Origin of the sequence: Stenotrophomonas sp. 57, assembly GCF_030291075.1 — a bacterium.
GTDB lineage: Bacteria > Pseudomonadota > Gammaproteobacteria > Xanthomonadales > Xanthomonadaceae > Stenotrophomonas.
The window spans coordinates 4,296,886-4,354,556 of record NZ_CP127407.1 but is presented as its reverse complement, the minus strand read 5'-3'; the positions used below and the strand labels follow the sequence as shown (position 1 = coordinate 4,354,556).

The following is a 57,671-nucleotide window of genomic DNA, read 5'->3' as shown; positions in this document are numbered from 1 at the left end:
ACGACCAGTACCTGCAGGACGACCTGGCTGCGTTCAAACCGCGCAAGGGCCAGCGTTTCGAGCATACCCAGTACGAAGCCAGCAAGATCACCATCACCCGGCGCCTGGCCGAGCGCGGCTACTTCGACGCCGACTACACCCAGCGCCAGGTTCAGATCACCCGCGCCGAGAACGCTGCCGACATCGACCTGACCTGGGACAGCGGCCGCCGCTACAACATGGGCCCGGTGACCTTCGAGCAGGACTACTTTGTCGACAAGCTGTTCGACCCGCTGGTGTACTGGAAACAGGGCAGCTACTACCACGAGGGCAAGCTGGACCGGCTGCGCGAGTCGTTGACCAAGCTGGACTACTTCAGCGTGATCGACATCCAGCCGCGGCCGGACCAGGCTGACGAGAACGGCGACGTGCCGGTCGACGTGAAGCTGACCCGCGCCAAGCGCACCATCTACACGGCCGGTCTCAGCTACGGCAGCGAGAGCGGGCCGGGTGTGCGCGGTGGCATCGAGCGGCGCTACGTGAACAGCCGCGGCCACAAGATGAACACCCAGCTGGACTATGCGCAGAAGCGCAAGAGCCTGACCAGCACCTACCGCGTGCCGGCGTTCAAGTGGCTCGACGGCTGGTACGGCTTCACTGCCAGTGCCTACGATGAGCAGACCGATTACATCGACCTGCGCAACTTCAAGCTGATCGCCAGCCGCAGTGGGCAGATCAACGAGCACTGGACCGCCATCGCCTCGATGAACGCCCTGCGCGAGCGCTGGCGCTATGCCTCGGGCACCGAATTCACCGACGCGGTCTACAACACCTCGACCCTGGTCTACCCGCAGCTGGTGGCCGACTACGTGAACGTCGACGATCCGCTGTTCCCGCGCAGCGGCATCAGCGGCACCGCCACCCTGCGCGGCGGCATCGAGGGCGCCGGTTCGGATACCAGCTTCGTGCAGGCCAATGCCGTGCTGCGCTGGTACATCCCGGTGGGGCAGAGTGACCGCCTGATCCTGCGCGGCGAAGGTGGTACCACCTGGACCAGCGACCTGGTGGCGATGCCGCCGAGCCTGCGCTACTTCGCCGGTGGTGACCGCAGCATCCGCGGCTATGCCTTCCGTGAAGTGGGCCCGCGTACGCCGGCCCCGGACAAGTACGCGCTGGGTGCCAAGAACCTGGTGATCGGCTCGGCCGAATACGAGCACTACTTCAATGGCGGCCCGTGGGGCGCGGCGGTGTTCGTCGATACCGGCAGCGCCTTCGACAACACCATCGACCTGCATACCGGCGTCGGCTTCGGCGTGCGCTGGAAATCGCCGGTGGGTCCGGTGCGCATCGACGTGGCGCATGGCCTGAACAACCCGGATTCGCAGTTCCAGCTGTACCTGAACATTGGAGCGGACCTGTGAGCACGCCCGCACCGACCCCGAATACGCCGCCGCCGCGCGTGCGCTTCTACCGCCGCCGCCGCTTCTGGGCCTGGTCCGGTGCCGGCGTGATCGGCCTGGTGCTGCTGGCCCTGCTGGCGGTGTATTGGCTGCTGCAGACCGTGGCTGGCCGCGATGTGCTGCTGGCGCAGGTGGTGGCCCGCCTGCCGGTGGGCGCCAGCTTCACCTGGGACAAGGTGGACGGCCCGGTGGCCGGTCCGCTGACCCTGTACAACGTCGATTTCCGCTACGACGACATCCACTTCCACGCCGAGCGCGCGCACCTGGAGCCGGACCTGCGCCCGCTGCTGGGTCGCAAGCTGCTGCTGGACAAGCTTGAGCTGACCAACGCGACGCTGAACCTGGCCAAGAGCGATGAGCCGTTCAAGCTGCCGTCGTGGCCCGATTCGCTGCCGCAGATCGAAATGCCGCTGGCGATCCAGGCCGATGCCATCGCCATCGATGGTTTCCGCATCAGCCAGGCCAACGAGCCGGTGATCGACATCAGCCGCGTGCGTGGTGGCATCGAGATCGCCAACGGCGAGTTCCAGGCGCACAAGCTGGTGGTGGACAGTGACATGGGCAATTTCACCGCCCAGGGTCGCTATATTCCGGCCAAGGACTACGACACCGACGTGACCGTCACCGCGGTGCTGCCGGCACCGCGTGGCCGTACCGCCGCGACGGTGGGGCTGGTGGCACGCGGCGACCTGGCACACATGGAAGTGGCGGTGGCCGGACGTGCACCGAAGCCGCTGCACGCGATGCTGGTGTTCGATGGCCGCACCGACCCGACCTGGAATGCCACGGTACGCAGCGACGAACTTGATCTGGCGCTGCTGTCGCCGGCGTTGGCCAGCTCGGCGATCGCACCGTTGGCATTGGACTTCACTGCCAGCGGCAAGGGCGGCAACGCCAACCTGCAGGGCAGGGTGAGGCAGGGTGATCAGGAACTGGAACTGGCTCCGTCGGTGGTGTCACTGCAGGACCAGGTGCTGAAGGTGTCGCCGCTGCTGGTGAAGGGCCTGGGGGGCGAAGCGCGCCTGGAGGGCACCGCCGATTTCAGCCAGGAAGACCAGCAGAAGCTCAATTTCTCGGTGGTCGCACATGATCTGACCTATGTGCCGGCGCCCGATCCGAACACGGCGGGCAGCGCGCCGGTGCCGGTGACCCTGAAGGAAGCGCGTTTCGGCCTGGCCGGCACCCTGAAGGCCTGGGCAGCGATCGGCCGTGCCGAGGTCGAACGCGAAAAGCAGAAGGCGCAGGTGCGCTTCGACCTGCGTGGCAACGATCAGGCCGCGTCGATCCACCAGCTGCAGGCGCAGACCCCGGGTGGCCAACTTCAGGTGGAGGGCCAGGTGGCGTGGGCGCCGCAGCTGGACTGGGATGCCAAGGCCACGCTGAAGGACTTCGACCCCGGCTATTTCGTGCCGGGCTGGAATGGCCGCCTGTCCGGCAACCTGGCGTCCAGGGGCCGCCAGCTGCCGCCGCCGGCCAATGCGCCGCCGGGCACCGCTGGTACCCTGGAAGCCACGGTGGATCTGCCGTCGCTGAAGGGCATCCTGCGCCAGCGCAATCTCGATGCGCAGGGCAAGTTCGCGCTGCAGGGTGATCAAGGCCAGGGCGAGCTGAAGCTGGCGCTGGGCAGCAGCCGGGTCACCGCGTCGGGCAAGGTCGGCGACCGCCTCGACATCGACGCGCGTTTCGAACCGCTGCAGCTGAGTGATCTGCTGCCGGGCGCCGACGGCGGCCTGCGCGGCCAGATGCAGGTGAAGGGCCCGCGCGACGCACCGGACATCACCGCCGACCTGGTCGGCAACAACCTCAACTGGGATGGCTACGGCGCCGAGAGCGTCAGCATCAAGGGCCACCTGCCGTGGCGCGGCGACAGCGGCACGCTGGCGGTGCAGGGCCAGCAGGTCAACGCGGGCATGCTGCTGGAGCAGCTGAACATCGACGCGCAGGGCAGTGTCTCCAACCTCCGCCTGGCTGCGCAGACCCGCAACGAGATGGGCGCGGTCGAGCTGCAGGGCAGCGTGCGCCAGCAGGGCACGCAGTGGCGTGGCGAGCTGGCCTCGCTGCGCATCGCACCGGTGAAGGGCGATGCCTGGTCGCTGCGGGCACCGGCGGCGTTCGCGATCAACGGCAGCACCTACACCCTGTCCGAAGCCTGCCTGGCCGCCGCCAGCAGCGGCGCGCTGTGCGCACAGGCCAACTGGCCGCGCGAGGGCCTGGTGGTGCGCAGTGACGCGCTGCCGCTGGCGCTGGTACAGCCGTGGCTGCCGCCGCAGTCCGGCCGCCGCATCTACCTGCGCGGCGATGTCAGCCTGGACGCACAGATCCGCCCGCGCGGCACGGCCTGGGAAGGCCACGTCGAAGTACGCTCGAAGGAAGGCGGCGTGCGCCTGGGCGAGAACCGCAACACCGTGGGCGATACCACCCGTGGCGAGCTGGTGCGCTACGACCAGTTCTCGCTGAAGCTGGACATGACCCCGGCCAGCATCAAGGGCTACCTGGGCATGGGCTTCCAGGGCAACGGCTTCGTCGATGCGAAGATGCAGACCGGATGGGAAGCCAGCGCGCCGTTGAACGGCGAGCTCTATCTCAACATGTCGCGGCTGTATTGGTTGGAGCTGTTCTCGCCGGACATCGTGCGTCCCACCGGCCTGATCGAAGGCCACGTGAGCCTGCGTGGCACGCGCGGCCAGCCCTCGCTGGGCGGTGACGCGCAGCTGACCAACTTCAAGGGCGAATTCCCGGCGCTGGGCCTGACCTTCGACCAGGGCAAGGGCAGCTTCGTCGCCCAGCCCGATGGCTCGGCCAAGATCACCGCGCAGGCCAACTCGGGCAAGGGCACGCTTTACGTCGATGGTGGCCTGTCCTGGTTCGGCGATGCGCAGCCGCTGCAGCTGAAGATCCACGGCGAGAACGTGCTGGTGTCCAACACCAGCGAACTGCGCATCGTCGCCAACCCCGATCTGGACTTCACCCTGGCCAAGGCGGCGATGGAGCTGCGCGGCACGGTCAACGTGCCCGAGGCCGACATCGACCTGGAGCGCCTGGACCGCGGCACCTCGGTGTCCGAGGACGTGGTGGTGCTGGATCCGGCCGACCCGGAGGAATCGCGCACCTCGCCGCTGGACATGGACCTGACCGTGAGCCTGGGCGACAAGGTGAAGATGACCGGTTTCGGCCTGAAGGGCGGGCTGACCGGCAAGATGCAGGTCTGGGCCAAGCCCGGCCGCGAGATGACCGCCAACGGCGGGCTTGAGGTGAGCGGCCGCTACAAGGCCTATGGCCAGGACCTGACCATCACCCGCGGCAACCTCAACTGGAACTACAACGCCGTCTCCGATCCGCGCATCAACATCCGCGCCGAGCGCCGCATCGGTGATGTCACCGCCGGCATCGACGTGACCGGCCGCGCGCAGCAGCCGCGTGCCGACGTGTGGTCCGACCCGGCGATGTCGCAGTCCGAGGCACTGGCCTACCTGGTGCTGGGCCGCAGCCTGACCAATGCCAGTACCGACCAGACCCAGCAGGTCACCGCGGCCTCGGCGGCGCTGTCGGCCGGCAGCGGCCTGCTGGCCTCGCAGCTGGGTGCCAAGCTGGGCCTGGACGATGCCGGCGTGAGCCAGTCGCGCGCGCTGGGCGGTTCGGTGATTGGCTTCGGCAAGTACATCTCGCCCAAGCTCTACGTCGGCTACGGCGTGTCGATGGTGGGTGCCGGTTCGGTGCTGACCCTGAAGTACCTGCTGCGCCGCGGCTTCGACGTGGAAGTAGAGTCGAGCACGGTGGAAAACCGCGGCTCGATCAACTGGCGGCGGGAGAAATGACCGCTGACTGGCGCAGCGAGACGTAGAGCCACGCCATGCGTGGCTGCGCCGGGCCATCAGACCGGGGTCGGAGCCGTTTCGTTGAAAGGGCTCCGACCCCTCACCGGTTGAACCAGCGCAGCTCGCCGTGGTGGACGTGCAGGTCTTTCGCCCAGTAGACAAGGGCCATGACCAGCGCGGGCACGATCAGCACGACCGCCACTACCAGGCTGCGACCGGGTTCGTCCTGTTCCGTCGAACCGCAGCGGTGCATGAAGCGCTGGCGGGCCATCCGCAGCACGGCACCGCTGGCGATGATCAGCAGGACCAGCGAGCCGACCGGAACCCCGCTCGTGAAACGCAGCGCCAGGTGGAACGCGCCCATCACCGCCGCAACCGCCAGTGGAATGGTCAGGATGCGCACCCCCGGCAGGACGGTGGCGACGTGCTCCGGTAGCGACTGCCAGCGGATGATCGCGCGCGTAGCGTGGGACGTGAGCCACAGTCCGGGAGCCAGCAGCACGGCAGCGGCGATGATCAGCGCTGCGCGCTGGCCGCCATCCAGCGCGCCATCCTCCGAGGCTGGCAGTGGCCAGCTGGCGATCACGGCCCAGGTGCAGATCAGCCCGAGGACCAGCGCGACCAGCAGGGCGCGCAGGCCACTGGCCTGCCAATGGATGGCATCGCCCTCGCGCCCGAAGCGCGACCAGAACGCGACCTGCCCTGCATCCAGGCCGGGTGGCACGCGCAGATCGTGCCAGTAGCCGAGTGCCGCCAGCAGACTGATCGCCTGGTGCGCGCGCGACAGCTGCAGGGTGTCCAGCAGGTTGCGCCAGGCCGGGCGGTGCTCGCGCAGGCTGGGAAGCACATCGCTGCCGGGCGCCAGCATTGACTCGCTGATGCCCAGGTAGCGGGTCGCCAGTGCCTGCGCACCGGCGGGTGACAGCAGCCAGCGCTGCTCGCAGCGCCGCGCCACTGCATCCAGCCAGTGCAGGTCCAGGTCCCGCACCGGGTCATCCCAGCTGAAACACCCGCCGAACGTGTCGAAGGTGCTGCGCGGCAGCGCCGGTTCGTCGGTCACCAGCTGCTGCAGCACGGCATCGCCGATGCGCTGTTTGCCTTGCAGTGACCACAGCTCGGGTTGCTGCTGCAGCGACTGCTGGAGCAGGGCTGTGTCGCCCTGGCCGGCCACCACGAGCAGCTGCGCGGCGACGCCCTCGGCGTCCACCGCATCCGTCGGTGCCTGCGCCGGGCGGTATTCCGCAGGCGGCGCTGCATCCCCGCGCAGTTGCGCCAGCGCGGCCTGGTAGGCCTCGTGCAGCCGCTGGAACGCCACCGGGTCATCTTCGGGCCGGGTGACGCGCAGTTGCTGCGCATAGGCGCGCTTGATAGCGCGTTCGTCGGCGCCTGTGTCCAGCCCCAGCAGCGCCCTCCAGTCGCTCATCCGCGCCGACCCAGCACGTTGCGCCAGGCATCCCATCCCCAGAACACCAATGCGGCCACCAGCGCCAGTTCGGCATGCAGCATGCCCAACATCAGTAGTTTCACAAAGGGCAGCATGGCCAGCAGTGTCCAGCCGCTGAAGTGGATTTCCAGCTGGCTGCGCCGCCACCAGCGCCACACGGACAGGCCCAAGACCGGCCAGGCGACGAACGTGCCGGCGGCGCGCAGATCCAGCCCGTGGATCAGCACGATGGCCACGATCAGCAGCAGCGGAATCGGCAGCAGCGCCGCGGTCGCGGATCGATCTGGCCGCTCGTCCTGCACCTGCCAATGCAGGAACGTCTGCACGGCAGGGGCGACCGCGCCCAGCAGCACCAGCGCCAGCGCGGCGTACAGTGCCACCCGAGCGTAGGTGGCCATCGGATGGATGCCGGCAGCGCCGCCACCAGAGGCCAACTGGCCCAGCACGCCGACGGCCAGCACCAGCAGCGCGGCGATCACCGCGCCCGCGACACCGCGTAGCAGTCCCTGCAGCCAGCGCTCGCGGTTCAGCCGATGCATCGCGCCGATGTCGCGCCAGAACGCGATCTGGCGGGTCTGAAGGGGCGCCGGCACCGGTGTGTCGTCATCGATGCCCAGGGCATCCAGGGTCTGGTTGAGGTCGCGCCCACGCTGGGGCGACAACGAGGTGAGCAGTGCCTGCCAGTGATTCCATGGACGCGACAGCCAGGCCATGTGCTCCCGGGCCGCGGCGGGCGGGTTCGGCAATCCGCAGCGCTGCAGCAGTTCGGCCAGGCGATGGTGGTTGCCCGGTTGCACCACCCACTGCCGGTGCATCTCCATGCGCCGTGCATCCAGTGCATAGGGATCCACGCTGCTGCCGATCTCGTCCCAGCCGAACCGTTCGGCCAGCACATCGAGGTTGTCGGCCTGCACCGGCTCGGTGGCGGAGAACAGCGCGTCCAGCAGGGCATCACCGATCCGCGCCTTGTCCTGAAGCGACCACAGTTCCGGCTGCTGCGCCAGCCACTCCTGCAGCGCGTCCGGCTCCTGCTGCACGGCTTCGGCCAGGATGCGGCGGGCGATGGCCTCCACGTCCATGCACGGGTCGGCCCGCACGTGGTCATCCGCCTGCGGACCCGCGTCCTCAACGCGCGGCGCTGCCCATTGCAGCGGCGCTTCCGGCTCGCTGCCGGGCCACGGGGCCTCCTCTGTGGTGCGATCCTTCGCCCATGCCAGTGCGGCCTGGTAAGCCTCGTGCAGCTGCTGGAAGGCGACCGGATCGTCCTCCGGGCGGGTCAACCGCAGGCGCTGCGCGTAGGCCCGCTTGATCGCACGTTCGTCGGCATCCTCGTCCAGCTCCAGCACGTCCAGGCCCCAGCTCATGCATCGCGCTCCAGCATGTCCAGCGCTTGCGACAGCTCGCGGCGCTGCTGCTCGATATGGTGCAGGTCCTGGCCGTCCAGCGCGTGGCGGAACTGCAGCAGCCAGCCCTGCAGCGTGTCGCGCTGATCGATGAACTCCTCGTACAGGCGTTCGGCACGGGCCACCACGGCCAGATTCTGCTGGGCATCGCGCGGATGGATCTTCAGGTCCTGCAGGGCCTGCAGGCGCTGCTGGATCTCCTCGGGAGACAGCAGGCCCGGGTTCTGTTCCAGGATCAGCTCGTGGCGCAGGCCCGTGGCATCCTCGGTGACCTCCACCTGCAGCAGGCCGTTGATGTCGTAGGTGAAGCGGGTGGTGATGCCGCGCTCCTCCCTCGGCGCACGATGGGTCAGTGGCACGCGCAGCTCGCCCAGCTTGATGTTGCGGTCCACGGTCGGGCTTTCGCCCTGGTAGATGTCGATCATGACTTCGCGCTGGTTCTCGTGGATCGGGAAGAACTGATCCTCGCGGCTGACCGGCACCACGCTGTTGCGCTGGATGATGGGATGGAAATAGCCGCCGCGCGACTGCCCGTCCGGCAAACGGCGCGATACCTGGGTCCCCAGCGTGTAGGGACAGACGTCGGTCAGCACCACTTCGCGCAGGGCCTCGTTGCGCTCTTTCAGGCCGGCGGCGACGGTGGCACCCAGGGCGATGGCATGGTCCGGGTGGACGTGGCGGAGCGGCAGCCGGCCGAACATACGGGTGACCAAGCGGCTGACCATCGGCATGCGCACCGCACCGCCCACCAGCACGATGTCGTCCAGTGCGTCCGGCTGCAGCCGTGCATCGCGGATGGCCCGCTCGATCGGGCCGCGCATGCGCTGCAGCAGCGGATCGCACAGCCGGGCGAATGCGGCCTCGTCCAGTTGCCAGCGCAGCCTGCGTTCGCCCAGCGACAGCTCCAGTGTGCTGCTGCCGCTGTGGCTCAGCTCGCGCTTGAAGCGTTCCAGGTGCCGCAGCAGCTGCGCCCTCTCGCTGTCGGCCAGGGTAGCCAGATCAAGGCGCTGGTCGGCCAGCAGGGCCTCCAGCAGCACGCTCGAGAAGTCTTCGCCGCCGAGGAAATTGTCGCCGGCACTGGCATGCACTTCGATCACGCCGTCGAACAGCTCCAGGATCGACACATCGAAGGTGCCGCCGCCCAGGTCCAGCACCAGCACCCGGCCTTCGCCCTCGCGCTCCTGCAGGCCATAGGCCAGCGCGGCGGCGGTGGGTTCATTGATCAGGCGCTCCACGCGGACGCCGGCCAGTTCGCCTGCGGTGCGCGTGGCTTTGCGCTGCGCATCGGAGAAGTACGCCGGCACGCTGATCACCGCCTCTTCCACCTTCTGCCCCAGGGCGGCCTCGGCGTCGGCCAGCAGCGAGCGCAGCACCAGCGCCGAGAGTTCCTCGGGGCGGAAACTGCGGTCGCCCAGGCGGGTCTGCCGGTCTGTGCCCATCCAGCGCTTGAAGTTCGCCACGCTGTGCGCCGGATGGCTGACCAGACGGTCGCGCGCCGGCTGCCCGACCAGCACTGCGCCATCGGCCAGGCTGACCACCGAGGGCGTCAGCAGCTCGCCATGCGCATTGGGGAACAGTCGACCGCCGCCCGCCTCGTAGATGCCCACCAGCGAATGGGTGGTGCCCAGGTCCATACCGACGATCATGCTGCTTCCCTGACTGCATGTGATGGAACGGCGATTGTAGGCCGACAACGTGGTCGATGAACGCGCCACCCCAACCATCGGCCGTTGCCCCATCGGCCCCCAGCGGCTATGGTCCCGGGCTGTTCTGTATTGCCGGAAACGCCGATGTCTGCCCGTAAAACCCTTCCTGCCGCCCTGGCCCTGGGCCTGACCCTCGCTGCCGGCGCCCACGCCGATGAAGGCATGTGGATGCCGACCCAGCTGCCGGAACTGGCCAAGCCGCTGCAGGCCGCCGGTTTCAAGGGCAATCCGGCCGATCTGGCCAACGTCACTGCGCCGCCGCTGAGCGCCGTGGTGCGTGCCGGTGGTGGCACCGGATCTTTCGTGTCCGCTGACGGTCTGCTGCTGACCAACCATCACGTAGCGATGGGCGTGATCCAGTACAACAGCTCGCCCGAGCACGACCTCATCAACGGTGGCTTCATCGCCAAGGACCGCGCCGACGAGCGCCCGGCCAACCCGGACTTCCGCGTGCTGGTCACCGTCGGCTTCGACAAGGTGACCGACCAGGTGCTGGCCCAGGCCAAGGGCAAGACGGGCCGCGCCTACTTCGACGCCGTCGATGCGGCCAGCAAGCAGATCGTGGCCGAGTGCGAGAAGGACGGCAGCGTGCGCTGCTCGGTGGCCAACATGTACTACGGCACCGATTTCTACCGCATTGCCCAGCTGGAACTGAGCGACGTGCGCCTGGTCTACGCGCCGCCGCGCGCGATCGGCAACTACGGCGACGAGATCGACAACTTCATGTGGCCGCGCCACACCGGCGATTTCACCCTGCTGCGCGCCTATGTCGGCAAGGACGGCAAGCCGGCCGCCTACAGCAAGGACAACGTGCCCTACCAGGCACCGGCGCACCTGCAGATGTCGGTGGAAGGCCCGAAGGAAGGCGATTACGCGATGCTGGCCGGTTACCCGGGCATCACCTATCGCCACCGCACCGCGGCCGAATTCGCCGGCCAGATCGACGCCGTGCTGCCGCGCCGCGTGTCGGTGTTCCAGCAGATGATCGACACCATCGAGGCCGCCACCGCCAAGGACGCGCAGGCGCGTACCCGCTATGCCTCGCAGCTGCAGTCGCTGAAGAACAACCGCAAGCGCGCCGCTGGCGAACTGGAAGGCCTGCTGCGCAGCGATGCCAAGACCCAGCGTGCCGCCGACGAGACCGCGATGCTGGCCGTGACCGACCGCAAGTACCAGGGCGACATCAAGGCGTTGCTGGCCAACCTGTCGCAGGGCGCGGCGGTGGGCGAGCGTGACCTGCTGCTGGACCAGATCGCCGCGCAGAGCCAGCTGCTGCGCTCTGCGCTGCTGCTGGAGCGCCTCCGCATCGAATCGGCCAAGCCTGACGCGCAGCGCGAGAGCGGTTACCAGCAGCGCGACCAGGCGATGATCGAAGGCGTGCTCAAGCAGGTCCAGCGCCGCTACGCACCGGAGGTCGAGAAGGCCCTGCTGACCACCTTGCTGACCCGCTACCAGCTGCTGCCGGACGCGCAGCGCGTGGCCGAGTTCGACGCGGCCTTCGGCCGTACCCCGGAGCAGCTGGCCAAGGCGCTGGACACCCTCTATGCCGGCACCCAGCTGGGTGACGAGGCGCAGCGCCTGTCGCGCTTCACTGCCGCACGCGAGGGCAAGGCACTTGCCGCCGATCCGCTGATCGCCGTGGCCGGCCCGCTTGTGGCCGCGCAGCTGCGCATCGAGAACGAGAGCAAGACCCGCGAAGGCGAGCAGCTGCGCCTGCGCCCGGCGTACATGCAGGCGCTGTTCGCCTGGCGTGCCAAGCAGGGCCGTGCGGTGTACCCGGACGCCAACCGCACCCTGCGCATCAGCTACGGCAAGGTCGAGGCCCTGCACCCGCGCGACGGCGTGACCTACTCGCCGGTGACCACCGTGGCCGGCATCGTCGAGAAGAACACCAACGCCTATCCGTTCGATGCACCCAAGCCGCTGCTGGTCGCGATCGCCAAGGGTGACTTCGGCAGCACTGCCGACCCGGCGCTGAAGACCCAGACGGTCAACTTCCTGACCAACCTGGACACCACCGGCGGCAACTCCGGCTCGCCGGTGCTCAACGCCAAGGGCGAACTGATCGGCCTGAACTTCGACAGCAACTGGGAGTCGGTCAGCGCCAGCTGGTGGTTCGACCCGCGCTACAAGCGCGCCGTGCACGTGGACATGCGCTACCTGCGCTGGCTGCTGGCCAAGGTCTACCCGGCGCCGCAACTGCTGAAGGAAATGGGCGTGCCGGCCCAGTAAGAAGGCGGCCACGACCAACGGTCGTGGCCCGCACCGCGTAGACCCCCACCCCGGTGGGGGCGGTTGCCCCCAACGAGCCCGCACCCCCGGCCACGCCTGGCCTACACTGCGGGTTCTTCCGACGGAAACGCACGCGTGGTCTCCAGCTGGATCCTGCTGCTGGTCTCGGTTGCCTATGCTGCGCTGCTGTTCGGCGTGGCGTGGTGGGGCGACCGTCGGCCGATGTACCCCGACCGGCCGTGGCTGCGGCCGGTGGTCTACAGCCTGGCGCTGGCCGTGTACTGCTCGTCGTGGACCTTCTACGGCGCGGTCGGCACCGCCGTGCGCAACGGCGTGGGCTACCTGCCCATCTACATCGGCCCGCTGCTGCTGCTGCTGTTCGGCTGGCGCATCATCGAGCGCCTGGCGCTGATCGCGCGCAGCCAGAACGTGGTTTCCATCGCCGATTTCATCTCCTCGCGCTTCGGCCGTTCGCGGCGGCTGGCGGCGTTGGTGGCGATCATCGCGCTGATCGGCATCATTCCGTACCTGGCGCTGCAGTACAAAGCAGTGGCGATGAGCCTGCAGGTACTGACCGGCAACACCGGCCCGACCGGCTTCTTCACCGACCCGGCGCTGTACGTGGCGCTGCTGATGGCATTGTTCGCCACCCTGTTCGGTACCCGCCAGGTCGATGCCACCGAGCACCACCACGGCATGATGCTGGCGATCGCCTTCGAATCGGTGATCAAGCTGCTGGCGATGCTGGCGGTGGGCGTATTCGCCTACCTCTGGCTGAGCAACCGCACCGATGCAGTGGTCGAGTCGGTGCATACGCTGTTCACCGGCCTGCCGCCGGTGGGATTCATTTCGCAGACCCTGCTCAGTTTCCTGGCCATCATCTGCCTGCCGCGCCAGTTCCACGTGGCCGTGGTCGAATGTGGTGACGTGCGCGATGTGCGCCGCGCGCGCTGGATGTTCGGTGGCTATCTGGTGCTGATCTCGGGCATGGTGCTGCCAATCGCCACCGCCGGCGTGACCCTGTTCGGCACCGGCGGCAGCGTTGCCGATGACTCGATGGTGCTGGCGTTGCCGCTGGCCGAAGGCCGCAACGCGCTGGCACTGATCGCCTATGTGGGCGGTTTCTCCGCCGCCACCGGGATGGTCATCGTCTCGTCCATCGCGCTGGCCACCATGGTCAGCAACGACCTGGTGATGCCGGTGCTGCTGCGCCGCAGTGGCGACCACCAGGAAGCGGCCGATGTCGCCTCGCGCGTGCTGTGGATCCGTCGCCTGGCGATCCTGCTGCTGGCGCTGATGGCCTACAGCTACTACCGCACCAGCAGCAACGACAGCACGCTGGCGTCGTACGGCCTGATGGCGTTCGCTGCAGTGGCGCAGTTCGCACCGGGCCTGATCGGCGGCCTGTACTGGCGCGGTGCCAGCCGGCGTGGCGTCGAGATGGGCATGCTGCTCGGCTTCGCGACATGGCTGTACACGCTGCTGCTGCCGGCGATGACGATGGCCGGCTGGGTCGATGCCGGCTGGGTGCAGCACGGTCCGTTCGGCATCGAGTGGCTGCGTCCGCAGCAGCTGTTCGGCATGACCGGCTGGGATCCGCTGACCCACGGCACGTTCTGGTCGCTGCTGGTCAACGCGGCGACGATGATGCTGGTGTCCGCGCGCTGGCGCCCCGGTGTGGACGAGCGGCTGCGCGCCGCGCCGTTCCTCGACCCGTATGCCGAGCGCCCGTCGGTGGCCGGTGGCTGGCCCGGTCATGTGCATGTGGGCGACCTGCTGGCACTGGCCTCGCGCGTGGTCGGCGAACGTCACGCGCGGCGCTCGTTTTTTGAACAGGCGCAGTCGCTGGGGCGCGAGCTGCAGTCGACGGCGCCGGCGGACCGGCCCTGGGTGCAGTTCACCGAACGCCTGCTGGCCGCGTCGATCGGCGCGGCGTCCGCACGCCTGCTGCTGACCAGCCTGCTGCGCGGCTCGGGCATGGACCTGGGCGAAGTGGTGGCGGTGCTGGACGAAGCGGGGCAGGAGCTGCGCTTCAACCGCGAGATCCTCTCCACCACGCTGGAAAACATCAGCGCGGGTGTCAGCGTGGTCGACCCGGACATGCGCCTGACCGCCTGGAACCGCCGTTACCAGGACATGTTCGGCTACCCCGACGGCATGCTCTACGTAGGCCGCCCCGTGGCCGACCTGATCCGCTACAACGCCGAACGTGGCGAGCTCGGCGAAGGCGATATCGAAGTACAGATCAACCGTCGCATCGGCTACATGCGCGCCGGTTCACCGCACGTGTTCGAGCGCACCCGCAGCGACGGCAAGGTGATCGAGATGCGCGGCCAGGCCCTGCCCGGCGGCGGCTACGTGACCAGCTACAACGACATCACCGACTACAAGCACGCGGAAAAAGCGCTGCTGGAGGCCAACGAAACGCTGGAACAGCGAGTCGCCGAGCGCTCGCACGAAGCCGAGGTCGCGCAGCAGTCGAAGACCCGCTTCCTGGCGGCGATCAGCCATGACGTGCTGCAGCCGCTGAACGCCGCGCGCCTGTTCGCCTCGGCATTGCGTGACAGCGACCATGTGAGCGACGAACAGAAGCACCTGGCCGAACGCGTGGATGCCTCGCTGCGTGCGGCCGAGGAATTGTTGGATGGCCTGCTGGACGTCTCGCGGCTGGATGCCGGTGGCCTGCACCCGGTGATCGGTGAGTTCGATGTCAGCGCGCTGATGCGCGAACTGGCCGCGCAGTACACGCCCGTGGCGGCGGGGCGCGGCCTGCGCCTGGACCTGTTCGCGCGTACTGCCTGGGTACGCAGCGATCGCCGCCTGCTGCGCCGCGTGCTGCAGAACTTCCTGGCCAATGCGCTGCGCTATACCCGCCAGGGTCGCATCGTGCTGGCCGTGCGCCAGCGCGGCGACGAAGTGGAACTGCAGGTGTGGGATACCGGCCCGGGCATTCCCGAGCACCACATGCGGCAGATCTTCGACGAGTTCCACCGCTACCAGCAGCCGTTCGACTGGGGCGAGCAGGGGTTGGGTCTGGGCCTGTCGATCTGCCAGCGCATCTCGCGCCTGCTCGACCATCGCCTCAATGCGCGCAGCCGCGTCGGCAGCGGCTCGATGTTCTCGATCATCCTGCCGCGTGTGGCGCCGTTGCCGGGCTACAGCGAAGTGGCCACGCCGGTGCAGGCGGTGGCCGCACCGGTACGCAGCGATTCGCTGGCGGGCCTGCGCGTGCTGTGCGTGGACAACGACGAGGAGATCCTCGACGGCATGCGCGCGCTGCTGGGCCGCTGGCAGGTGCAGGTGATCACCGCCGCCACCGTCGACCAGGCGCTGGAGAAGATCGCCGAGCGCCCGCAGGTGATGCTGGTGGATTACCACCTGCACGATCGCATGGATGGCCTGGATGCGCTGGTGGCACTTCGCGAGGCGGCGGGCTACCCGTTGCCCGGGGCGCTGCTGACCGCCGATGGTCGCGACGAACTGAAGCGGATGGCACGCGAGCGTGGTTACCGCGTGCTGACCAAGCCGATCAAGCCGGCCTCGCTGCGCGCCTTCCTGGGCGCACTGCGCGATGCTGGCAACAGCGACGCCTGACCGGCAACTGTAGAGCCGAGCCCACGCTCGGCTCGCGCGTGGCGCGTGGTATTCCGTGGTCCGACCGAACAGCAGCCGAGCATCGGCTCGGCTCTACAGATTCCCGGGCGCACGAACCCCTCTGTAGAGCCGAGCCCACGCTCGGCTCCCGCGCGCAGCGCGGCGCTGATATAGCCATCGCTATACAAACCAGCCCTGCCTGCGCGTTTGCCTGGAAATGCGCCACGCGCGGATCGCGGTGCTAAGCTGCGCGTCCCCTTGGGGAGTAGCCGGATTCCTTCGCAGGAATCGTCCACGTCAACATACTCGGCCAGTGCGCCGTGGCGTGGACAACCATGATGGTTGGCGAGACCAGCGGCCCGCGCGCGCAACGTCAGGTTGGGCGCGAGCGCGAGCCGTGCGTCCGTCCTTGCCCGACCTTCAGCAGCTTTCCATGTCCCCCATTTCGATCCTCCTGATCGGCTTTGCCATGTCCACCGATGCCTTCGCCGCGGCGGTCGGCAAGGGTGCAGCCATGCGCAAGCCGGTGTTCCGCGACGCACTGCGTGCCGGCATCATCTTCGGCGTCATCGAGGCGATCACGCCCATCATCGGCTGGTTGCTCGGCCGTGCCGCCCTGCAGTACGTCGAGGCCTTCGACCACTGGATCGCGTTCGGCCTGCTCGGTGCGCTGGGCATCCACATGATCTACAACGGCCTCCGTCCGGACAGCGCCGAGGAAGACGAAGACCCCTCGCAGCACCACGGCTTCTGGAAGCTGGCGTTGACCGGTTTCGCCACCAGCATCGACGCGATGGCAGTGGGTATCGGCCTGGCGTTCATGGACGTGCATATCGGTGTGATGGCTGCGGTCATCGGCCTATGCACGCTGACCATGGTCACCGTCGGCATCATGCTCGGCCGCGTGCTGGGCAGCATGGTCGGCAAGCGCGCCGAGATCATCGGCGGCGTGATCCTGGTGATCATCGGTGCGACGATCCTGTACGAACACCTGCACGGCGTGGGGTAACACCAGATCCTGTAGAGCCGAGCCTGCGCTCGGCTTACGCGCGTAGCGCGGTCTTCAAGCAGACAGCAGCCGAGCATGGGCTCGGCTCTACGGGTTCAGGCGCCGCAGAGTCCTGTAGAGCCGAGCCTGCGCTCGGCTTACGCGCGCAGCGCGGTCTTCAAGCGAACAGCAGCCGAGCATGGGCTCGGCTCTACAAGGGGGCATTGGCTGACAGGTCATGCGGTGTTGCACTGATGGGCAGCCTGGCGGTCGCTGCATAGTCTTCGGGCATGTCCAGCCCCGCACTCCGTATTGGCCGGTGGTCGCAGATCGGCAATGTCTATGCGATCACCGCGGTGACCCACGCGCGGCGACGCTGGTTCGACGATGAGACGAACGTCGATCTGCTGATCGAGGCACTACGCACGGTCGAGCGGACGGGGCGGACGTTCTCCCTGGCTTGGGTAATCATGCCGGACCACCTGCACTGGTTGATCGAGTTGCGACACGGAACGCTTGCCGGGTGCATGCAGATCCTCAAGTCCAGAAGTGGACGGTCCATCGCCAGGCGCGTTGATGCCAGCGAGCCCATCTGGCAACCGGGGTATTACGACCACGCGCTGCGCAGCGATGAATGCCTGCGTACGCAGGCAATGTACATTGCGGGCAATCCGGTTCGGGCCGGGCTGGCCACGCATCTTGGCGAGTACCCTCATGCCTGGAGTAGGTGGCGTCTGCAGGGGTAGCGCCATCTTCAGGCGAACAGCAGCCGAGCATGGGCTCGGCTCTACAAAGGCAGGTGCCGCAGAGTCGTGTAGAGCCGAGCCTGCGCTCGGCTCACGCGCGCAGCGCACTACCCTCAGTCTTCTTCCGGCGGCAGCACGATGGCGTCGTCGTCGATCGCCAGCTTGCCGGCCATCAGCACGGCCTGGGTGCGGTTGGTCACGCCCAGCTTGCGCAGGATCGCGGTGACGTGGGCCTTGATCGTCGCTTCGGAGACGTTGAGGTCGTAGGCGATCTGCTTGTTCAAGCGGCCTGCGCCGAGCATCTGCAGCACGCGGAACTGCTGCGGGGTCAGTTCGCGCAGGCGCTGGCCGACTTCGCGTTCCTCGCGCTCGGTCGGCGGTACGTTGTGCGCTTCCGGCGGTGCCCAGGTCTCGCCGTCGAGGATGGTGCCCAGCGCGTGGCCGATGGTGTCCGAATCCGCCGACTTGGGAATGAAGCCCAACGCGCCATGATCGAGCGCGCGCCGCATCACCGTGGCTTCCTCGCGCGCGGACACCACCACCACCGGCAGGTGCGGATGCAGCGAGCGCATGTGCACCAGTGCGTTGAAACCCTGTGCACCGGGCATGTTGAGATCCATCAGGACCAGGTCGGCGTCGTTGTGCTGGTCGGCCAGCGCGTACAGCGCTTCCACGCTGTCGGCCTCGAACAGCTGCACGCCGGGGATGACCCGCTGCACGGCCCCGCGCAGGGCTTCGCGGAACAGCGGGTGGTCATCGGCAATCAGGAGGGTGGTCATGGGTCGAGCTTATCGATCAGGAAAAAGAGCGACGTGATGGCAGGTGCAGGACGGGTCGGACGCGGCCGGGTCCCTCCTCCCGGCCACGTCCCTGGCGCGTCCTGCGCCTGCAGTCACGCCATCAGCGCACCTTGCGCTCGTCCACCAGCGACGCCACCACCGACGGATCGGCCAGGGTCGAGGTGTCGCCGAGCTGGTCCGGCGCGTTCTCGGCGATCTTGCGCAGGATGCGCCGCATGATCTTGCCCGAGCGGGTCTTCGGCAGGCCCGGCGCCCACTGCAGGTGGTCCGGCGTGGCGATCGGGCCGATTTCCTTGCGTACCCAGGCGACCAGTTCCTTCTGCAGTTCGTCGCTCGGCGCTTCTTCGGCCACCAGGGTCACGTAGGCATAGATGCCCTGGCCCTTCACGTCGTGCGGGAAGCCGACCACGGCCGCTTCGGCCACCTTCGGGTGCGAGACCAGCGCGCTTTCCACTTCGGCGGTGCCGATGCGGTGGCCGGACACATTGATCACGTCGTCAACGCGGCCGGTGATCCAGTAATAGCCGTCTTCGTCGCGGCGGCACCCGTCACCGGTGAAGTAGCTACCCGGGTAGGTGCGGAAATAGGTGTCGATGAAGCGCTGGTGGTCGCCGTACACCGTGCGCATCTGGCCCGGCCAGGAGTCGCGGATGATCAGGTTGCCTTCGGTCGGGCCGTCCTGCACTTCGCCGTCGGCATTGACCAGCGCCGGCTGCACGCCGAAGAAGGGCAGGGTGGCCGAACCCGGCTTGAGGTCCATCGCACCGGCCAGCGGCGAGATCAGGATGCCGCCGGTCTCGGTCTGCCACCAGGTATCGACGATCGGGCAGCGGCTGTCGCCGACCACCTCGTAGTACCAGCGCCAGGCTTCCGGATTGATCGGCTCGCCGACGCTGCCGAGCAGGCGCAGCGAGGCGCGCGAGGTCTTCTTCACCGGTTCCTCGCCCTCGCGCATCAGCGCACGGATGGCGGTCGGGGCGGTGTAGAAGATCGTCACCTTGTGCTTGTCGATCACGTTCCAGAAGCGCGAGGTGTCCGGGTAGTTCGGCACGCCTTCGAACATCAGCGAGGTCGCGCCGTTGGCCAGCGGGCCGTACACGATGTAGCTGTGGCCGGTGACCCAGCCGACGTCGGCGGTGCACCAGTAGATGTCGTCCTCGCGCAGGTCGAACACCGCTTCATGGGTGTAGGCCGCGTACAGCAGGTAACCGCCGGTGGTGTGCAGCACGCCCTTCGGCTTGCCGGTGGAACCGGAGGTGTAGAGGATGAACAGCGGGTCTTCCGCGTTCATTCGCTCCGGCTCGCAGGTCGACGGCTGGCTGTCCACCACGTCGTGGAACCAGCGGTCGCGCGGGGCCTGCATGTCGACCGCCCCGCCGGTGTGACGCACCACCAGCACGGTTTCAACCGTGTTCGTGCCGGGCAGCTTCAGCGCGGCATCGACGTTGGCCTTCAGCGGGATCTTCCGGCCACCACGCAGACCTTCGTCGGCGGTGATGATCAGCTTGCTCTGGCAGTCGCTGACGCGGTCGGCGATCGAGTTCGGCGCAAAGCCCCCAAACACTACCGAGTGGATCGCACCGATGCGCGCGCAGGCCAGCATGGCCACGGCCGCATCGACGATCATCGGCAGGTAGATGGTGACCCGGTCGCCCTTCTTGACGCCGAGGTTGCGCAGCGCGTTGCCGAGGCGGCAGGTGCGCTCGTACAGCTCGCGATAGGTCACGTGCTGGGCCGGCGCATCCGGGCTGTCCGGTTCGAACAGCAGGGCGGTCTTGTCGCCGCGCGTTTCCAGCTGGCGATCCAGGCAGTTCACGCTGGCATTGAGCTCGCCATCTTCGAACCACTTGATGTGGAAGTCGGACAGGTCATAGCTGACGTTCTTGATCTTCGTCGGCGTGCGCATCCATTGCAGGCGCTCGGCAGCCTTGCCCCAGAAACCCTCCGGATCGGTCACCGACGCCTGGTACTGCTGTTCATATGTCTTCTTGTCGATGCGTGCCTTGGCGGCGAACTGCGGATCGACGGGGTAGATATCAGCCATGGCACCCTCACTTGCACGTTGACTTTGTGTGTGCGGTCGCAGCATTGCGGCGACCGATCCCCCTCAGTTTGCCCCATCCACCCCCTGCCGCGTCACCACCCCGGTTAGACCATGGTCGAAAGTGAGCGCCCAGCAGGGCCAGGTTCGACCAATGGCGAATAGCCGCTATACATAATCGCCCCGCAGTCTCGGCTCGACCGTGCCCCACGCGCGGCATCACCTTGCCACTTGGGAGAGAGGGCAACATGAGCCACCGTACGTTGAAAGCCGTGCGCACACCTTTGGCGGCCTGCCTGTTGGTCGCCCTGGTCGCACCGGGCATGGCGTTCGCAGAGACCGCCAAAGAGAAGGCGCTGGAAGCACGCGTTGCCGAACTGGAACGCCAGGTCCAGCTGCTGCTGTCTTCGCAGCAACAACAACAGACCCAGATCAGCCAGACCCAGCAGGCCGTAACCGAAGTCCGCACGCTGCAGGCCGAGCAGAAGCCGGTCGCACAGGTTCCGGCCGGCAAGCAGCCGATCCAGGTCACCACCATCACCCCGGGCGCCGCGCCGGGTACCACGGTCAAGATCGGTGGCTTCATCAAGGCCGACTTCCTCGCCACCCAGACCAGCGATGGCCAGCTGGCCGACGATGCCACCGGCCGCGCGCTGTACCTGCCGGGCCAGACCCCGGTGGAAGGCGCCGGCGGCAGCGGCAAGCGTTCGGGCACCGACTTCAATGCCCACGCCAAGTTCTCTCGCTTCAATCTGGGCATCGACAATGTGAGCGAATCGGGCAACAAAGCCGGCGCGTTCTTCGAGATGGACTTCTTCGGCAACTCGCTGGGCAACCAGACCGCCACCAACACCTACGGCGTGACCCTGCGCCATGCCTACATGTACTGGAACAACTGGCTGGCCGGCCAGACCTGGTCCAACTTCATGGACGCGGCCGCATTGCCTGAGGCGGTCGACTTCGTTGGCCCTACCGACGGCGTGATCTTCGTGCGCCAGGCGCAGGTGCGTTACAGCCAGGGCGGCTTCAGCGTCGCGCTGGAAAACCCGGAAACCACCACCCTCACCGGTACCCGCAACCCGGTCACTGGGGCATGGACCAATGCCAGTGCCAACTCCGACCGTGGCAGCCTGCCCGATCTGACCCTGCGCTATGGCTGGAAGGGCGACTGGGGCACCTTCGGCGTCGGCGGCATCGTTCGCCAGCTGAAGGTCGACAACCAGGCCACCGGCGCCAAGGCCGACAAGGTGGCCGGCGGCCTGACCCTGGGCGGCAAGTGGGTGATGGGTGACAGCGATTCGCTGCACTACCAGCTGACCGGCGGCGAAGGCATCGCCCGCTACATCGGCTTGGGCATCACCGCCGACAGCGCCTATGACGTTGCCCGCGACGAACTCAATCCGACCGGCGTGCTGGCCGGCTACGTGGGCTGGCGGCATGCGTTCTCGCCGAAGCTGCGCACCAACCTGATCTACGCGCGTAGCGACTACGACAACGACAGCATCCTCGGCCCGCTGGTGACCAAGAGCGTGCAGAGCATCCGCGGCAACATCTTCTACTCGCCGTTGCCCAAGGTCGATGTCGGCGCGGAGTTGATGTACGGCCGTCGCGAAGTGGAGAACGGCAACAAGGGTGACATCACCCGATTGCAGTTCACCACGAAGTACAGCTTCTAAAGGAGTGCCGACCAAGGTCGGCACCTACAGCGATTGCGTACCGGCCAACGGTCGGCACCCACCGACCCAGGTCGGCACCTACAGAGGGAAAACGTCCCATGTCCAGCACTGCATCAAGCCCGCACAATCCAGCGGGCACCCTGACCAAGGGCCACAAGAAGGTCATCTTCGCCTCGAGCCTCGGCACGGTTTTCGAGTGGTATGACTTCTTCCTGTACGGCTCGCTCGCGGCCATCATCGCCAAGCAGTTCTTCAGTGGTGTCAACGAAACCACCGGCATGATCTTCGCCCTGCTGGCGTTCGCCGCCGGCTTCTTCGTGCGCCCGTTCGGCGCGGCCTTCTTCGGCAGCCTCGGCGACCGTATCGGCCGCAAGTACACGTTCCTGGTCACGATCCTGATCATGGGCATCTCGACCTTCCTGGTCGGCGTGCTGCCCAACTACGCCACGATCGGCTTCGCGGCACCGGTCATCCTGATCGTGCTGCGCCTGGCCCAGGGCCTGGCGATGGGCGGCGAGTACGGTGGTGCCGCCACCTACGTGGCCGAGCACGCGCCGGACGACAAGCGTGGCCTGTACACCAGCTTCATCCAGTGCACCGCCACGCTCGGCCTGTTCATGTCGTTGCTGATCATCCTGGCCTGCCGTTACTTCCTGGGCAACGAAGCCTTCGAAGCCTGGGGCTGGCGCATCCCGTTCCTGGTGTCGATCCTGCTGCTGGGCGTGTCTGTATGGATCCGCCTGCAGCTGAGCGAGTCGCCGCTGTTCCAGCAGATGAAGTCCGAGGGCAAGGGCTCCAAGACCCCGTTCCGTGACAGCCTGAAGGGCGGTAACCTGAAGCTGATGCTGCTGGTCCTGCTCGGCGCTGCAGCCGGTCAGGCCGTGGTCTGGTACGGCGGCCAGTTCTACGCGCTGTTCTTCCTCAGCAGCATGCTGAAGGTCGATGCCACCACCTCCTACCTGCTGATCGCGGCCGCGCTGGCGCTGGGCGTGCCGTTCTTCATCTTCTTCGGCTGGCTGTCCGACCGCATCGGCCGCAAGAAGATCATCCTGGCCGGCTGCCTGCTGGCGGCTGTTACCTACATCCCGATCTTCAAGGGCCTGACCCACTTCGCCAACCCGGCCATCGAAGAGGCACGTGCGTCCTCTCCGGCGCTGGTCGTGGCTGATCCGAACACCTGCTCGTTCCAGTTCGATCCGGTGGGCCTGCGCAAGTTCACCAGCTCCTGCGACGTGGCCACCGCCGCGCTGACCAAGGCCGGTGTGCCGTACGACGTGCAGCCCGCCGCCGCCGGTTCGCTGGCGATGGTGAACGTGGGCAGTGCCAGCGTCACCTCGTATGAGGCCGCTGGCCTGACCAAGGAAGAAGGCAAGGCCAAGGCCGATGCGTTCGGTGCGGAACTGAAGACCGCCCTGACCACCGCGGGCTACCCGGCCAAGGCCGATGGTTCGCGCATCCACTTTGCCGGCACGATCTTCATGCTGTGGCTGCTGGTGCTGTACGTGACCATGGTCTACGGCCCGATCGCCGCCTACCTGGTCGAACTGTTCCCGACCCGCATCCGCTACACCTCGATGTCGCTGCCGTACCACATCGGCAACGGCTGGTTCGGTGGCTTCCTGCCGGCGATCTCGTTCGCGCTGGTGGCCGGTACCGGCAACCTGTACTACGGCCTGTGGTACCCCATCATCATCGCGCTGATGTCGGTGGTGATCGGTGGCCTGTTCCTGCGCGAGACCAAGGACGTGGATATCACCAAGTAGGAATGATGTTCACCGGATGAAGGAAAGGCCGCGGTGCAGACCGCGGCCTTTCTGTTCGAGGGAATGGGGGAATTGAGGCGGGGTAGAGTCGACTGTCAGTCGACTATCGCGCGCAGCGCGGGGTTTCCAGATGTCCCGCAAAGGGCAGTCGACTGACAGTCGACTCTACCCAGTCGGCTCTACCGTTACATGGCTCGGCCCCCCCCCGTATAGTCGGTCCATGACCACAACCGCCCCAGCCGACCTTCCTGCCCTCCTGCACGCCCTGCGCAGCGCCTGGCAGTCGCAGCGCCCCACGCTCGACCAGCGTGAGGCCGACCTGCGCCGCCTGCGCGAGGGGCTGAAGCCACGCCTGGACGAAATGGCGCAGGCCATCGCCGAGGACTTCGGGCATCGCGCCCACGTTGAATCGAAGCTGGCCGATGGCATGAGCGTGCTGTCGGCCATCGACCACCTGCGCCGCCACCTGCGGCGCTGGTCGAAGCCGCAGCGCGCATCGTCCGGCTGGAAGCTGTGGCCGGCGCGCGCGCAGCTGCGGCCGACGCCGTTGGGCGTGGTCGGGGTGATCTCGCCCTGGAACTACCCGGTCACGCTGGCACTGGTGCCACTGGCCACCGCCATCGCCGCCGGCAACCACGTGCTGCTGAAGCCTTCGGAACACACGCCGCGCGCCAGCGCGTTCCTGGCCGACCTGCTGGCCAGCGTGTTCCCGCCGGATCGAGTGGCGGTGGTGCAGGGTGGCGCGGACGTGGCCGCAGCGGTGTCGTCGCTGCCGCTGGACCATCTGCTGTTCACCGGCTCGACGGCCGTGGGCCGCAAGGTGATGGCAGCGGCCGCCGAGCATCTGGTGCCGGTCACGCTGGAACTGGGCGGCAAGTCGCCTGCCATCGTCTGCCGTGACTTCCCGCTGGACAAAGCCGCCGCGCGGCTGGCCACCGGCAAGTGGTTCAACGCCGGGCAGACCTGCATTGCGCCGGACTATGTGCTGATCGACACCGCGCGCCAGCGCGAGTTCGTGCAGGCGCTGCAGCAGCAGGTGCGCGAGCGCTACGGCGATTTCAGTGATGCCGATGACTACACGCGCATCATCAACGACGGCCAGTACCAGCGCCTGCAGGGCTATCTGGCGCAGGCGCGCGAACACGGCGTGCCGGTCATTCCGCTGGCGCAGGTGGAAGAGGCGCGCGCCGACCGCGAGCGCCTGCTGGTGCCGACCGTGGTGCTGGACCCGCCGGATGACCTGGACCTGATGCGCGAGGAGATCTTCGGACCGATCCTGCCGGTGCGCGCCTACCCCGATCTGCAGGCGGCGCTGGCCGATGTGCTGTCGCGCGACCGGCCGCTGGCGCTGTATCCCTTCAGCCATGACACGGCCACGGTGGAGCGCATCCTCGGCCAGGTCGTGGCGGGCGGGGTGACGGTGAACGACACGCTGCTGCACTTCGCCGCCGACGGCCTGCCGTTTGGCGGGGTGGGGGCGAGTGGCATGGGCGCGTACCACGGGCGCGCCGGGTTCGATGCCATGAGCAAGCGGTTGCCGGTGTTGTGGCAGTCGCGCTGGGCGGCCAGCGACCGGCTGCGGCCGCCGTATACGAAGATTGCGGGGTTGTTGAAGCTGATGGTTCGGTGAAGCCACGCATGGCGTGACTCTGTAGAGTACAGGCAGCCGAGCGTGGGCTCGGCTCTACAAGGCAACCCAGGCCCACCCGGGTAGAATGCCCCCATGAAAATCGCCTCGTGGAACGTCAATTCGCTCAATGTCCGCCTGCCGCACGTGCAGCAGTGGCTCAAGGACTTCGGTCCGGACATCGTCGGTATCCAGGAAACCAAGCTGGAGGACCACAAGTTCCCCGATTCGGCATTGGCCGAAGCCGGCTACCGCAGCGTGTTCGCCGGCCAAAAGACGTACAACGGCGTGGCGCTGCTGTCGCGTGAGCCGGCACAGGACGTGCAGATCGGCATTCCCGGCTTCGAGGACGAGCAGAAGCGCGTCATCGCCGGTACCTTCGGCGACCTGCGGGTAATCAACCTGTACGTGGTCAACGGCCAGGACATCGGCACCGACAAGTACGACTACAAGCTGCGCTGGCTCGAGGCGGTGCATGCATGGATCGCCGAAGAACTGCAGCGGCACCCGAAGCTGATCGTGATGGGCGACTTCAACATCGCCCCGGACGCGCGCGATGTGCACGACCCGGAGGTGTGGAACGAAAACCACATCCTCACCTCCACCGCCGAGCGCGGCGCACTCAACAAGCTGCTGCAGCTGGGCCTGCACGATGGTTTCCGCCTGCACAACGACGAGGCCGGGGTGTTCAGCTGGTGGGATTACCGCGCGGCCGGCTTCCGCCGCAACCTGGGCCTGCGCATCGACCTGACGCTGGTCTCCGACGCACTGAAGGCCAGTGCGGCGGCCTCGGGCATCGACCGCGAGCCGCGCACCTGGGAACGTCCGAGCGACCATGCGCCGGCGTGGGTGCAGCTGGGCTGAACGAACGGGGCCCGGCGATTGCCGGGCCCGTTCTGGAAGGACTGCCGGCCAGCGGTCGGCGCGACCCTCAGGTCACCGTATGCTCTTGCGGGTGAACAGGTTGACGATCGCCAGCAGGATCACCGCACCGATCAGCGAGAACAGGAAGGTGCGGAGGGTGATCGCTTCGTTGATGCCGCCGCCGAACAGCCAGCCGGAAATCAGCGCGCCGACGATGCCGACCACGATGTTCAGGATGATGCCCTGCTGGGCGTCGCGCCTCATGATGATGCTGGCCAGCCAGCCTACGATGCCGCCGACGATCAGCCAGATGATGATGCCCATGATCGAACCTCCGGTGGAAAACTGTGACCAGTTGACGCGCACGGCCGTGAACCCGTCGTGCAATTGCGTGATGGGGGCTTGCGGATGAGCCTGCCAGCCACCCTCGACGGCCCGTGGCGCTTCGGCCCGGTGACGGTCTGGCGGCGCCCGCACGTGCCCGGCCATCGCGGCGAACCGCAGGCACGGCAGGTACTGGCACAGGCACTGGGCACCGATCCGGAGACGCTGCCGCTGGTCCGCGACGACAAGGGCCGGCCGGAGCTGAGCGGTACGCTGGCCCACTACGGCACCGGCTGGAGCCACAGCGGCGAGGTGCTGCTGGTGGCGCTGGGCGAAGGCGTGCGGTTGGGCGTGGACCTGGAATTGCTGCGACCGCGGCCGCGCCTGCTGGAGATCGTGCAGCGCTTCTTCCACCCCGCCGAGGTGGCCTGGCTGGAAAGCCTGGACGAGGCCGACCGCGAGCACTGGTTCTTCCGCGTGTGGTGCGTCAAGGAAGCCATCCTGAAGGCACACGGGCAGGGCATCTCGTTCGGCCTGCACCGCCTGCAGCTGGCGCGGGGGGCGGATGGCGCCCTGCATCTGCGCTGGTGCGACCCGGAACTGGGCGAGGCCGCGCGCTGGCACCTGCACGAATGGCAGGCCACCGGGCAGTTCCGTGCTGCATTGGCCTGGTATCCGCACTGAAGCGGGGAATCAGCGTGCAAAACCGGCGATAATGCCGGCATGAGCGAACACCCACTTCCCGCCAGCGTGGCCGCCACGCTGGAACAGGGCCTGGCCAGCATGGGCCTGGACGCCGCGCTGGCGCCGCCGCTGCTGCGCTACCTGGCCCTGCTGCACCGCTGGAACGGCACCTACAACCTCACCGCCATCCGCGACCCGCAGGAGATGGTCACCCGCCACCTGCTCGATTCGCTGGCGATGCAGCCGTTCGTGGCCGATGGCAGCCTGGCCGACCTCGGCACGGGCCCCGGCCTGCCCGGCATCCCGCTGGCGATCGCCTGCCCGGGCCTGCAGGTCACCCTGGTGGAGAGCAACGGCAAGAAGGCGCGCTTCATGCGCGAGGCCGTGCGCCAGCTGGGCCTGGGCAATGCCCGCGTGGCTGAATCGCGCGCCGAGGCCCTGGACGAGGCAGGCCGCTACGACCAGCTGACCGCGCGCGCGATGGACACCCTGGCCGGCATCGTCCGCGTCGGCGGCCACCTGCTGCGCCCGGGTGGCGTACTGCTGGCCATGAAGGGCGTCTATCCCCATGAGGAGATCGCGGAGCTGCCGGCGGGCTGGCAGGTGCGCGAGGTGACCCCGCTGAGCGTGCCCGGCCTGGCCGGCGAACGCCACCTGGTCACGGTTATAGGCCCCTGATTGCCATCGCCAGCCCCTTGTGGAACAAGAGGTTGGCGATTCACGATTTCCGCCCGGGGCCGGTTGTACGCATAATGACCGGTCCCAACCATCCGTCGACGAGGCACACCTGCATGGCCCGCATCATCGCCATCGCCAACCAGAAGGGTGGCGTCGGCAAGACCACGACCGCCGTCAACCTGGCCGCTTCCCTGGCCAACGCCCCCAAGCGCGTGCTGCTGGTCGACCTTGATTCGCAGGGCAACGCGACCATGGGCAGCGGCGTGGACAAGCGCGAGCTGGCCGCCTCCACCTGTGATCTGCTGCTGGGCGAGAACAGCGCCGCCGATGTGCGCGTGCAGACTGCCGAAGGCTACGACCTGCTTCCCGGCAACATCGACCTGACCGCCGCCGAGATCCAGCTGATGGGCCAGAGCGAGCGCGAGCAGCGCCTGAAGCGCGCGCTGGCGCCGATCCGCGACGAGTACGACTACATCCTGATCGACTGCCCGCCGGCACTGTCGCTGCTGACGCTCAATGCGCTGGCCGCCGCCGACTCGGTGATCGTGCCGATGCAGTGCGAGTACTACGCGCTGGAAGGCCTGAGCGCGCTGGTGGAAACCATCGAAGCGCTGCGCACCAGCCTGAACCCGGCGCTGGAGATCGAAGGCGTGCTGCGCACCATGTTCGACGTGCGCAACAACCTGGCCAACGCGGTCTCGGCCGAGCTCACCGAACACTTCGGTGATCGCGTGTTCCGCACCATCGTGCCGCGCAACGTGCGCCTGGCCGAGGCGCCCAGCCATGGCCAGAGCATCGTCGGCTACGACCGCGCCTCGCGCGGTGGCGTGGCCTACCTGGGCCTGGCCGGCGAGATCATCCGCCGCAACAACGAACGCAACAAGGCCGCCAAGGCCGTGGAGACCGTCTGATGACCAGCACCAAGCCGGCAGCCAAGAAGCGGGGCCTCGGCCGTGGCCTGGACGCGCTGCTGGGCCCGAAGGGAGCGGTAAGCCAGGTGCAGGCCACCACCGCGGTGATCGAGCCGCTGCCGGGTGAAGTGCTGCGCAAGCTGGCCGTGGGCCAGTTGCAGCCGGGCAAGTACCAGCCGCGCCGCGAGATGGACGAGGGCAAGCTGTCCGAGCTGGCCGACTCGATCAAGTCGCAGGGCGTGATCCAGCCGATCCTGGTGCGCCAGCTGCCCGCCGGCAACTACGAAATCGTCGCCGGTGAGCGCCGCTGGCGCGCATCGCAGCTGGCCGGCCTGGACGAGGTGCCGGTGGTGGTGCGCGAGCTGGAAGACCGCACCGTCATCGCGATGGCGCTGATCGAGAACATCCAGCGCGAAGACCTCAACCCGCTGGAAGAAGCCGAGGCGCTGCAGCGCCTGATCAGCGAATTCACCCTGACCCATGCCGAGGCCGCCGAGGCCGTCGGCCGCTCGCGCGCGGCGGTGTCCAACCTGCTGCGCCTGTTGGAGCTGCCGGTGGCGATCCGCCTGCTGCTGGAAACCCGCCGCCTGGAAATGGGCCACGCCCGCGCGCTGCTGACCCTGGCCCCGGAGCTGGCGGGCAAGCTGGCCCAGGAAGCAGCCGATGAAGGCTGGTCGGTGCGCGAGGTCGAGCGCCGTGCGCAGGCCTTTGCCGCAGGCAAGGTGCCGAGCAATCGCCCGGTGGCCACCCCGAAGGTGCAGCAGGCCGACATCGCCTCGCTGGAAACCGAGCTGTCCGAAGCGCTCGGCGCCAAGGTGGCGATCAATCACGGCCGTGGCGGCAAGGGCAAGCTGATCATCCACTACACCGACCTGGATACCCTGGACGGCGTGCTGGAAAAGCTGCGTACGCGCCAGGGCTGAGCCCGGCGCAGTGACAGGGGGCGCGGCCCGTTCCTGCCGTGTCCCGCGAATGACAGGGAACGTACCGCCGCGCGCGCCGTGGGATGTACTGCCTTCCGGCCCGTGGCCTCATCCAGGGAGCAGGACATGAGCAACGCATTCGACGACGTCAGCCCGGGCGGCAGCCCGATCCTGGTCCACAGCCGCCAGAAGGACTTCACCCCGCCGCAGGGTGAAGAACACATCGAGGCGATCGGCGCGCACATTGAGCGCCACCTGGGCCCGGTATCCGGCGTCTTCCACGAGATCATCTCCGACCTGGTGCACATCGACGTGCACGTGGTGCCGGCCACCGACCAGTTCCCGTACCTGCGGCTGGTGACCTCCGGCATGAGCGATCTGCCGATGGCCGTGCCCGCCGAGGTGGACGCGGACGTGCCGCGCTACATGGAACTGATGGTGACCCTGCCGGCCGACTGGCCGATGTCCCAGGACGCCTTCGAGGACGAGCGCAATTACTGGCCGGTGCGCCTGCTGAAGGGCATGGCGCGTTTGCCACACGAGTACGACACCTGGCTGGGCTTCGGCCACACCATTCCCAACGGCCATCCCAGCGAGCCCTACGCGCCGGGGGTGGGCTTCGACGGTGCCATCGTGCTGCCACCGGTGACTGCCCCGGAAGAATTCGCCACGCTGGAACTGGACGACGGCAGGACCATCAGCTTCATGACCCTGGTTCCGCTGTATCCGGAAGAGATGGATCTGAAGCTGAAGAAGGGCGCCGAGGCGCTGCTCGACCGCTTCGATGCGAAGAAGATCCAGGACGTGATCGAACCCGGCCGCGCCAATGTGGCCAAGAAGCGTTTCGGGCTGTTCTGAGCCCGCAGCGTATCCTCTGCACCTGTACTCATTGATTTCCAGGCAACTGCAATGACCATCCTGCTCACCGGCGCTGCCGGCTTCATCGGTGCCTATACCGCCCGCGCGCTGCTGGAGGCGGGCCAGGCCGTGGTCGGGCTGGACAACTTCAACGACTACTACGACCCGCAGATCAAGCATGATCGCGTGGCTGCGCTGTGCCCGACGCTGGACCTGCGCACACTGGACCTGACCGATCGCGATGGCCTGGCCGCGCTGTTCGACGAGGTGCAGCCGACCGCCGTGATCCATCTGGCCGCGCAGGCCGGCGTGCGCTATTCGCTGGAAAACCCGCACGCCTACGTCGACAGCAACCTGGTCGGCTTCGTCAACATGCTCGAGCTGTGCCGCCACCGTGGCGTGCAGCACCTGGTGTATGCCTCCAGCAGTTCGGTCTACGGTGATTCGGCCACGCCGCCGTTCTCCGAGGACCAGCGCGTGGACCAGCCGCGCTCGCTGTACGCGGCGACCAAGGCCGCCAACGAGCTGATGGCTTATACCTACGCGCAGCTGTACGGCCTGCATGCCACCGGCCTGCGCTTCTTCACCGTGTACGGCCCGTGGGGCCGGCCGGACATGGCACCGCTGCTGTTCTCGCGCGCGGTGCTGGCCGGTCGGCCGATCGACGTATTCAACGAAGGCCGCATGCAGCGCGATTTCACACATGTCTCCGACATCGTCTCCGGTATCCTCGGCGCCCTCGCGCATCCGGCCGACGGTACGGTGCCGCACCGGGTGTTCAACCTCGGCAACCATACGCCGGTGGAGCTGGAGCGCTTCATCAGCGTGATCGAGCAGGCCGCCGGCCGCCCCGCGCAGAAGGTCTACAAGCCCATGCAGCCCGGCGACATGGTGCGCACGATGGCCGATACCCGCCGCGCACATGACGCTTTCGGCTTCGATGCGGTGACCCCGATCGAAGAAGGCCTGCCGCCTGTGGTGCAGTGGTGCCGCGAGTATTTTGGTGATCGCGCCTGAGCACGGATCCTCACGCCGCCGGGTTCATCTTCGGATAACCTCGGTTTCGGAGAATGCGCGGTCTTTGTCCCCCCTTTGGCCGAGTGCCTTATGAGCCAACCCGAGCTTTCCGTTGTTGTCCCGGTGTTCAACGAGCGCGACAACGTCGCCCCGCTGGTCGCCGAAATCACCGCTGCACTGCGCGGGCGGCTACCGTTCGAGATCGTCTACATTGACGACCACTCGCGCGATGACACCTTGGCCGTGCTGCAGGGGCTGAAGGCGACCACGCCGGAACTGCGGGTACTGCACCACGTGAACCAGAGCGGGCAGAGCACCGCCGTGCGCACCGGCGTCAAGCACGCACGGGCGCCCTGGATCGCTACCCTCGATGGTGACGGCCAGAACGATCCAGCCGATATTCCCAAGCTGCTGGCCGCGCGCGATGCCGCCGAGGCACAGGTGAAGCTGTTCGCCGGCTGGCGCGTCAACCGCCAGGACAGCGGCAGCAAGCGCTGGGCCAGCCGCTGGGCCAACGCCATCCGCGCGCGCATGCTGCGCGACGACACGCCTGACACCGGCTGCGGCATCAAGCTGTTCGAACGCAGCGCGTTCCTCGACCTGCCGTACTTCGATCACATGCACCGTTACCTGCCGGCGCTGATGCAGCGCGCCGGCTGGAAGACCACCAGCGTGCCGGTCAATCACCGCCACCGTACCGCCGGTGTGTCCAAGTACAACAATCTGGGCCGCGCGCTGGTCGGCATCCGCGACCTGCGCGGCGTGGCCTGGCTGATCACCCGCAGCAAGCGCACCGCGGTGGAGGAGCGTTGATGGACCTGGAGCTGCACTGGCTGGACCAGCCGCTGACCTGGCTGTACTGGACCGGCCTGCATGTGACCGGCTGGAAGCTGATCGGCTACACCGGCGCACTGATGTTCGGCGGCCGCTGGCTGGTCCAGTTCATCGCCTCCAAGCGCGCCGGCAAGCCGGTCATCCCGCGCCTGTTCTGGTACATGAGCGTGATCGGCAGCCTGATGACGCTGAGCTACTTCCTGTTCTCGGCCAAGCAGGACTCGGTGGGCGTGCTGCAGAACCTGTTCCCGGCGTTCACCGCGCTGTACAGCCTGCACCTGGACATCAAGCACCGGGGCTGGAAGCGGGACAGGGCCAGCCACTGAGGCTGCGCCGGGATGCGGTCTGCCGTGGGTAGCGTCGTCTGTCAGTCGACTCTCGCGCGGAGCGCGGGCTTTGCTGCATGTGGCGGGAAAGCAGCCGACTGACAGTCGGCTCTACAACGCGCCTTCGGCGCTGGGGCCCTGGCCTGTGGCCGGGGCCCGGTCCTGCCTGCGTTGCAGGCAGGACCTTCGTCCCATGCCATGGGCCGTGGGCGGTGCCATGATCGGGGTCTGCCTTCCCGGGAACCTGTGCTCGTGAAAACCCGTCTTGCCGTTGCCCTGCTGATTGCCCTGTCCGCCCCCGCCGTGGCCCTGGCCGCGCCGCCCGCCGCCGCCGCGCCGGCCAGCGTCGCCACCGAATCGCCTGCCGATGCCGCCTTCCGCGCGCTGTACGAGAAGGAATGGAAATGGCGCCAGGATGGTGGCGGCGAGGCCAGCGAGGACGAGGACGCCCCGGCCAATGCCACCCGCATGCCCGATGTCGGCCCGGCCGCACAGCAGGCGCGCCTGAAGGTGTGGGACGAGACCCTCGCCGCGCTGAAGAAGATCGATCCGAAGACCCTGTCGCCCGACAACCAGGTCAACTACGCGATCTACCGCGACCAGGTGTTCAACCTGGCCGAAGAGACGCGCCTGCGCGGCTACGAGATGCCGTTCAACGCGGACTCCTCGTTCTGGTCCAACCTGTCCTTCATGGCCCGGCGCGAGATAAAGACCGTGCAGGACTATCAGAACTACATCGCACGGCTGAACGATGTGCCGCGTTACTTCGGCCAGCAGACCGAGAACATGCGCGCCGGCCTGAAGCGTGGCTTCAGCGTGCCGCGCGCGGTGCTTGATGGTCGCGAGGTGTCCATCGCCACCGTCGCCGAGCTGAAGGACCCGACCGAGTCGCCGTTGTACGCGCCGTTCAAGAAGCTGCCCAACAACATTCCGGCCGCCGAACAGGTCAGGCTGCAGGCGCACGCGCGTGAAGCGATCAGTGGCAAGGTGGTGCCCGCGTTCCAGCAGCTGCGCACCTTCTTCGTCAACGAGTACGTGCCGCAGGCGCGCACCACCCTGGCCGCCGAAGCAATGCCGGACGGCAAGGCGTACTACAAGCAGCAGATCCACGAATACACCACGCTCGATCTGTCGCCGGACGAGATCCACCGCATCGGACTGGAGGAAGTCGCGCGCATCCAGGGCGAGATGAACGACATCATCAAGCAGGTGAAGTTCAAGGGCAGCTTCGCCGAATTCCTGACCTTCCTGCGTACCGACCCTCAGTTCTATGCCAAGACGCCGGAAGAGCTGCTGTCACGTGCCGCGTGGATCTCCAAGCGCGCCGATGGCCAGCTGGGCAAGTACATGACGCTGCCGCGCGCGCGCTTCACCATCGTGCCGGTACCGCCGGATATCGCACCGTTCTGGACCGCCGGCCGTGGTGGCATGGGCACCTACTGGCTCAACACCTACAACCTGCCGTCGCGCCCGCTGTACAACCTGCCGGCGCTGACCCTGCATGAATCCGATCCGGGCCACGCACTGCAGGGCGCCATCGCCGCCGAGCAGAAGAACCTGCCGGAGTTCCGCCGCAACGCCTACATCTCCGCCTATGGCGAAGGCTGGGCGCTGTACTGCGAGAAGCTGGGCGTGGAAATGGGCATCTACGAAACCCCGTACGAGGATTTCGGCCGCCTGACCTACGAGATGTGGCGCGCGGCGCGCCTGGTGATCGACACCGGCGTGCACAGCAAGGGCTGGACCCGCGAGCAGGCGCTGGCCTACCTGCGTGACCACACCGCGCTGAGCGAGCATGAAGTGACCACCGAAGTGGACCGCTACATTTCCTGGCCGGGCCAGGCGCTGAGCTACAAGCTGGGCGAGATCGCCATCGTGCGCCTGCGTGCGCAGGCGGAGAAGGAGCTGGGCGCCAAGTTCGACATCAAGGGTTTCCACGACACCCTGCTGAAGCAGGGCTCGGTGCCGCTGCCGGTGCTGGAACAGCAGATCCAGGCCTACATCGCCGAGCGCAAGAAGGCCTGACCGTTCCGAGGCAGTTCCGGCCGCTGGCCGGCAACCCGCACGCACCGCAATCGTTCGACATTGCCGACCAGCGGCCGGCACTACCGGGAAACGGGGTCGGATCCCAGGATCCGCCCCCGTGGTCTTTCAGCCGACCGCCCGCGGCTTGGCCACGCGTGCGGCAAATGTCGGCAGCACCAGAAGGGTCAGCACGGTGGCGGTGATCAGCCCGCCGATCACCACGGTCGCCAGCGGCTTCTGCACTTCTGCACCCGAGCCACTGGCAATCGCCATCGGGATGAAGCCGACGATCGCCACCAGCGCCGTGGTCAGCACCGCACGGATACGGCTGGAAGCGCCGTTGATCGCCGCCTGCAGCGGCAGGTCACCGGCGTCCAGGCGCTCGCGGATCGCCTGCATCAACACCAGGCCATTCAAGGTCGCTACGCCGGAGACGGCGATGAAGCCGACCGCCGCCGACACCGAGAACGGCATGCCACGCAGCAGGAGCGCGAGGACGCCGCCGACCAGTGCCAACGGCACGCAGCTGAACACCAGAATGGCTTCCTTGCCGCTGCGCAGGGCCATGAACAGCAGGCTGCCGATCAACAGGAACACCACCGGCACCACCGTCGCCAGCCGCTTCTCCGCACGCTGCAGGTTCTCGAACTGGCCACCCCAGGTCAGGTAGGCACCCGGCGGCAGCGGAACGTCGGCCACCGCCGCCTGCGCTTCACCGACGAAGCCGCCCAGGTCACGCCCACGCACATTGGCCTGCACCACGACGCGGCGGCTGCCGTTGTTGCGGCTGATCTGGTTCGGCCCTTCGCTGACCGTGATGCGGGCGACCGACGACAGCGGAATCACCAGTCCCGACGGCGTAGCGATCGGCAGCGACGCCAGCTGGTCCGGATCGTTGCGTGAGGCATCGTCCAGGCGCACCACCACGTTGAAGCGGCGGTCGCCTTCGAAGATCTTGCCGGCCGCGGTACCGCCGATGCCTGTGGACAGCGCATCACTCACATCTGCAGCGGTCAACCCGTACTGTGCCGCCGCCACGTGGTCGATCGCCACGTTGAGCGTGGGCAGGCCGGAGATCTGTTCCACCCGCACGTCGGCCGCGCCATCCACCGCACGCAGCTTCAGCGCTACCTGGTCGGCCACCTTCTGCAGCTGGCTGAAGTCATCGCCGAAGATCATCACCGCCAGGTCGGTACGCACGCCGGAAATCAGCTCGTTGAAGCGCAGCTCGATCGGCTGGCTGAACTCGAAGCTGTTGCCCAGCTGCTGCCCGGCCAGTTTTTCGAAGCGCGCCACCAGTGCGTCCTTGGCCAGCTTCGGATCGGGCCAGTCCTTGCGTGGCTTCAGCACGATCACGCTGTCGGAGATATTGGTCGGCATCGGGTCGATCGCCGCCTCGGCAGTACCGGTACGCGAGAACACGGTCTCTACTTCCGGCTGCTTGGCGATTGCCTTCTCCAGCGCCAGCTGCATCGCCAGCGACTGCTCCAGCGAGGTCGAGGGTACGCGCAGGGCCTGCATGGCCACGTTGCCTTCGTCCAGCGTCGGCATGAACTCGCGGCCCAGCAGCGAGAACGCGCCGAGGCCCACCACCACCATCATCACTGCACCGGCCAGCACCGTGCGCGGATGCGCCACGGCCTTGCGCACCACCGGCTCGATGCGCGCGCGCAGCATGCGGATCAGCTTGGTTTCGTGCTCGCCATCGTCGGCATGGGCCTCGCCGTCCTTCAGCTTCGGCTCGCGCACCAGCAGTGCGGCCATTGCCGGCACGAAGGTGAAGGAGAAGATGAAGGCACCGACCAGGGCCAGCATGAAGGTCGCCGCCATCGGGTGGAACGTCTTGCCCTCCACGCCGTCCAGGGTGAGGATCGGCGCGAACACCAGCAGGATGATCAGCTGGCCGAAGGCCGCCGGGCGCGCCATCTTCATTGCCGAATCGGCGGCCACGCGCAGGCGCTCCATCGCGGTCAGCGCACGGCCCAGTTCGGCGCGGCGCTGGCCCAGCATCAGCAGCGTCGATTCGACCACGATCACCGCACCGTCCACCAGGATGCCGAAATCCAGCGCACCCAGGCTCATCAGGTTGCCGCTGATGCCGAAGCGGTTCATGCCGATCACTGCGAACAGGAACGACAGCGGAATCACCAGCGCGGTGATGGTGGCTGCACGCAGGTTGCCCAGCAGCAGGAACAGCACCACCACCACCAGCAGCGCGCCCTCGGTGAGGTTCCTGGCCACGGTCTTGATGGTGGAGTTGACCAGCACACTGCGATCCAGCACCGGCGCGGCCACGATGCCGGCCGGCAGCGATGTGTTCACCTGTTCAAGGCGCGCCGCAGCGGCCTGCGCCACGGTGCGGCTGTTGCCACCGGCAATCATCAGCGCGGTGCCCAGCACGGCCTCGTGGCCGTTGCGGCTGGCCGCACCCAGGCGCGGCGCGCGGCTCAGTTCCACGGTGGCCACATCGGCCACGCGCACCACCACGCCATTGCGGGTGGCCACCGGCGCCTGTGCCAGGTCCTCGGTGGTCAGCGCCAGGCCATCGGCACGCACCACCAGGCCTTCGCCGGCACGCTGCACGAAACCGGCGCCGGCCTGCACGTTGGAACGCTGCAGGGCAGTGACCAGGTCGGCCAGGCCGAGGCCGTGCGCGGCCAGCCGCGCACTGTCCGGATGCACGCCGTATTCCTTGACGTAGCCGCCGACCGTATCGACACCGGCCAGCCCCGGGCTGGAGCGCATCTGCGGCGCGATGATCCAGTCCTGCACGGTGCGCAGGTAGGTCGCGCGTTCTTCCGGCGTGCGCAGCAGGTTGCCTTCCGGTGTGCGGTAGACCTCACCGGGCTGCCAGCCGGCGTCACCGGGCTTGGCCAGCCTGGCTGGATCGAACGTGGTGAAGTCCACCGTCCACATCAGCACTTCGCCGAGGCCGGTGGTGACCGGTGACAGCATCGGCGATGCGCCATCGGGCAGGTCATCGGCTGCTTCGCGCATGCGTTCGGCCACCTGCTGGCGCGCGAAGTAGACGTCGGTGGCATCGGTGAAGATCGCGGTGACCTGCGAGAAGCCGTTGCGCGACAGCGAACGTGTGGTGGTCAGGCCGGGAATGCCGGCCAGCGCGGTTTCCAGCGGGTAGGTCACCTGCCGCTCGATCTGCTCCGGGGTCAGCGCAGGTGCCACCGTGTTGATCTGCACCTGGCGGTTGGTGATGTCCGGCACCGCGTCGATCGGCAGCTTGCCCAGCTGGAACAGGCCCACGGCGGCGATCAGCGCGGCCATGAACACCACCAGCCAGCGGTGGCGCACCGCTGTTTCAATGATCAGCTTGAACATGGTCGCCTCCTCAGTGGCCGTGCTCGGCTTCGCCCTTGGCCAGCTCGGCCTTGAGCAGGAAGGCGTTGGCACCGACGATGCGCTCGCTGCCGGTCAGTCCACCGAGGATCTCGATGCGGTCGCCGGCACGGCGCCCGGCCAGCACCGGCTGCGCCTTGAAGCCACCTTCGACGGCGACGAACACCGCGCTGCTGCCATCGACGTTCTGCACCGCATCGGCGGGCACGCTGAGCGAACCGTCCTGGTCTTCGGTGACCACCACGGCTGACACCGGCGAACCGGCCGGCGGCAGCGGCGCATCCACCGGCGTGGCGCGGATCACCGCGACGCCGCCCTGCTGCCGCACATCGGCGGCCGAGCCGGTAACGGTGGCGGTGAAACTGCCCCCTGGCACACTTACTTCCAGTTTCATGCCCGGCGTGACCTGCGCGGCCAGCGCAGGCGGTGCGGTGAACACCAGCTCGTTCATCGCCGGATCGGCGACGTCGGCCACGGCGCTGCCGGCGGCGACCACACCGCCTGGCGTGACCTGCACATTGCCAACGATGCCGGCCACCGGGCTGGTGATGCGCACGCGGCCACTGGCATCGGGCGCACCGTTGGCGGCGGCCTGTGCCTGTGCGGCAGCGGCCTGGGCCTGTGCCGCCAGCGAACGTGCGCGCGAGGCTTCCATTTCCTGGCGTGCGACCACGCCCTGGTCGACCAGCGCCTTGTCGCGGCCATAGGCCAGGCGTGCGGCCTCGGCTTCGGCCGATGCGGCCAGCGCGTTGGCACGGAACACCGCCGCCTCGCCGCTGACCACGATGGCCAGTGCCTGGTTCTGCTTCACCGCAGTGCCCGGTGCAACCAGCACGCGTTCGACGCGGCCGGTCACCGTGGAGGCCACCGAGGCACGCGCACCGACCGAGGGCTCGACCCGACCTGCGAGGCGGGTTGAACCGCCCCCGCCACGACCGACGGCGACCACTTCGATACCGGAGGCCTTGATCTGTTCCGGTGTCAGCTGCACCACGCCTTCATCGGCGTCCGCCGGCGCCTTCGTGGCTTCGGCCTTGGCTTCCTTGCTGTCGGCGGCGTGGCCGTGGCCATCATCGGCGCCGGCCTTGGCCGTGGCGGGGTCTTCATTTGCAGGTGTCTGCGCATTGCCTGCGCAGCCGGCCAGCAGCACGGTCAGCAGCACGCCGCCGATCAGCGGGAAAGTACGGGAGAGAGTCATGGGGCCTCCACAAAGGGTGCGCGCCCTTCCAGGCGGGCAAGATCGATTTCCGCGGCGACGCGCGACAGGCGCGCATCCACGGCGGTGCCGCGGGCGGCGATGAGGGCGCTGCGCGTGCTGCGCAGTTCCAGCTGGGAGATGCGCCCGGCGTCGAAGCCGATGCGTGCAAGGCGGTAGGCCTCTTCGGCGGCGACCACGCTTTCATCGGCGGCGCGGGTACGGCTGCCGGCGGCCTTCAGACCGGCCACGGCGGACAGGCGCTCGGCCTCGCTGTCGCGACGCTGCTGGTCCAGGCGCGCTTCGGCCGCGCGCTGGTCGGCGTTGGCGGCGCGGATGCCGCCACGGTTGCGGTCGAACAGCGGGATGCTGAGGCTGAGCCCGAGGTTGTAGGCACGCTCGCCGCCTTCGCGGAAGCGGGTCTGCGCGGCGGTGACGCTGAGGTCGGGCAGGGCGCGCTTGCGCTCCACGTCGACCCGCTTGCCCGCCGCATCGGCTTCGGCTTCGGCGATGCGCACGGCCAGTGCGGTATCGGTGGCACCGCGCGGCAGCGGTGGCACGCGGTCGAGCAGGCTGTTGTCGATCGACTGCACCGGCGCATCCAGCAGCGCGGTGCCGGCCAGGCGTGCGAGTGCGGCATCGCGGAAGGCCTGTGCCTCATCCAGCGCGGCGCTGACATTGGCCACTTCGCTCTGTGCCTGCACCGCGCGCAGCTGCGGTTCGCGGCCCTGCTTGACCATCGCATTGACGGCAGCCGCATCGTCGCGGGTCAGGGTCAGTGCTTCGCCTGCGAGGGCGTAACGACGCAATGCACTTTCCGCCTGTGCGTAGACCGCCGCCAGTTGGCTGGCGACATCACTGCGGCTCTGCGAACCACGCAGGGCAGCGGCTTGTGCCTCGGCCCGGGCGGCACGAACGCGCGCGCCACGCTGGCCCCAGACCTCCAGCGGCTGGGACAGGGTGAGCACGGTATCGGCCTTGTCCATGCCCCGGTAGGTGCCGGAGCCCCAGGCGTTTTCGGCCGACCAGGAAAGGGAGGGATTGGGCAGCGCACGGGCCTGGTCGGCGCGCGCATCGGCGGCCTCGGCCAGCGCCGTGCCCACACGGGTGCCGGGTAGCTGGTCCAGGCGTTCAAGCAGGGTGTCGTAGGAGGGGGCGGCTTGCGCCATCACCGATGCCGCCGGGGCCAGGCCCAGCAACACGGCGACGACCAGCCCGGCCGCACGCGGCGACCGAGGTGTCAGGATCGACATAGGGGGATTCCGGTTGTGAGTGAAACGGGAGCCCGCAATCGCGGGACGCGCTCAACTCACGCCCGGGGTGGACGCGTCAATTCATCCTGGGCGACCACATAGGCCGCCGCATCGCCCGCACTCATCCAGCGCGCCGCCAGTGGCGCCCCGAACGCGGCCAGCGTGTGTGCCGGCAGGCTCAGGTTGGAGTGGTGGCAGTGGTTGTGGCCACAGGCACCGACATGCTTGCCGTCGGTATCGCCATCGGCATCCGGTGCGGATTCCACATGCACCGTGCTGGCATGCGGTTCCACCGTGCACGCCAGGGCGTCGGCCACCGGCACGACCACGAATGCCGCCATCAGCAGCATCAGCAGGGTCGAACGGAGGTGGCGGGTGATCCAGCGCATGAAGGGCAGGCTAGCAAGCGGTTTTCGCCGGATACAATATCAATGGCCGCTTCGGGAATACGTCGGAATCTCCCGTTCAGGTGGGCGGCGTGGCGACACTTTTCGGCCCGTGGAGTCGGACACCGGGCTGCGCGTCTGTAGAGCCGAGCCCATGCCCGGCTGCTTTCGCACGACCAGCCGAGCATGGGCTCGGCTCTACATTAACGGTCACGGCAGCTTCGCGATCACCTTGATCTCGAACTGGAACCCATACAGCCAGGTCACGCCGATGCCGGTCAGGGTCGGGTGCGGTGCCTCGCCCCAGTACTCGGGCACGATCGCCCAGGCCTTCTCGAAATTCTTCTCTGGATCGACCAGAAACACGGTCACATCGATCACGTCATCGAACGTGCAGCCTGCGGCGGCCAGCACCGCATTGAGATTCTCGAAGGCGCGGCGCACCTGGGTTTCGAAGTCCGGCTCGGGCGAGCCGTCCTCGCGGCTGCCGACCTGGCCGGAAACGAACAGGAAGCCATCGGATCGGATCGCCGGCGAGTAGCGGTTGCGCTCATAGAGGGCCTGGCGCCCGGCGGGGAAAACGACATCACGCTGTGACATGGGGACGATCCTGTGGGAGAGATCACCATCCTCCCCGCCAGCGCTGTCTGGATAAACTGCGATGATCGGCCTAGATTGATTGCAAATCCCAAATAATCACGGCCGCCCATGGACCGTTTCGAGGCGATGCGGGCCTTTGCCCGGGTAGTGGAAACCGGCAGCTTCACCCGCGCCGCGCAGACCCTGCAGATCAGCCGCACCACGGTGACCCAGCTGGTGCAGCAGCTGGAGGCGCACCTGCGGCTGCGCCTGCTCAACCGCACCACCCGGCGGGTCAGCGTCACCGCCGACGGTGCGGCCTATTACCCGCGCATCGCCCGGCTGCTGGCCGAACTGGACGAGGTGGAGGGCGGGCTGGGCGACGCGGCCGTCCAACCGCGCGGGCGGCTGCGCGTGGATGTGCCCGGGCCCTACGCACGGCTGCGGCTGGTACCGGCGCTGCCGGATTTCCAGGCGCGCTACCCGGAGATCCAGCTGGATGTCGGCGTGAGTGATCGCGAGGTCGATGTCATTGCCGACAACGTCGACTGCGTGATCCGTGGCGGCACCCCATCCGACCCGGCGCTGGTGGCGCGGCCGCTGGGGGCGTTGCCAATCGGCTTCCATGCCAGCCCGGCGTACATGCAGCGTTTCGGTGTGCCGACCGACCCGCGCGCGCTGGAGGGGCCGGACCACCACATGGTCGGCTTCCTCAGCCCACGAAGTGGCCGGGCGAGAGTATTCAGCGCGCAGCGCGGCGACGAGCGCGTAGAAGTGCAGGGTCGCTATACGGTTGGCTTCGACGACGGCAACGCCTATCTGGCGGCGGCGCTGGCAGGTCTCGGCGTGGTCGCGCTGCCCAGCTACATGGCCGAATCGCATGTCGCACGTGGCGAACTGCTGCCGGTACTGGAGGACTGGCAGCTGCCGCCGATGCCGATGCATGTGATGTTCCCGCCCAATCGGCACATGAGCCAGCGGCTGCGGGTGTTCATCGATTGGGTGGTGGAAGCGCTGGGTTGATCGCGCGCGCCTGTAGAGCCGAGCCCACGCTCGGCTGCGTCTGGCACCAGCGCCCAAGGCCCGCGCTTCGCGCGTGAGCCGAGCACGGGCTCGGCTCTCCAGTGGGACCTTCCTGCTGCAGACATGCGAAGATCATCGCGGCACGCTACAGGAACCATCGCCACGCATGAGTCGCATCGTCGCACTGGATACCGAAACCACCGGCATCTCCCACCGCCTGGGTCATCGCGTGATCGAGATCGGTGCCGTCGAACTGATCGAAGGCCAGCTCACCGGGCGCCAGTTCCACACCTACCTGCAACCGCAGCGCAGGGTCGATTGGGGCGCGCAGCGCGTGCACGGCATCAGCGATGCAATGCTGGTGGGAAAGCCGCTGTTCTCCAGCAAGGCCGCCGAACTGCTGGACTTCCTGCGCGGCAGCGAGATGGTCGCGCACAACGCCACCTTCGATGTGGGTTTCCTCGACAACGAGCTGCGCCTGGCCGGCATTCCCGCCACGCTGGCCCAGCACTGCCGCATCACCTGCAGCCTGAAGCTGGCGCGCGGGCGCTGGCCCGGGCAGGGAAACAAGCTGGATGATGTGCTGCAGCGCCTGCGCATTCCCGGCAACCGGGGCCTGCACGGCGCGCTGAAGGATGCCCATCTGCTGGCCCAGGTGATCCCGCATCTGCGTTGATGGCCGGGCGGGGTTACGCCGGCTGCAGCCAGCGCTCGATCATCGCCGCGCCCGTGGCCACGCCATCCTCGCTCGCCATTGCTACGCCCAGTGCAACCGCACGCGCACGCGTCGCGCCGTCCTCGGCGAACCTGATGGCCGCCGCCAGGACTCCCGCATCCAACCGCTTGGGTGACAACGGCGCAGTCGCCACCCCCAGCGTCTGCAGGCGCCGCGCCCAGAAGAACTGATCGGCGGCGAACGGCATCACCAGCGAGGGAATGCCGGCGCGGCAGGCCGAATGCGTGGTGCCGCTGCCGCCATGGTGGATGGCCAGCGCGCAGCGTGGCAACAGTGCTTCATGCGGGGTCGGGCCGACCACGAACACGTTCGCTGGCAAAGCACCCGACGGTAGTCCGGCCCAGCCCGGAAACAGCAGCACGCGGCGTGGCGCCAACGCCTGCAGCAGGGCCGACAGCACGCGCTCGCGGTCGAAGCCGGTCATGCTGCCGAAGCCGAGATAGACCGGCTCGGGCCCGGCATCGAGGAAGGCCTGCAGGTCGGCGGGCGGCGACCAAGGTTGTTCCGGCATCCGCCATTGCCCGCACACCACATGATCGGTCGGCCAGTCGGCAGGCGGCGGCAGCAGCTGCGGGGAAATGCCGTACAGCATCGGCAGGCCGGTCCACAGCGTGCGGCGCGGCGGTTGCCCCAGTGCGGCGCGCGCGGCGTTGATCGGCCCGCGGAAGGTGCGCCACACCGCCTGGTTGACCAGCCCGTAACTGGCCCGGCGCAGGACGCCCGGCAGCGGCATCGGCGGCAGGAACGGCGATGCGAAGTCGCGCGTCGGCGTCAGCGGAATCATGCCGGTGCCGATGCCCGGCAGGCCGTGCCGCTCAGCCACGCTGAGGCCGACAAGCGCGGCCAGGCCGCCGGTCAGCACGGCATCGCAGCCGGCGGCGGCCGCATCGGCCTGCGTCATCCAGGCCGGCACGTGGCGACCGGCCATCCGCGCCAGGCCGCGCGACGCGGCGGCCAGGTTGTTGCCGCGTGCCACAAGGGCCACCACTTCGTCGTGGATGTCGCCTTCCAGCGCCGCGTGCGGCACCCCCAGCGCGCGCGCGCTGCCCAACGTTCCCTGTTCGGCCAGCAGCAGCACCTCGTGGCCGGCCTGGCGCAGCCCATGGCACAGCATCACCAGCGGCCGGGTGTCGCCTTCGGTTCCATAGGTCAGGGCCAGCAGTCGCATCGGGGGGCGGCGCCACGGAAGGGGCCGTCAGTATGGCCAGCCCTGCCATGAACGAGGCGTGCCACGTTCAGTCGCCTCGCCTGTGGGTAACTTGCGCAAGTGCTTGAACCCGTGCATAATGCGCGGCTCGCTGTGTCCGGTTTTCTGCCGGGCGGCGCCCCCGGGAGCACGTCCCCGGCCGCCCAACGCCAGCGTAACCCTTTGATTCTCTTGACGTGTGGTGGGCAACCATCGAGGCCGCCGTCTCCCGGGCTACGGGCTGACAACTACTACTATCGAGGTGCGCAATGTCCCGCGTATGCCAGGTTTCCGGCAAGCGAGTGCAGACGGGTAACAACGTCTCGCACGCCAACAACAAGACCCGTCGTCGTTTCCTGCCGAATCTGCACGAGCGCCGTTTCTGGGTGGCCAGCGAGAACCGCTGGGTCAAGCTTCGTGTTTCCGCGCATGCACTGCGCACCATCGACAAGAACGGCATCGATTCCGTTCTGGCTGAGCTGCGTGCGCGCGGCGAAAAGGTCTGAGGAGTAAAGCATCATGGCAGGCAAGCGCGATAAGGTCCGTATGATTTCCTCGGCCGGTACCGGCCACTTCTACACGACCGACAAGAACAAGAAGAACACCCCGGGGAAGATGGAATTCCTGAAGTACGATCCGGTCGTGCGCAAGCACGTCCTGTACAAGGAAGGCAAGATCAAGTAATCCGCATGGATTGCTGATCCCCGCGAAGAAACCCGCCCTTGTGGCGGGTTTTTTCATGCCTGGCATCCAGGTGGTGGGTGCCGACCGTTGGTCGGCACGCTGTTCCCATACCCGGCGGCCGCCAACCCTGGCCGGCGCACTGTCCCCGTGCTCGGCAGGTGTCGACCTTGGTCGACACGCGGTCCCACCCCGGTAGATGCCAACCTTGGTTGGCACACTGCTTCAAAGCAGTCGAGCATGGCTCGACTCTGCAAATCCTGCTGGGCAGAATGGCCCATCACCTCCCGACGGGCGACGCGATGCTGTTCGAGTGGTTGCTGGGTTCGTATCTGCTGCTGATCGACTGGCTGATCCGGCTGGTCGCGCTGTGCTGGATTCCCACCCGCACCACGCCGGGTGCGGCGCGCAGCTGGCTGCTGCTGGTCGGCTTCGTGCCGCTGCTGGGCCTGCCGCTGTACCTGCTGTTCGGCCACCCGTGGCTGTCGCGCGAGCGCATCCGCCGCCAGGCCGAGGCCTCGCAGGTCATCCGCGAGGAACAGGCGCTGCAGCATCGCCTGCGCTGGTCTCCGCAGCCGGACACCGCCAGCGCCGAGATCGTGCCGCTGGTGCAGCGCCAGGGCGATTTCATGCCAGTACACGGCAACGCCGTCGATCTGCTGACCGACTACGACGAATCGCTGCACACGCTGATCGCCGATATCGACCAGGCCGAAGACCGCGTGCACCTGCTGTACTACCTGATGTTCGACGACGCGGTGGGCGAGGCCATCGTCGAGGCATTGCAGCGCGCCGCCGCGCGCGGCGTGCAGTGCCGCGTGCTGCTCGATGCGGTGGGCGCCAAGCGCGGGCTTCGCGCCTACCGCAACCGCCTGGAAGCGCGCGACATCGAAGTGCGCGCGATGCTGCCCGGTGGCCTGCGCTGGCGCCGCAGCGGGCGCATGGACCTGCGCAACCACCGCAAGATCGCGGTGATCGACAACGAAGTGGCCTATGTCGGTTCGCAGAACCTGGCCGGCCCGCAGTTCGTACCCGGCCACCCGAACCGCGAGCTGGTGGCGCGCGTGCGCGGCCCGGCAGTGGCGCACCTGGAAGCGGTGTTCGCCAGCGACTGGTACATGGAAACAGGCCAGCGCCTGGACGTGATTGCCGATGTGCCCGAGTGCAGCGACGACATCGCCACCCAGCTGTTGCCCAGCGGCCCGGCCTATCCGTACAGCAACGCGCGCGATGCGGTGGCGGCGCTGATCCACCTGGCACGGCGGCGGCTGGTGATGGTCACCCCGTACTTCGTGCCTGACGAAGCCACGCTGAGCGCGCTGCGCATTGCGGCGTTGTCCGGCGTCGAAGTGCAGCTGATTCTGTCGGCCAGCAACAACCAGCGGCTGACCTCGTGGGCACAGGAGGCCTACTACGACGAGCTGCTGCGCTGTGGCGTGCGCATCGCGCTGTATGAACCGCAGTTCCTGCATGCCAAGCACATGAGCGTGGACGAGGACATCGCCGTGCTCGGCTCGATCAACATGGATATCCGCTCGTTTGCGCTGAATGCCGAAATCGGCCTGATCTGCTACGACCGTGCGCTGGTGCAGCAGCTGTGCGCGATCGAGGACGGCTACCTGCGCGAGTCGCGGCAGCTGGATCTGCAGCAGTGGCGCAGCCGCCCCACGTGGCGGCGCAGCCGCGAAGGCATCGCACGGCTGGCTGATGCGTTGATGTGAGCGGCGCGTGCAACCGACGGGGTGGATGCCGCCGGCGGGGTGGATGCAACCGACGGGGTAGAGTCGATTGTTGGTCGACTGCTCTTGCGAAAAAACCCCGCGCTGCGCGCGATAGTCGACCAACAGTCGACTCTACCCCCTGTCATTCCCGTCATCGTCAATGGCCTACAATCGGCGCATGACTGATTCACCGCGTAATGGCGAACTGGACCTGGCAATCATCGGCGGTGGTGCCGCCGGCGTGCTGGTGGCGATCCATGTATTGCGCCAGGCGAAGGCGCCGCTGGCGCTGGCCATTTTCGAACCGGCCTCGCAGCTGGCCCAGGGCATCGCCTATGCCACGCCGTGGCCGGAGCACCTGCTGAACGTGCCGGCAGCGAAGATGAGTGCGTTTGCCGACCAGCCCGGCGATTTCCTCGATTACCTGATGGCCGCCAACGCCTACCCGGGGGAGGCGCGCGAGGTGCTGGGCGAGCGCTATGTGTGCCGCCACTTCTTTGCCGCCTACCTGCAGCAGCGCCTGCAGGACGCCGTGGCCGCCAGCCCGGCGCAGCTGCAGGTGATCGCGCAGCCGGTGCTGGGCCTGCAGACGGATGACCACGGCTACCCGCTGGCACTGGGCGATGGCAGCACGCTGCACGCCGCGCAGGCGGTGCTGGCCACCGGCAACAGCATGCGGCCGCTGCCGGTGCCCGGCGCCGACGTGCTGCCCGCCGATGACGTGGTCGAGGCCTGGGACTACGACGGCGTGCGTACCCTGGCCGGGGAACAGGCCGTGGCCATTGTCGGCTCCGGCCTGAGCATGGCCGACACCGTGCTGGCATTGGTCGCTGCCGGTCACACCGGCCCGCTGCATGTGATCTCGCGTCACGGCCTGCTGCCGCTGCCGCACGCACACGGCGGCCTGCCCACGTTCGATCCGGCCACGCTGCTGCCGATGAACCTGCGCCAGCGCCTGCGTGCGTTGCGCGGGTTTGCGCGCCAGGCGCAGGCCGATGGCCTGCCGTGGCAGGGCGTAATGGACCGCATCCGTCCGCATGGCCAGGCGCTCTGGTGCAGCCTCGATGAGGCCGACCAGCGTCGCTTCCTGCGCCATGTGGTGCGCTACTGGGATGTGCATCGCCACCGCATCGCCGAAGAGGTGGACGCGCAGCTGCAGGCCCTGCAGGACAGCGGTCAACTGCGTATCCACCGGTCCCGCCTGCAGCGCGTCTGGCGCGAAGGCGAGGCCCTGCAGTTGTCTGGCCGCGACACCTCCGGCAATGAGCAGCAGTGGACGATCGGCGGCGTGATCAACGCCACCGGCGTGGAGACCCGCGCCAGCGCGTTGCGCAATCCCTTGCTGCAGCAGCTGCAGGCCGATGGACTGGCCCGTCCCGGTCCGCATGGGCTGGGTCTGGACAGCACGGTGCCGGGCGACCGCCTGCGCGCCGCCGGTGGCCAGCCGCAGGCGCGGCTGGGCGTGCTCGGCAGCCTGCGCATCGGCAGCCTGTGGGAAAGCCTGGCGGTGCCTGAACTGCGTCAGCAGGCGCAGGCGCTCGCCACCGAAGTGGTCGCAGGAGCCGCGACGGCGATGCCGTAAAATGGGGGCATGGATGTCTCCCACCTGCTTGATGGCCTGAACCCGGCCCAGCGCGAAGCCGTCTCCGCTCCCCCCGGCCACCACCTGGTGCTGGCCGGTGCCGGTTCCGGCAAGACCCGCGTACTCACCCACCGCATCGCCTGGCTGCATGAAGTCGATGGCGTGCCGACCCACGGCATTTTCGCGGTGACCTTCACCAACAAGGCGGCCGGCGAGATGCGCCACCGCATCGATGCCCAGCTGCCCAATGGCAGCCGCGGCATGTGGATCGGTACCTTCCACGGCCTGGCCAACCGCCTGCTGCGCCTGCACTGGCAGGACGCCAAGCTGCCCGAAGGTTTCCAGGTGATGGATTCGGATGACCAGCTGCGGTTGGTCAAGCGCGTGGTGCAGGCGCTGGAACTGGACGACGGCAAGTACCCGGCCAAGCAGATTGCGTGGTGGATCAACGCACAGAAGGACGAGGGCCGTCGCCCGCAGCACATCCAGCCCGAGCCGCACGATGCATGGCTGGAAACCATGCGCCAGGCCTACATCGAGTACCAGTCGCGCTGCGATCGCGCCGGCCTGGTCGACTTCGCCGAGCTGCTGCTGCGCGCGCATGAACTGCTGCGCGACAACCCGGCGCTGCTGTCGCATTACCGCGCCCGTTTCCGCGAGATCCTGGTGGACGAGTTCCAGGACACCAACGCCATCCAGTACGCCTTCGTGCGGGTGCTGGCCGGCGATTCCGGCCATGTGTTCGTGGTTGGCGACGATGACCAGGCCATCTACGGCTGGCGCGGTGCCAAGGTCGAGAACGTGCAGGGCTTCCTGCGCGACTTCCCGGGTGCGCAGACCATCCGCCTGGAGCAGAACTACCGCTCCACCGCCAACATCCTCGGTGCCGCCAACGCGGTGATCGCGCACAACCCGGATCGCATCGGCAAGCAGCTGTGGACCGACAGCGGTGACGGCGAGCCGATCGATCTGTACGCCGCGTACAACGAGATGGACGAGGCGCGCTACATCGTTGAGCGTGCCCGCCAATGGGTGCGCGACGGTGGCAGTTACACCGAAGTGGCCGTGCTCTATCGCAGCAACGCGCAGTCGCGCGCGCTGGAAGAAGCGCTGCTGAGCGAACAGGTGCCATACCGCGTGTACGGCGGCATGCGCTTCTTCGAGCGTGCCGAAATCAAAGACGCGCTGGCCTACCTGCGCCTGCTGTCCAACCGCAACGATGACGCGGCGTTCGAGCGCGCGGTCAACACGCCCACCCGGGGCATCGGCGACCGCACGCTCGACGAAGTGCGCCGCGAGGCGCGCGCACAGGGCATCTCGTTGTGGGAAGCGACCATGCTGGTCACCCAGGGCAACGCGCTGGCTGCACGCGCGCGCAATGCGCTGGCCGGCTTCCTGGGGCTGGTCAACGAGCTGCAGGCCCAGACCGTGCACATGACCCTGGCCGAGCGCGTCGACCACGTGCTGGCCCGCTCGCAGCTGCGCGAGCACTGGAGCAAGGAAAGCCGCAACGCGCTGGATTCGGAATCGCGCACCGACAACCTCGACGAACTGGTCTCGGTGGCCTCGCGCTTCGTGCGCCGCGCCGACGACATCGAGGAAGTGGGAGAGGACATGGACGAGCTGGTCGCGTTCCTGGCCTACGCCGCGCTGGAGGCCGGTGAAGGCCAGGCGCAGGCCGGCGAGGACGGTGTGCAGTTGATGACCCTGCATTCGGCCAAGGGCCTGGAATTCCCGCTGGTGTTCCTGGCGGGCATGGAAGACGGCCTGTTCCCCAGCGCACGTTCGCTGGAAGAAAGCGGGCGGTTGGAGGAAGAGCGCCGCCTGGCCTACGTCGGCATCACCCGCGCACGCCAGAAGCTGGTGCTGAGCTATGCCGAATCGCGCCGCATCCACGGCCAGGACAACTACAGCCTGCCCTCGCGCTTCCTGCGGGAGATTCCGCGCGAGCTGCTGCACGAAGTGCGCCCGAAGGTGCAGGTCTCGCGGCCGGCCTCGATGGGCGCCAGCCGGGTGATGGGCCATGCCTCGATCGAGGCGCCGCCAGTCAAGCTCGGCGCGCTGGTCACCCATCCCAAGTTCGGCGAAGGCATGGTGACCGACTACGAAGGCAGCGGCGCGCACGCCCGCGTGCAGGTCGAATTCGCCGACGCCGGCAGCAAGTGGCTGGTAATGGCTTACGCCAACCTGACGGTGATCTGATCACCGTCGGGGGGCGGGAACTCCTGTAGAGCCGAGCCATGCTCGGCTGCTTTTTGGCGGATAAAACCAGCCGAGCATGGCTCGGCTCTACAAAGGTGCGTACGCATGACCCGCAACGTGCTCTTCCTCTGCAGCCAGAACCGCCTGCGCAGCCCCACAGCTGAGCACGTGTTCGCCGATTGGCCGGGCATCGAGACCGCCTCGGCCGGGCTGCTGGCCGACGCCGAGGAAGTGCTCAGCCCCGAGCTGCTGCAGTGGGCTGACCTGGTGTTCGTGATGGAGCGCGCCCACCGCAACCGGCTGTCCAGCCGCTACAAGGCCTGGTTGAACGGCAAGCGGGTGATCTGCCTGGATATTCCGGATGACTACGATTACATGGACCCGGTGCTGGTGGAGCTGCTGAAGCGCAAGGTCACGCCCTTCCTGCGCTGACGCGCTGTTGTAGAGCCGAGCCCATGCTCGGCTGCCTCTGGCGGGAAGAACCGCCGAGCATGGGCTCGGCTCTACAGGGGTGCGCAAAGGACAGCCGAGCATGGCGATGCCGGTTGTCCTGACCGGCACCCTTCGGGCCGTCGCAAGCGACGTTGGCAGCGGCTCGTGCCGCTACCTTCGGCTCTACAATAGGCGGCGACATCTTCCAGGAACGCCCCATGACCGAATCCGCGCTGCACGTCACCGTGAAGTTGAATGCCCGGCTGCAGCCCGAGCATCGCCACGAGCTGTTCGAAGATCCGCTCGACGCGCTGCTGCAGGCGGCCCAGGTGGGCGAGCTCACCGGCGGCGGCACCGCGATGTCGGATCTGGGTGAGGTCGAATACGGCGATATCGAAGTGGCACTGGTCGATGCGGATGGCGTGCCGAAGCTGATCGACCTGCTGGAGCAACTGGGTGCGCCGAAGGGGTCGCAGCTGCAGGGTGCGGGCGGGGCCGATCGCAGCTTCGGCGTGACCGAAGGGCTGGGCATCTATCTGGACGGTCTGAACCTGCCGGACGACGTCTACGAACAGTGCGATTCCAACCACGTGTTTGAACAGCTGTCGGAGAGCATCGACGGCCTTGGCGAGATCTGCAGCTGGTGGCAGGGCCCGACCGAGACCGCGCTGTACATGTACGGCGAATCGTTCGAGGCGATGCGCGACGCGATCGCCGAATTCGTGGCCAGCTATCCGCTGTGCCAGAACGCGCGCGTGGTGCAGATCGCCTGAGGGCGGGCCTGATGTAGAGCCGAGCCCATGCTCGGCTACGGATGAAGCAGCCGAGCATGGACTCGGCTCTACAGAAGAAGGTTACTTGCCCGCTGCCTGAAGGGCGTTGTCGCGCAGCGCCATGTCCGTGCCGATCTGGTAACCGCCGAACAGCGCCGCCAAGGCGATGATCGCGGCGACCATGATGGATTTCTGGGAACTCCAGACGGGCGGCTTGTTGTCCTGCATGTCGGTCGTCCTTGGGCGCGGCAGTGCGCCGCCCGCCGAGCACTGCCGCCCGACCGGTGCGCGCAAGCGGACGGTGCGCACACGCCGCTGCGCGGCGCCGGATTGATCCTGCTCAAGGCGCAGCCTGCACATCCGGTGTGTAATGGTGACGTTCCCATCTGGCAGATCGCCACGGAGCCCCACCATGTACAAGCGCATCCTGATTGCCACCGACGGGTCCGAGCTGGCCGACAAGGGCCTGGCCAAGGGCCTGGAGCTGGCCAAGGACCTCAATGCCGAGGTCGATATCGTGACTGTCTCCGAGCCGTGGGCCGTCGGCATGTACGACGCCATGGGCTGGAGCGTGGGCTACATGAACAGCCCCGAGTACAAGGCTGACCGCGAGGAAGGCGCGCAGAAGGTGCTGCAGCCGGCGCTGGCCAAGGCGGCCGAGCAGGGCATTACCGCCAATCCGGTGCATGTGCTGGACCGCTATGCGGCCGACGGCATCATCGAGACGGCGGGCGAGCGCAACAGCGACCTGATCGTGATGACCTCGCACGGCCGCCGCGGCGTGACCCGCGTGCTGCTGGGCAGCCAGACCGCCGAAGTGCTGGCACGCAGCACTCTGCCGGTGCTGGTCATCCGCTGATCCACACCCACTGATTCAAGCGTTCCCGGGGAGGGGACCCGACGCCGGCCGCAGGATGCGCGCCGGCGTTGTTCTTTGTGGGGGCCGTGCCGATTGCCATGATGGGGGTCAGAGCCCTTTCCTTTGGAAAGGGGTCCGACCCCGGTCACCTCACCAGCTGTACAGCTTCCAGTACACCGGCGACACGCCGTCCTTGTCGTTGTCGAAACGACCATCGCCGTTCTTGTCGTACATGTAGTACGGCGCGCCGCGCGACGGGGTCACCTTGACCATGCGCAGCTGCCCGGACACGCGGTACTCCTCGATGGTGTCACCGTTGTCCATGGTCCGCTTGGAGACATCGGCGCCCTTGACGTCGACCGGGGGAGCCCCGGCACCACCCATGCTGGCGCAGCCGGCCAGCAGGAGCAGGGAGGCCAGCATCAGAGTCTTCATGGGTGGGGTTCCTTTGCCTGGAATGGGCTTCGATTATGCCCCATCGCGGCGTGGGGACCGTGTCGCCGCGGTGCAGGCACGGGCGCGTAGAATCGACCCATGAGCAGATTAGTCCTGATCGACGGGTCCAGTTACCTGTACCGCGCGTTCCACGCGCTGCCGCCCCTGTCCAATGCACAGGGTGAACCCACCGGCGCGCTGTTCGGCGTGGTCAACATGCTGCGTTCTACGCTGAAGGAGCGCCCGGCCTACGTGGCGTTCGTGGTCGATGCGCCCGGCAAGACCTTCCGTGACGACCTGTACGAGCAGTACAAGGCCAACCGCCCGCCCATGCCCGATGAACTGCGCAGCCAGGTGGAGCCGATGTGCCGCATCGTTGAAGCGCTGGGCATCAGCATCCTGCGCATCCCCGGCGTGGAAGCCGACGATGTGATCGGCACGCTGGCCCTGCAGGGCCTGGCGCAGGACCTGAAGGTGACCATTTCCACCGGCGACAAGGACTTCGCGCAGCTGGTGCGCCCGGGCATCGAACTGGTCAATACCATGACCGGCAGCCGCATGGATTCGGACGCAGCGGTGATGGAGAAGTTCGGCGTGCGCGCCGACCAGATCGTCGACCTGCTGGCGCTGATGGGCGATACCGTCGACAACGTGCCGGGCGTGGAGAAGTGCGGGCCGAAGACCGCTGCCAAGTGGCTGGCCGAGTACCAGCATCTGGACGGCGTGATGGCCGCCGCGCCGACCATGAAGGGCAAGATCGGCGAGAACCTGCGCGCCGCGCTGGAACGCCTGCCGCTGAACCGTGAGCTGGTGACCATCCGCACCGATGTGGAGCTGGACGCCAGCCCGACCACGCTGGCCCTGCGCGAGCAGGACGTGCCGGTGCTGACCGAGCTGTATTCGCGTTACGGCTTCACCCAGGCGCTGAAGGAGCTGGGCGCGCCGCTGCCGGCACCGGTGGCCGCCAGCGAGGCGACCCCGAGCCTGCGCGGCACTGCGGCCGGTTTCGCCCGTGGCAGTGCAGAGGCGCCCGCCGCCGGCACGCTGGACCCGGCACTGTCCGCGCCGGGTGAATACGAGACCGTGCTGACCGCCGAGCAGCTGCAGTCCTGGGTCGAACGCCTGCAGCAGGCCGACCTGATCAGCTTCGATACCGAGACCGATGCGCTGGACGCGATGCGTGCGCGGCTGGTCGGCGTCAGCCTGGCGGTCGAGCCGGGCAGGGCCGCCTACATTCCGGTCGGCCACGATTACCCCGGCGCGCCGGCGCAGCTGCCGGTGCAGCAGGTGCTCGATGCCCTGCGCCCGGTGCTGCAGGACCCGGCGAAGAGGAAGCTGGGCCAGCACGGCAAGTACGACCTGCACGTGCTGCGCCGCCATGGCGTTGACGTACAGGGCTACCACGACGACACGATGCTGGAGAGCTTCGTGCTCAACTCCACCGCCACCCGCCACGACATGGATTCGCTGGCCCTGCGCTACCTGGGCTATAGCACCATCAAGTTCGAGGATGTGGCCGGCAAGGGCGCCAAGCAGATTCCGTTCTCGCAGGTGGGCATCGACGAGGCCAGCCGCTATGCGGCCGAGGACGCCGACATCACCCTGCGCCTGCACCGCGCGCTGCAGCCGCAGCTGCTGGCCGAGCCGGCGCTGGACAGCGTGTACCGCGGCATCGAGATGCCGCTGGTGCCGGTGCTGACCACGATCGAAGCCAACGGCGTGCGGATCGACACCGACGAGCTGCGCCGGCAGAGCCAGGATCTGTCCTCGCGGATGCTGGCCGCGCAGCAGAAGGCCACCGAGCTGGCCGGTCGCAGCTTCAACCTGGATTCGCCCAAGCAGCTGCAGGCGGTGCTGTTCGACGAGCTGAAGCTGCCGGCGGTGGTGAAGACCCCGAAGGGCCAGCCCAGCACCAATGAAGAGGCGCTGGAAGCGATCGCCGACCAGCACGAACTGCCGCGCGTGATCCTTGATTACCGCGGCCTGGCCAAGCTGCGCAGCACGTACACCGACAAGCTGCCGGAGATGGTCAACCCGGACACCGGCCGCGTGCACACCAGCTATCACCAGTCCGGTGCCGCCACCGGCCGCCTGTCCTCGTCGGACCCGAACCTGCAAAACATCCCGATCCGCACCGAGGATGGCCGCCGCATCCGCCGCGCCTTCATCGCCCCGGAGGGTTTCCAGCTGCTGGCCGCCGACTATTCGCAGATCGAGCTGCGGATCATGGCCCACCTGTCCGAGGACGCGGGCCTGGTGCGTGCCTTCGAGCAGGGCGCCGACGTGCACCGTGCCACCGCCGCCGAGGTGTTCGGGCGCACGCTGGAGGAAGTGACCCCGAATGAGCGCCGCGCCGCCAAGGCCATCAACTTCGGCCTGATGTACGGCATGAGCGCCTTCGGCCTGGCCCGCAACCTGGGCATCGACCGCGGGCAGGCGCAGGACTACGTGGCGCTGTACTTCAGCCGCTACCCGGGCGTGCGCGATTTCATGGAGCGGATGCGCCAGCAGGCCCGCGACCAGGGCTATGTGGAAACCCTGTTCGGCCGCCGGCTGTACCTGAACGACATTCATGCACGCAACCAGGGCCTGCGTGCCGGTGCCGAGCGTGCCGCGATCAACGCCCCGATGCAGGGTACCGCCGCCGACATCATCAAGCGCGCGATGGTGGACGTGGACCAGTGGCTGCGTGACAGCGGCGCACCGGCGCGCATGATCCTGCAGGTACACGATGAACTGGTGTTCGAAACCGAAAGCAGTTTCGTCGAGGAGTTGCGTTTGCAGGTGGTCGAGCGCATGTCGCAAGCGGCCAGATTGCGGGTGCCGCTGGTGGTCGATACCGGTATCGGCAACAACTGGGATGAAGCGCACTGACGCGTTTTCAGGCCGAAAACGACGTGAATTTGTTCATCCGCCGGAAGTTTCTGACTCGCTCATGAATGTTGCCCCGATGGAAGCTGATTAAATTGGGCCCCTTCACGAACCGTTAGTGTTCGGAGTGCTTCTATAACTCTCGACAGGCGCAACGCCTGTTGTGGATCTCTCCCATCCCCTGGAGCAGATCTCGGAACGGGGACTCCTCCCCAAGTGCCCGTTCCCCGGCCCCGTTGACCTCCCCCTGGTCAGCGGGGCTTTTTATTTGTGCCGCCGGTATCGCAGATGGGGTCAGATCCCTTTGCCCCGCGGGCAAAGGGATCTGACCCCAGGTGCTAGGCTGGGCCACTGTCCAGCTGGGGAACCCGCAATGCCCGACCTGTTCGCACTGGCGATGCCGTGGTGGGAGTTCATCCTGCGTGCGGTGGTGGTCTACGTCGTGGTGCTGGGCATGGTCCGGCTCAGTGGCAAGCGCCCGCTGGGGCAGATCACCCCGTTCGACGTGCTGCTGGTGGTGCTGCTGGGCAACGCGGTACAGAACGCGCTGCTGGGCACCGACACCTCGCTGGGCGGCGGCCTGTTGCTGGCGGCCACCCTTATCCTGCTCAACTACGGCGTGGGCTGGGTGAGTACCCGCAGCCGCCGGATTGAGCGGCTGGTGGAGGGAGAACCGGTGGTAATCGCGCGTGATGGGCGCCTGTTCGACGCCGTTCTGCGCCGGGAGCAGGTCACGCGTGCCGATTTCGACGCCGCCATGCGCCAGCAGGGCTGCCTGGGGGTGGAGGATGTCGAGCTGGCCCTGCTGGAAATCAACGGGCACATCACCATCGTCCCCAGGAAGAGCACCTGACGACATAGAGCCGAGCCCCTGCTCGGCTGCGCTGGTTCGTCAGCCGAGCGTGGACTCGGCGCTACATCACGCTGCTCAGGGAGTGCAGCGGACGTTGCCTGCAGTCGCCTTGCGCTCGTAGTACGCGAAGCGGTTGCCGCTGTCGACGCCCACCAGGTTGCCGTTCTGCAGCAGCTGCAGCACGAAGTCGCTGCCGACATCGCGGTGCAGGAGCACCTGGCCGTCGCGCAGGCTCGCGCGCAGGCGCACGTCCTCACCACCGGCTTCCACGATGCCGCCATCCAGGAAGCGCAGCTGCGACAGCACGCTGCGTTCGGCGACAAAGCTGCCGCAGGGCAGAGCGGTGGCGGCGATCGGTTCAAGTGCCGCTGCGGTCGCACCGGCAACAGCAGCGAGGTCCTTGGCCGGTCCGCAGGACGGCGCATCCGCGCGCTGTGCGCAGGCCAGCTGCAATGCCTCACGTGCCTGCTGCAGGCGCCCGCCGCTCCACAGCGACTCGGCCGCCGCTTCACATAAGGTCTCGCCGCGCTGTTCGCGGCAGAGTGCCGCCAGCTCATCCAGCTGCGCCGGCGGCAAGGGCGCATCGACCGAATGCCGCAGGCCCAGCAGTGCCTCCCCTGCCATCTGCGAGGCGACCTTCCTGGCTGCCGCCATGCAGCCTTCAGCGTCGAAGGACGGTGATTCCTCCTTGCAGATCTCAGGCGTCGGCGGGTCCGTCACTTTCGGTGCCGCTGCGTTGGCCTGTTCCTGGTAGGTCTCCAGCAACCGCATGCAGGCTGCGCCCACGCCCTCGGCACACCAGGCGTGCAGTTTCACGGGTGCGGCCTCCGGC

Annotated in this window: 46 protein-coding genes and 1 riboswitch (2 of these 47 only partly in view); of the genes, 31 read left to right on the top strand and 15 right to left on the bottom strand. The window is 67.7% G+C overall.

Going from position 1 to position 57,671, the window contains the following annotated elements; translation table 11 throughout:
• Positions 1–1,400: the 3' portion of an autotransporter assembly complex family protein gene (locus tag QP512_RS19975; protein ID WP_286072074.1), read on the top strand. The gene continues 397 nt to the left of window position 1, outside the view; 1,400 of the gene's 1,797 nt are visible here — the last part of the coding sequence; its start codon lies beyond the left edge, outside the window; it ends in the stop codon at positions 1,398–1,400.
• The gene (locus QP512_RS19970) at positions 1,397–5,254 is read left to right on the top strand and encodes a translocation/assembly module TamB domain-containing protein (RefSeq protein WP_286070400.1); all 3,858 of its coding nucleotides are present in this window, start codon (positions 1,397–1,399) and stop codon (positions 5,252–5,254) included. The genes QP512_RS19975 and QP512_RS19970 overlap by 4 nt, the downstream gene beginning before the upstream one ends.
• Before the next feature lie 100 nt (positions 5,255–5,354).
• Here QP512_RS19970 and QP512_RS19965 read toward each other — a convergent pair whose 3' ends face one another.
• The 3 genes from QP512_RS19965 to QP512_RS19955 are packed head-to-tail and all read right to left on the bottom strand — an operon-like array spanning position 5,355 to position 9,747.
• Positions 5,355–6,677, bottom strand: coding sequence for a hypothetical protein (locus tag QP512_RS19965; RefSeq protein WP_286070399.1), 1,323 nt, complete (start codon positions 6,675–6,677; stop codon positions 5,355–5,357).
• Positions 6,674–8,062, bottom strand: coding sequence for a hypothetical protein (locus tag QP512_RS19960; protein ID WP_286070398.1), 1,389 nt, complete (start codon positions 8,060–8,062; stop codon positions 6,674–6,676). The genes QP512_RS19965 and QP512_RS19960 overlap by 4 nt, the downstream gene beginning before the upstream one ends.
• Entirely contained in the window at positions 8,059–9,747 is a 1,689-nt protein-coding gene (locus tag QP512_RS19955; RefSeq protein WP_286070397.1) for a molecular chaperone HscC, read from the bottom strand. The genes QP512_RS19960 and QP512_RS19955 overlap by 4 nt, the downstream gene beginning before the upstream one ends.
• A 144-nt stretch (positions 9,748–9,891) precedes the next feature.
• Between QP512_RS19955 and QP512_RS19950 the strand changes: the two genes are divergently transcribed.
• From QP512_RS19950 to QP512_RS19935, 4 genes are all read left to right on the top strand, one after another.
• The gene (locus tag QP512_RS19950) at positions 9,892–12,039 is read left to right on the top strand and encodes a S46 family peptidase (protein WP_286070396.1); all 2,148 of its coding nucleotides are present in this window, start codon (positions 9,892–9,894) and stop codon (positions 12,037–12,039) included.
• Positions 12,040–12,174: 135 nt separating this feature from the next.
• Positions 12,175–15,633, top strand: a complete 3,459-nt coding sequence (locus QP512_RS19945) for a PAS domain-containing hybrid sensor histidine kinase/response regulator (protein ID WP_286070395.1) — start codon at positions 12,175–12,177, stop codon at positions 15,631–15,633.
• Between the two features lie 254 nt (positions 15,634–15,887).
• Positions 15,888–16,056: riboswitch (yybP-ykoY riboswitch) on the top strand.
• A 10-nt stretch (positions 16,057–16,066) separates the two neighbouring features.
• Positions 16,067–16,642 (top strand): manganese efflux pump MntP family protein, encoded by a 576-nt coding sequence (locus QP512_RS19940; protein WP_286070394.1) that lies wholly within the window; start codon positions 16,067–16,069, stop codon positions 16,640–16,642.
• A 269-nt stretch (positions 16,643–16,911) separates the two neighbouring features.
• On the top strand, positions 16,912–17,367 hold the full coding sequence (locus QP512_RS19935) for a transposase (protein WP_286070393.1): 456 nt from the start codon (positions 16,912–16,914) through the stop codon (positions 17,365–17,367).
• Positions 17,368–17,480: 113 nt separating this feature from the next.
• Here the strand turns inward: QP512_RS19935 and QP512_RS19930 are convergent, their stop codons facing one another.
• The gene (locus QP512_RS19930) at positions 17,481–18,146 is read right to left on the bottom strand and encodes a response regulator transcription factor (RefSeq protein ID WP_005411662.1); all 666 of its coding nucleotides are present in this window, start codon (positions 18,144–18,146) and stop codon (positions 17,481–17,483) included.
• Positions 18,147–18,267: 121 nt separating this feature from the next.
• Positions 18,268–20,211, bottom strand: coding sequence for an acetate--CoA ligase (gene acs, locus QP512_RS19925; protein WP_286070392.1), 1,944 nt, complete (start codon positions 20,209–20,211; stop codon positions 18,268–18,270).
• A gap of 245 nt (positions 20,212–20,456) precedes the next feature.
• Here acs and QP512_RS19920 point away from each other — a divergent pair, with 245 nt between their 5' ends.
• The 4 genes from QP512_RS19920 (at position 20,457) to xth (ending at position 26,138) form a co-directional block, all read left to right on the top strand.
• Positions 20,457–21,884 carry a DcaP family trimeric outer membrane transporter gene (locus tag QP512_RS19920; protein WP_286070391.1) on the top strand — a complete coding sequence of 476 codons (1,428 nt, stop codon included), beginning with the start codon at positions 20,457–20,459 and terminating at the stop codon, positions 21,882–21,884.
• Between the two features lie 98 nt (positions 21,885–21,982).
• Positions 21,983–23,647, top strand: a complete 1,665-nt coding sequence (locus QP512_RS19915; RefSeq protein WP_286070390.1) for an MFS transporter — start codon at positions 21,983–21,985, stop codon at positions 23,645–23,647.
• 220 nt (positions 23,648–23,867) lie between these two features.
• Positions 23,868–25,277 carry a coniferyl aldehyde dehydrogenase gene (locus QP512_RS19910; protein WP_286070389.1) on the top strand — a complete coding sequence of 470 codons (1,410 nt, stop codon included), beginning with the start codon at positions 23,868–23,870 and terminating at the stop codon, positions 25,275–25,277.
• Between the two features lie 93 nt (positions 25,278–25,370).
• Positions 25,371–26,138 (top strand): exodeoxyribonuclease III, encoded by a 768-nt coding sequence (xth, locus tag QP512_RS19905; protein WP_286070388.1) that lies wholly within the window; start codon positions 25,371–25,373, stop codon positions 26,136–26,138.
• A 72-nt stretch (positions 26,139–26,210) separates the two neighbouring features.
• On the opposite strand, the gene QP512_RS19900 is transcribed toward xth, so the two are convergent.
• Positions 26,211–26,462, bottom strand: coding sequence for a GlsB/YeaQ/YmgE family stress response membrane protein (locus QP512_RS19900; protein ID WP_286070387.1), 252 nt, complete (start codon positions 26,460–26,462; stop codon positions 26,211–26,213).
• An 84-nt stretch (positions 26,463–26,546) separates the two neighbouring features.
• Between QP512_RS19900 and QP512_RS19895 the strand changes: the two genes are divergently transcribed.
• The 9 genes from QP512_RS19895 to QP512_RS19855 all read left to right on the top strand — a co-directional run bounded on the left by QP512_RS19895 (position 26,547) and on the right by QP512_RS19855 (position 34,718).
• Positions 26,547–27,146, top strand: a complete 600-nt coding sequence (locus QP512_RS19895; RefSeq protein ID WP_286070386.1) for a 4'-phosphopantetheinyl transferase superfamily protein — start codon at positions 26,547–26,549, stop codon at positions 27,144–27,146.
• 39 nt (positions 27,147–27,185) lie between these two features.
• On the top strand, positions 27,186–27,824 hold the full coding sequence (gene rsmG, locus QP512_RS19890; protein ID WP_286070385.1) for a 16S rRNA (guanine(527)-N(7))-methyltransferase RsmG: 639 nt from the start codon (positions 27,186–27,188) through the stop codon (positions 27,822–27,824).
• Between the two features lie 113 nt (positions 27,825–27,937).
• On the top strand, positions 27,938–28,735 hold the full coding sequence (locus QP512_RS19885; protein WP_005411653.1) for a ParA family protein: 798 nt from the start codon (positions 27,938–27,940) through the stop codon (positions 28,733–28,735).
• The gene (locus QP512_RS19880; protein ID WP_286070384.1) at positions 28,735–29,658 is read left to right on the top strand and encodes a ParB/RepB/Spo0J family partition protein; all 924 of its coding nucleotides are present in this window, start codon (positions 28,735–28,737) and stop codon (positions 29,656–29,658) included. Before QP512_RS19885 ends, QP512_RS19880 begins: the two co-directional genes overlap by 1 nt.
• A gap of 126 nt (positions 29,659–29,784) precedes the next feature.
• Positions 29,785–30,516 (top strand): suppressor of fused domain protein, encoded by a 732-nt coding sequence (locus tag QP512_RS19875; RefSeq protein WP_286070383.1) that lies wholly within the window; start codon positions 29,785–29,787, stop codon positions 30,514–30,516.
• Between the two features lie 51 nt (positions 30,517–30,567).
• On the top strand, positions 30,568–31,533 hold the full coding sequence (locus QP512_RS19870) for an NAD-dependent epimerase/dehydratase family protein (RefSeq protein ID WP_286070382.1): 966 nt from the start codon (positions 30,568–30,570) through the stop codon (positions 31,531–31,533).
• Between the two features lie 90 nt (positions 31,534–31,623).
• Positions 31,624–32,346 (top strand): glycosyltransferase family 2 protein, encoded by a 723-nt coding sequence (locus QP512_RS19865; protein WP_049443806.1) that lies wholly within the window; start codon positions 31,624–31,626, stop codon positions 32,344–32,346.
• A complete protein-coding gene (locus tag QP512_RS19860; protein ID WP_049415940.1) occupies positions 32,346–32,693 on the top strand; it encodes a lipid-A-disaccharide synthase N-terminal domain-containing protein in 348 nt (115 codons plus the stop codon). Before QP512_RS19865 ends, QP512_RS19860 begins: the two co-directional genes overlap by 1 nt.
• A 252-nt stretch (positions 32,694–32,945) precedes the next feature.
• Complete coding sequence (locus tag QP512_RS19855; protein ID WP_286070381.1) at positions 32,946–34,718, top strand: DUF885 family protein; 1,773 nt, start codon at positions 32,946–32,948, stop codon at positions 34,716–34,718.
• A 126-nt stretch (positions 34,719–34,844) separates the two neighbouring features.
• Here QP512_RS19855 and QP512_RS19850 read toward each other — a convergent pair whose 3' ends face one another.
• The 5 genes from QP512_RS19850 to QP512_RS19830 all read right to left on the bottom strand — a co-directional run bounded on the left by QP512_RS19850 (position 34,845) and on the right by QP512_RS19830 (position 41,506).
• Positions 34,845–38,054, bottom strand: coding sequence for a CusA/CzcA family heavy metal efflux RND transporter (locus QP512_RS19850; protein ID WP_286070380.1), 3,210 nt, complete (start codon positions 38,052–38,054; stop codon positions 34,845–34,847).
• Positions 38,055–38,064: 10 nt separating this feature from the next.
• On the bottom strand, positions 38,065–39,270 hold the full coding sequence (locus tag QP512_RS19845; RefSeq protein ID WP_286070379.1) for an efflux RND transporter periplasmic adaptor subunit: 1,206 nt from the start codon (positions 39,268–39,270) through the stop codon (positions 38,065–38,067).
• Positions 39,267–40,520, bottom strand: coding sequence for a TolC family protein (locus tag QP512_RS19840; protein WP_286070378.1), 1,254 nt, complete (start codon positions 40,518–40,520; stop codon positions 39,267–39,269). The genes QP512_RS19845 and QP512_RS19840 overlap by 4 nt, the downstream gene beginning before the upstream one ends.
• A 56-nt stretch (positions 40,521–40,576) precedes the next feature.
• On the bottom strand, positions 40,577–40,909 hold the full coding sequence (locus tag QP512_RS19835; RefSeq protein WP_286070377.1) for a hypothetical protein: 333 nt from the start codon (positions 40,907–40,909) through the stop codon (positions 40,577–40,579).
• 207 nt (positions 40,910–41,116) lie between these two features.
• Positions 41,117–41,506 (bottom strand): RidA family protein, encoded by a 390-nt coding sequence (locus tag QP512_RS19830; RefSeq protein ID WP_053443741.1) that lies wholly within the window; start codon positions 41,504–41,506, stop codon positions 41,117–41,119.
• A 108-nt stretch (positions 41,507–41,614) separates the two neighbouring features.
• Here QP512_RS19830 and QP512_RS19825 point away from each other — a divergent pair, with 108 nt between their 5' ends.
• Entirely contained in the window at positions 41,615–42,508 is an 894-nt protein-coding gene (locus tag QP512_RS19825) for a LysR family transcriptional regulator (protein ID WP_286070376.1), read from the top strand.
• A 166-nt stretch (positions 42,509–42,674) separates the two neighbouring features.
• Entirely contained in the window at positions 42,675–43,184 is a 510-nt protein-coding gene (gene dnaQ / locus QP512_RS19820; protein ID WP_019337927.1) for a DNA polymerase III subunit epsilon, read from the top strand.
• Between the two features lie 13 nt (positions 43,185–43,197).
• Here dnaQ and QP512_RS19815 read toward each other — a convergent pair whose 3' ends face one another.
• On the bottom strand, positions 43,198–44,412 hold the full coding sequence (locus QP512_RS19815) for a glycosyltransferase (RefSeq protein WP_286070375.1): 1,215 nt from the start codon (positions 44,410–44,412) through the stop codon (positions 43,198–43,200).
• A 287-nt stretch (positions 44,413–44,699) separates the two neighbouring features.
• On the opposite strand from QP512_RS19815, the gene rpmB reads away from it, so the two are divergent.
• The 7 genes from rpmB (at position 44,700) to QP512_RS19780 (ending at position 51,821) form a co-directional block, all read left to right on the top strand.
• Complete coding sequence (rpmB, locus tag QP512_RS19810) at positions 44,700–44,936, top strand: 50S ribosomal protein L28 (RefSeq protein ID WP_005411638.1); 237 nt, start codon at positions 44,700–44,702, stop codon at positions 44,934–44,936.
• Between the two features lie 10 nt (positions 44,937–44,946).
• Positions 44,947–45,114 (top strand): 50S ribosomal protein L33, encoded by a 168-nt coding sequence (gene rpmG, locus QP512_RS19805; protein ID WP_169411268.1) that lies wholly within the window; start codon positions 44,947–44,949, stop codon positions 45,112–45,114.
• A gap of 299 nt (positions 45,115–45,413) precedes the next feature.
• The gene (gene cls, locus QP512_RS19800) at positions 45,414–46,832 is read left to right on the top strand and encodes a cardiolipin synthase (protein WP_197595482.1); all 1,419 of its coding nucleotides are present in this window, start codon (positions 45,414–45,416) and stop codon (positions 46,830–46,832) included.
• Positions 46,833–46,992: 160 nt separating this feature from the next.
• Positions 46,993–48,414: an FAD/NAD(P)-binding protein gene (locus QP512_RS19795; RefSeq protein WP_286070374.1), complete on the top strand. Its 1,422-nt coding sequence runs from the start codon at positions 46,993–46,995 to the stop codon at positions 48,412–48,414.
• Positions 48,415–48,423: 9 nt separating this feature from the next.
• Complete coding sequence (gene uvrD, locus QP512_RS19790; RefSeq protein ID WP_286070373.1) at positions 48,424–50,616, top strand: DNA helicase II; 2,193 nt, start codon at positions 48,424–48,426, stop codon at positions 50,614–50,616.
• Between the two features lie 105 nt (positions 50,617–50,721).
• Positions 50,722–51,048 carry a low molecular weight protein tyrosine phosphatase family protein gene (locus QP512_RS19785; RefSeq protein ID WP_286070372.1) on the top strand — a complete coding sequence of 109 codons (327 nt, stop codon included), beginning with the start codon at positions 50,722–50,724 and terminating at the stop codon, positions 51,046–51,048.
• A 218-nt stretch (positions 51,049–51,266) separates the two neighbouring features.
• Positions 51,267–51,821, top strand: a complete 555-nt coding sequence (locus QP512_RS19780; protein ID WP_286070371.1) for a hypothetical protein — start codon at positions 51,267–51,269, stop codon at positions 51,819–51,821.
• 81 nt (positions 51,822–51,902) lie between these two features.
• On the opposite strand, the gene QP512_RS19775 is transcribed toward QP512_RS19780, so the two are convergent.
• Positions 51,903–52,049, bottom strand: a complete 147-nt coding sequence (locus QP512_RS19775; protein WP_286070370.1) for a hypothetical protein — start codon at positions 52,047–52,049, stop codon at positions 51,903–51,905.
• Between the two features lie 184 nt (positions 52,050–52,233).
• On the opposite strand from QP512_RS19775, the gene QP512_RS19770 reads away from it, so the two are divergent.
• Positions 52,234–52,680: a universal stress protein gene (locus QP512_RS19770; protein WP_005411629.1), complete on the top strand. Its 447-nt coding sequence runs from the start codon at positions 52,234–52,236 to the stop codon at positions 52,678–52,680.
• Positions 52,681–52,830: 150 nt separating this feature from the next.
• Here the strand turns inward: QP512_RS19770 and QP512_RS19765 are convergent, their stop codons facing one another.
• Positions 52,831–53,115: a DUF2782 domain-containing protein gene (locus QP512_RS19765; RefSeq protein ID WP_057500897.1), complete on the bottom strand. Its 285-nt coding sequence runs from the start codon at positions 53,113–53,115 to the stop codon at positions 52,831–52,833.
• Between the two features lie 99 nt (positions 53,116–53,214).
• Here QP512_RS19765 and polA point away from each other — a divergent pair, with 99 nt between their 5' ends.
• Together polA and QP512_RS19755 are read left to right on the top strand one after the other, a co-directional pair.
• The gene (gene polA, locus QP512_RS19760; protein WP_286070369.1) at positions 53,215–55,989 is read left to right on the top strand and encodes a DNA polymerase I; all 2,775 of its coding nucleotides are present in this window, start codon (positions 53,215–53,217) and stop codon (positions 55,987–55,989) included.
• 370 nt (positions 55,990–56,359) lie between these two features.
• The gene (locus tag QP512_RS19755) at positions 56,360–56,839 is read left to right on the top strand and encodes a YetF domain-containing protein (RefSeq protein WP_109813727.1); all 480 of its coding nucleotides are present in this window, start codon (positions 56,360–56,362) and stop codon (positions 56,837–56,839) included.
• A 75-nt stretch (positions 56,840–56,914) separates the two neighbouring features.
• On the opposite strand, the gene QP512_RS19750 is transcribed toward QP512_RS19755, so the two are convergent.
• On the bottom strand, positions 56,915–57,671 hold the 3' portion of the coding sequence (locus QP512_RS19750) for a hypothetical protein (RefSeq protein ID WP_286070368.1). The gene runs 407 nt beyond the window's last position; 757 of the gene's 1,164 nt are visible here — the last part of the coding sequence; its start codon lies off the right edge, out of view; it ends in the stop codon at positions 56,915–56,917.

What these genes read in the sequence shown, in the direction of transcription:
- QP512_RS19965 (WP_286070399.1), bottom strand. Translation starts at nt 6,677, where the DNA reads ATGAGCGACTGGAGGGCGCTGCTGGGGCTGGACACAGGCGCCGACGAA.
- QP512_RS19960 (WP_286070398.1), bottom strand. Translation starts at nt 8,062, where the DNA reads ATGAGCTGGGGCCTGGACGTGCTGGAGCTGGACGAGGATGCCGACGAA.
- QP512_RS19955 (WP_286070397.1), bottom strand. Translation starts at nt 9,747, where the DNA reads ATGATCGTCGGTATGGACCTGGGCACCACCCATTCGCTGGTGGGCATC.
- QP512_RS19950 (WP_286070396.1), top strand. Translation starts at nt 9,892, where the DNA reads ATGTCTGCCCGTAAAACCCTTCCTGCCGCCCTGGCCCTGGGCCTGACC.
- QP512_RS19940 (WP_286070394.1), top strand. Translation starts at nt 16,067, where the DNA reads ATGTCCCCCATTTCGATCCTCCTGATCGGCTTTGCCATGTCCACCGAT.
- QP512_RS19935 (WP_286070393.1), top strand. Translation starts at nt 16,912, where the DNA reads ATGTCCAGCCCCGCACTCCGTATTGGCCGGTGGTCGCAGATCGGCAAT.
- QP512_RS19930 (WP_005411662.1), bottom strand. Translation starts at nt 18,146, where the DNA reads ATGACCACCCTCCTGATTGCCGATGACCACCCGCTGTTCCGCGAAGCC.
- acs (WP_286070392.1), bottom strand. Translation starts at nt 20,211, where the DNA reads ATGGCTGATATCTACCCCGTCGATCCGCAGTTCGCCGCCAAGGCACGC.
- QP512_RS19920 (WP_286070391.1), top strand. Translation starts at nt 20,457, where the DNA reads ATGAGCCACCGTACGTTGAAAGCCGTGCGCACACCTTTGGCGGCCTGC.
- QP512_RS19915 (WP_286070390.1), top strand. Translation starts at nt 21,983, where the DNA reads ATGTCCAGCACTGCATCAAGCCCGCACAATCCAGCGGGCACCCTGACC.
- QP512_RS19910 (WP_286070389.1), top strand. Translation starts at nt 23,868, where the DNA reads ATGACCACAACCGCCCCAGCCGACCTTCCTGCCCTCCTGCACGCCCTG.
- xth (WP_286070388.1), top strand. Translation starts at nt 25,371, where the DNA reads ATGAAAATCGCCTCGTGGAACGTCAATTCGCTCAATGTCCGCCTGCCG.
- QP512_RS19900 (WP_286070387.1), bottom strand. Translation starts at nt 26,462, where the DNA reads ATGGGCATCATCATCTGGCTGATCGTCGGCGGCATCGTAGGCTGGCTG.
- QP512_RS19895 (WP_286070386.1), top strand. Translation starts at nt 26,547, where the DNA reads ATGAGCCTGCCAGCCACCCTCGACGGCCCGTGGCGCTTCGGCCCGGTG.
- rsmG (WP_286070385.1), top strand. Translation starts at nt 27,186, where the DNA reads ATGAGCGAACACCCACTTCCCGCCAGCGTGGCCGCCACGCTGGAACAG.
- QP512_RS19885 (WP_005411653.1), top strand. Translation starts at nt 27,938, where the DNA reads ATGGCCCGCATCATCGCCATCGCCAACCAGAAGGGTGGCGTCGGCAAG.
- QP512_RS19880 (WP_286070384.1), top strand. Translation starts at nt 28,735, where the DNA reads ATGACCAGCACCAAGCCGGCAGCCAAGAAGCGGGGCCTCGGCCGTGGC.
- QP512_RS19875 (WP_286070383.1), top strand. Translation starts at nt 29,785, where the DNA reads ATGAGCAACGCATTCGACGACGTCAGCCCGGGCGGCAGCCCGATCCTG.
- QP512_RS19870 (WP_286070382.1), top strand. Translation starts at nt 30,568, where the DNA reads ATGACCATCCTGCTCACCGGCGCTGCCGGCTTCATCGGTGCCTATACC.
- QP512_RS19865 (WP_049443806.1), top strand. Translation starts at nt 31,624, where the DNA reads ATGAGCCAACCCGAGCTTTCCGTTGTTGTCCCGGTGTTCAACGAGCGC.
- QP512_RS19860 (WP_049415940.1), top strand. Translation starts at nt 32,346, where the DNA reads ATGGACCTGGAGCTGCACTGGCTGGACCAGCCGCTGACCTGGCTGTAC.
- QP512_RS19850 (WP_286070380.1), bottom strand. Translation starts at nt 38,054, where the DNA reads ATGTTCAAGCTGATCATTGAAACAGCGGTGCGCCACCGCTGGCTGGTG.
- QP512_RS19845 (WP_286070379.1), bottom strand. Translation starts at nt 39,270, where the DNA reads ATGACTCTCTCCCGTACTTTCCCGCTGATCGGCGGCGTGCTGCTGACC.
- QP512_RS19840 (WP_286070378.1), bottom strand. Translation starts at nt 40,520, where the DNA reads ATGTCGATCCTGACACCTCGGTCGCCGCGTGCGGCCGGGCTGGTCGTC.
- QP512_RS19835 (WP_286070377.1), bottom strand. Translation starts at nt 40,909, where the DNA reads ATGCGCTGGATCACCCGCCACCTCCGTTCGACCCTGCTGATGCTGCTG.
- QP512_RS19830 (WP_053443741.1), bottom strand. Translation starts at nt 41,506, where the DNA reads ATGTCACAGCGTGATGTCGTTTTCCCCGCCGGGCGCCAGGCCCTCTAT.
- QP512_RS19825 (WP_286070376.1), top strand. Translation starts at nt 41,615, where the DNA reads ATGGACCGTTTCGAGGCGATGCGGGCCTTTGCCCGGGTAGTGGAAACC.
- dnaQ (WP_019337927.1), top strand. Translation starts at nt 42,675, where the DNA reads ATGAGTCGCATCGTCGCACTGGATACCGAAACCACCGGCATCTCCCAC.
- QP512_RS19815 (WP_286070375.1), bottom strand. Translation starts at nt 44,412, where the DNA reads ATGCGACTGCTGGCCCTGACCTATGGAACCGAAGGCGACACCCGGCCG.
- rpmB (WP_005411638.1), top strand. Translation starts at nt 44,700, where the DNA reads ATGTCCCGCGTATGCCAGGTTTCCGGCAAGCGAGTGCAGACGGGTAAC.
- cls (WP_197595482.1), top strand. Translation starts at nt 45,414, where the DNA reads ATGCTGTTCGAGTGGTTGCTGGGTTCGTATCTGCTGCTGATCGACTGG.
- QP512_RS19795 (WP_286070374.1), top strand. Translation starts at nt 46,993, where the DNA reads ATGGCCTACAATCGGCGCATGACTGATTCACCGCGTAATGGCGAACTG.
- uvrD (WP_286070373.1), top strand. Translation starts at nt 48,424, where the DNA reads ATGGATGTCTCCCACCTGCTTGATGGCCTGAACCCGGCCCAGCGCGAA.
- QP512_RS19785 (WP_286070372.1), top strand. Translation starts at nt 50,722, where the DNA reads ATGACCCGCAACGTGCTCTTCCTCTGCAGCCAGAACCGCCTGCGCAGC.
- QP512_RS19780 (WP_286070371.1), top strand. Translation starts at nt 51,267, where the DNA reads ATGACCGAATCCGCGCTGCACGTCACCGTGAAGTTGAATGCCCGGCTG.
- QP512_RS19775 (WP_286070370.1), bottom strand. Translation starts at nt 52,049, where the DNA reads ATGCAGGACAACAAGCCGCCCGTCTGGAGTTCCCAGAAATCCATCATG.
- QP512_RS19770 (WP_005411629.1), top strand. Translation starts at nt 52,234, where the DNA reads ATGTACAAGCGCATCCTGATTGCCACCGACGGGTCCGAGCTGGCCGAC.
- QP512_RS19765 (WP_057500897.1), bottom strand. Translation starts at nt 53,115, where the DNA reads ATGAAGACTCTGATGCTGGCCTCCCTGCTCCTGCTGGCCGGCTGCGCC.
- polA (WP_286070369.1), top strand. Translation starts at nt 53,215, where the DNA reads ATGAGCAGATTAGTCCTGATCGACGGGTCCAGTTACCTGTACCGCGCG.
- QP512_RS19755 (WP_109813727.1), top strand. Translation starts at nt 56,360, where the DNA reads ATGCCCGACCTGTTCGCACTGGCGATGCCGTGGTGGGAGTTCATCCTG.